This window comes from Rothia sp. HMSC065D02, assembly GCF_001815285.1.
In the GTDB taxonomy this organism is placed as follows: Bacteria; Actinomycetota; Actinomycetes; order Actinomycetales; family Micrococcaceae; genus Rothia; species Rothia dentocariosa.
In genome coordinates this window covers 294,413-352,083 of sequence record NZ_KV820092.1, presented here as the reverse complement: position 1 = coordinate 352,083, position 57,671 = coordinate 294,413, and the positions used below count along the sequence as shown (strand labels likewise).

General features: G+C 52.0%; 44 protein-coding genes and 2 tRNA genes (2 of these 46 running past the window's edge). 13 read left to right on the top strand and 33 right to left on the bottom strand.

Annotated features, from left to right (window positions below):
- The 3 genes from HMPREF3016_RS09015 to HMPREF3016_RS09005 all read right to left on the bottom strand — a co-directional run.
- Window positions 1-1,298: the 5' portion of an LPXTG cell wall anchor domain-containing protein gene (locus tag HMPREF3016_RS09015; protein WP_070741744.1), read on the bottom strand. The gene continues 484 nt to the left of window position 1, outside the view; the window shows 1,298 of its 1,782 coding nt (coding positions 1-1,298); its start codon is at window positions 1,296-1,298; its stop codon lies off the left edge, out of view.
- Between the two features lie 340 nt (window positions 1,299-1,638).
- Window positions 1,639-2,436 (bottom strand): SDR family oxidoreductase, encoded by a 798-nt coding sequence (locus HMPREF3016_RS09010; RefSeq protein WP_048751523.1) that lies wholly within the window; start codon window positions 2,434-2,436, stop codon window positions 1,639-1,641.
- Between the two features lie 199 nt (window positions 2,437-2,635).
- Window positions 2,636-2,932, bottom strand: a complete 297-nt coding sequence (locus HMPREF3016_RS09005; protein WP_037230985.1) for a hypothetical protein — start codon at window positions 2,930-2,932, stop codon at window positions 2,636-2,638.
- Window positions 2,933-3,070: 138 nt separating this feature from the next.
- Between HMPREF3016_RS09005 and HMPREF3016_RS11165 the strand changes: the two genes are divergently transcribed.
- The 3 genes from HMPREF3016_RS11165 to HMPREF3016_RS08990 all read left to right on the top strand — a co-directional run bounded on the left by HMPREF3016_RS11165 (window position 3,071) and on the right by HMPREF3016_RS08990 (window position 7,939).
- Complete coding sequence (locus HMPREF3016_RS11165; protein WP_048751455.1) at window positions 3,071-3,358, top strand: hypothetical protein; 288 nt, start codon at window positions 3,071-3,073, stop codon at window positions 3,356-3,358.
- 112 nt (window positions 3,359-3,470) lie between these two features.
- The gene (gene valS, locus HMPREF3016_RS08995) at window positions 3,471-6,203 is read left to right on the top strand and encodes a valine--tRNA ligase (protein ID WP_070741741.1); all 2,733 of its coding nucleotides are present in this window, start codon (window positions 3,471-3,473) and stop codon (window positions 6,201-6,203) included.
- A 152-nt stretch (window positions 6,204-6,355) separates the two neighbouring features.
- Window positions 6,356-7,939: an LssY C-terminal domain-containing protein gene (locus HMPREF3016_RS08990; protein ID WP_246828529.1), complete on the top strand. Its 1,584-nt coding sequence runs from the start codon at window positions 6,356-6,358 to the stop codon at window positions 7,937-7,939.
- Between the two features lie 77 nt (window positions 7,940-8,016).
- Here HMPREF3016_RS08990 and HMPREF3016_RS08985 read toward each other — a convergent pair whose 3' ends face one another.
- The 9 genes from HMPREF3016_RS08985 to HMPREF3016_RS08945 all read right to left on the bottom strand — a co-directional run bounded on the left by HMPREF3016_RS08985 (window position 8,017) and on the right by HMPREF3016_RS08945 (window position 15,680).
- Window positions 8,017-8,664, bottom strand: a complete 648-nt coding sequence (locus HMPREF3016_RS08985; RefSeq protein ID WP_048755274.1) for a mycothiol-dependent nitroreductase Rv2466c family protein — start codon at window positions 8,662-8,664, stop codon at window positions 8,017-8,019.
- Window positions 8,665-8,728: 64 nt separating this feature from the next.
- Window positions 8,729-10,024, bottom strand: coding sequence for an ATP-dependent Clp protease ATP-binding subunit ClpX (gene clpX, locus HMPREF3016_RS08980; RefSeq protein ID WP_048751527.1), 1,296 nt, complete (start codon window positions 10,022-10,024; stop codon window positions 8,729-8,731).
- Between the two features lie 333 nt (window positions 10,025-10,357).
- The gene (locus HMPREF3016_RS08975) at window positions 10,358-11,032 is read right to left on the bottom strand and encodes an ATP-dependent Clp protease proteolytic subunit (protein WP_048751458.1); all 675 of its coding nucleotides are present in this window, start codon (window positions 11,030-11,032) and stop codon (window positions 10,358-10,360) included.
- 17 nt (window positions 11,033-11,049) lie between these two features.
- A complete protein-coding gene (locus tag HMPREF3016_RS08970) occupies window positions 11,050-11,688 on the bottom strand; it encodes an ATP-dependent Clp protease proteolytic subunit (protein WP_048751459.1) in 639 nt (212 codons plus the stop codon).
- A gap of 276 nt (window positions 11,689-11,964) precedes the next feature.
- Window positions 11,965-13,266 carry a trigger factor gene (gene tig / locus HMPREF3016_RS08965; protein WP_048751461.1) on the bottom strand — a complete coding sequence of 434 codons (1,302 nt, stop codon included), beginning with the start codon at window positions 13,264-13,266 and terminating at the stop codon, window positions 11,965-11,967.
- 96 nt (window positions 13,267-13,362) lie between these two features.
- Window positions 13,363-13,437: transfer RNA gene (locus HMPREF3016_RS08960), tRNA-Pro, on the bottom strand.
- 471 nt (window positions 13,438-13,908) lie between these two features.
- A tRNA-Gly gene (locus HMPREF3016_RS08955) sits at window positions 13,909-13,979 on the bottom strand.
- Between the two features lie 81 nt (window positions 13,980-14,060).
- Window positions 14,061-14,945: an Fpg/Nei family DNA glycosylase gene (locus tag HMPREF3016_RS08950; protein WP_070741738.1), complete on the bottom strand. Its 885-nt coding sequence runs from the start codon at window positions 14,943-14,945 to the stop codon at window positions 14,061-14,063.
- A gap of 246 nt (window positions 14,946-15,191) precedes the next feature.
- Entirely contained in the window at window positions 15,192-15,680 is a 489-nt protein-coding gene (locus tag HMPREF3016_RS08945; RefSeq protein WP_070741735.1) for a ribose-5-phosphate isomerase, read from the bottom strand.
- 448 nt (window positions 15,681-16,128) lie between these two features.
- Between HMPREF3016_RS08945 and pepN the strand changes: the two genes are divergently transcribed.
- The gene (gene pepN / locus HMPREF3016_RS08935; RefSeq protein ID WP_070741732.1) at window positions 16,129-18,678 is read left to right on the top strand and encodes an aminopeptidase N; all 2,550 of its coding nucleotides are present in this window, start codon (window positions 16,129-16,131) and stop codon (window positions 18,676-18,678) included.
- A gap of 163 nt (window positions 18,679-18,841) precedes the next feature.
- Here the strand turns inward: pepN and HMPREF3016_RS08930 are convergent, their stop codons facing one another.
- From HMPREF3016_RS08930 to HMPREF3016_RS08920, 3 genes are all read right to left on the bottom strand, one after another.
- Window positions 18,842-19,243 carry a GNAT family N-acetyltransferase gene (locus HMPREF3016_RS08930; protein WP_070741729.1) on the bottom strand — a complete coding sequence of 134 codons (402 nt, stop codon included), beginning with the start codon at window positions 19,241-19,243 and terminating at the stop codon, window positions 18,842-18,844.
- 131 nt (window positions 19,244-19,374) lie between these two features.
- Window positions 19,375-19,842, bottom strand: coding sequence for a globin domain-containing protein (locus HMPREF3016_RS08925; RefSeq protein ID WP_070627866.1), 468 nt, complete (start codon window positions 19,840-19,842; stop codon window positions 19,375-19,377).
- On the bottom strand, window positions 19,839-20,714 hold the full coding sequence (locus HMPREF3016_RS08920; protein ID WP_048755268.1) for a DUF8185 domain-containing protein: 876 nt from the start codon (window positions 20,712-20,714) through the stop codon (window positions 19,839-19,841). The genes HMPREF3016_RS08925 and HMPREF3016_RS08920 overlap by 4 nt, the downstream gene beginning before the upstream one ends.
- A 34-nt stretch (window positions 20,715-20,748) precedes the next feature.
- On the opposite strand from HMPREF3016_RS08920, the gene HMPREF3016_RS08915 reads away from it, so the two are divergent.
- Window positions 20,749-21,645 carry an acyl-CoA thioesterase gene (locus HMPREF3016_RS08915; RefSeq protein WP_070741726.1) on the top strand — a complete coding sequence of 299 codons (897 nt, stop codon included), beginning with the start codon at window positions 20,749-20,751 and terminating at the stop codon, window positions 21,643-21,645.
- A gap of 116 nt (window positions 21,646-21,761) precedes the next feature.
- Here the strand turns inward: HMPREF3016_RS08915 and HMPREF3016_RS08910 are convergent, their stop codons facing one another.
- Window positions 21,762-22,337, bottom strand: coding sequence for an HdeD family acid-resistance protein (locus tag HMPREF3016_RS08910; protein WP_006887992.1), 576 nt, complete (start codon window positions 22,335-22,337; stop codon window positions 21,762-21,764).
- 253 nt (window positions 22,338-22,590) lie between these two features.
- Window positions 22,591-24,270: an energy-dependent translational throttle protein EttA gene (gene ettA, locus HMPREF3016_RS08905; RefSeq protein ID WP_070448490.1), complete on the bottom strand. Its 1,680-nt coding sequence runs from the start codon at window positions 24,268-24,270 to the stop codon at window positions 22,591-22,593.
- Window positions 24,271-24,364: 94 nt separating this feature from the next.
- Between ettA and HMPREF3016_RS08900 the strand changes: the two genes are divergently transcribed.
- Window positions 24,365-24,865 carry an MmcQ/YjbR family DNA-binding protein gene (locus HMPREF3016_RS08900; protein ID WP_246828528.1) on the top strand — a complete coding sequence of 167 codons (501 nt, stop codon included), beginning with the start codon at window positions 24,365-24,367 and terminating at the stop codon, window positions 24,863-24,865.
- Window positions 24,866-24,880: 15 nt separating this feature from the next.
- On the top strand, window positions 24,881-25,519 hold the full coding sequence (locus HMPREF3016_RS08895) for a hypothetical protein (protein WP_070620674.1): 639 nt from the start codon (window positions 24,881-24,883) through the stop codon (window positions 25,517-25,519).
- A 62-nt stretch (window positions 25,520-25,581) separates the two neighbouring features.
- On the opposite strand, the gene trmD is transcribed toward HMPREF3016_RS08895, so the two are convergent.
- The 7 genes from trmD to ffh form a co-directional block, all read right to left on the bottom strand.
- Complete coding sequence (gene trmD / locus HMPREF3016_RS08890) at window positions 25,582-26,454, bottom strand: tRNA (guanosine(37)-N1)-methyltransferase TrmD (RefSeq protein ID WP_070741723.1); 873 nt, start codon at window positions 26,452-26,454, stop codon at window positions 25,582-25,584.
- Window positions 26,455-26,457: 3 nt separating this feature from the next.
- Window positions 26,458-27,096: a ribosome maturation factor RimM gene (gene rimM, locus HMPREF3016_RS08885; protein ID WP_070741720.1), complete on the bottom strand. Its 639-nt coding sequence runs from the start codon at window positions 27,094-27,096 to the stop codon at window positions 26,458-26,460.
- Between the two features lie 190 nt (window positions 27,097-27,286).
- A complete protein-coding gene (locus HMPREF3016_RS08880; RefSeq protein WP_004004867.1) occupies window positions 27,287-27,529 on the bottom strand; it encodes an RNA-binding protein in 243 nt (80 codons plus the stop codon).
- A gap of 2 nt (window positions 27,530-27,531) precedes the next feature.
- Window positions 27,532-27,963: a 30S ribosomal protein S16 gene (rpsP, locus tag HMPREF3016_RS08875; RefSeq protein WP_013399230.1), complete on the bottom strand. Its 432-nt coding sequence runs from the start codon at window positions 27,961-27,963 to the stop codon at window positions 27,532-27,534.
- A gap of 203 nt (window positions 27,964-28,166) precedes the next feature.
- Window positions 28,167-28,652 (bottom strand): NUDIX domain-containing protein, encoded by a 486-nt coding sequence (locus tag HMPREF3016_RS08870; RefSeq protein WP_048751484.1) that lies wholly within the window; start codon window positions 28,650-28,652, stop codon window positions 28,167-28,169.
- A gap of 52 nt (window positions 28,653-28,704) precedes the next feature.
- Window positions 28,705-31,116 carry a hypothetical protein gene (locus HMPREF3016_RS08865; RefSeq protein WP_070741717.1) on the bottom strand — a complete coding sequence of 804 codons (2,412 nt, stop codon included), beginning with the start codon at window positions 31,114-31,116 and terminating at the stop codon, window positions 28,705-28,707.
- 406 nt (window positions 31,117-31,522) lie between these two features.
- Window positions 31,523-33,109: a signal recognition particle protein gene (gene ffh / locus HMPREF3016_RS08860; protein ID WP_013399233.1), complete on the bottom strand. Its 1,587-nt coding sequence runs from the start codon at window positions 33,107-33,109 to the stop codon at window positions 31,523-31,525.
- Between the two features lie 188 nt (window positions 33,110-33,297).
- On the opposite strand from ffh, the gene HMPREF3016_RS08855 reads away from it, so the two are divergent.
- A complete protein-coding gene (locus tag HMPREF3016_RS08855) occupies window positions 33,298-33,747 on the top strand; it encodes an NUDIX hydrolase (protein ID WP_070697120.1) in 450 nt (149 codons plus the stop codon).
- A 117-nt stretch (window positions 33,748-33,864) separates the two neighbouring features.
- On the opposite strand, the gene HMPREF3016_RS08850 is transcribed toward HMPREF3016_RS08855, so the two are convergent.
- Together HMPREF3016_RS08850 and HMPREF3016_RS08845 are read right to left on the bottom strand one after the other, a co-directional pair.
- A complete protein-coding gene (locus tag HMPREF3016_RS08850) occupies window positions 33,865-37,152 on the bottom strand; it encodes a type I restriction endonuclease subunit R (RefSeq protein WP_070627884.1) in 3,288 nt (1,095 codons plus the stop codon).
- A gap of 175 nt (window positions 37,153-37,327) precedes the next feature.
- Window positions 37,328-39,967, bottom strand: a complete 2,640-nt coding sequence (locus HMPREF3016_RS08845; RefSeq protein WP_070741714.1) for a hypothetical protein — start codon at window positions 39,965-39,967, stop codon at window positions 37,328-37,330.
- A 225-nt stretch (window positions 39,968-40,192) separates the two neighbouring features.
- On the opposite strand from HMPREF3016_RS08845, the gene HMPREF3016_RS08840 reads away from it, so the two are divergent.
- Window positions 40,193-40,819: a hypothetical protein gene (locus tag HMPREF3016_RS08840; protein WP_070741711.1), complete on the top strand. Its 627-nt coding sequence runs from the start codon at window positions 40,193-40,195 to the stop codon at window positions 40,817-40,819.
- A gap of 54 nt (window positions 40,820-40,873) precedes the next feature.
- Here the strand turns inward: HMPREF3016_RS08840 and HMPREF3016_RS08835 are convergent, their stop codons facing one another.
- The 5 genes from HMPREF3016_RS08835 to HMPREF3016_RS08815 form a co-directional block, all read right to left on the bottom strand.
- Entirely contained in the window at window positions 40,874-41,368 is a 495-nt protein-coding gene (locus HMPREF3016_RS08835; protein ID WP_070741709.1) for a DUF4411 family protein, read from the bottom strand.
- Between the two features lie 2 nt (window positions 41,369-41,370).
- Window positions 41,371-42,555: an ImmA/IrrE family metallo-endopeptidase gene (locus HMPREF3016_RS08830; protein ID WP_070741706.1), complete on the bottom strand. Its 1,185-nt coding sequence runs from the start codon at window positions 42,553-42,555 to the stop codon at window positions 41,371-41,373.
- Between the two features lie 129 nt (window positions 42,556-42,684).
- Window positions 42,685-43,536, bottom strand: coding sequence for a DUF6414 family protein (locus HMPREF3016_RS08825; RefSeq protein ID WP_070741702.1), 852 nt, complete (start codon window positions 43,534-43,536; stop codon window positions 42,685-42,687).
- A gap of 17 nt (window positions 43,537-43,553) precedes the next feature.
- Window positions 43,554-44,693: a restriction endonuclease subunit S gene (locus tag HMPREF3016_RS08820; RefSeq protein WP_070741699.1), complete on the bottom strand. Its 1,140-nt coding sequence runs from the start codon at window positions 44,691-44,693 to the stop codon at window positions 43,554-43,556.
- Window positions 44,693-46,471, bottom strand: a complete 1,779-nt coding sequence (locus HMPREF3016_RS08815; protein WP_083315910.1) for a type I restriction-modification system subunit M — start codon at window positions 46,469-46,471, stop codon at window positions 44,693-44,695. The genes HMPREF3016_RS08820 and HMPREF3016_RS08815 overlap by 1 nt, the downstream gene beginning before the upstream one ends.
- 877 nt (window positions 46,472-47,348) lie before the next feature.
- Between HMPREF3016_RS08815 and HMPREF3016_RS08810 the strand changes: the two genes are divergently transcribed.
- Window positions 47,349-48,287, top strand: coding sequence for a hypothetical protein (locus tag HMPREF3016_RS08810; protein WP_070741697.1), 939 nt, complete (start codon window positions 47,349-47,351; stop codon window positions 48,285-48,287).
- Window positions 48,288-48,474: 187 nt separating this feature from the next.
- Here the strand turns inward: HMPREF3016_RS08810 and ftsY are convergent, their stop codons facing one another.
- Window positions 48,475-49,590, bottom strand: a complete 1,116-nt coding sequence (ftsY, locus tag HMPREF3016_RS08805) for a signal recognition particle-docking protein FtsY (protein ID WP_080974371.1) — start codon at window positions 49,588-49,590, stop codon at window positions 48,475-48,477.
- Window positions 49,591-49,861: 271 nt separating this feature from the next.
- Between ftsY and HMPREF3016_RS08800 the strand changes: the two genes are divergently transcribed.
- Complete coding sequence (locus tag HMPREF3016_RS08800; RefSeq protein WP_246828527.1) at window positions 49,862-51,466, top strand: MFS transporter; 1,605 nt, start codon at window positions 49,862-49,864, stop codon at window positions 51,464-51,466.
- Between the two features lie 83 nt (window positions 51,467-51,549).
- Here the strand turns inward: HMPREF3016_RS08800 and smc are convergent, their stop codons facing one another.
- Window positions 51,550-55,167, bottom strand: a complete 3,618-nt coding sequence (smc, locus tag HMPREF3016_RS08795; RefSeq protein ID WP_070741694.1) for a chromosome segregation protein SMC — start codon at window positions 55,165-55,167, stop codon at window positions 51,550-51,552.
- 444 nt (window positions 55,168-55,611) lie between these two features.
- Between smc and HMPREF3016_RS08790 the strand changes: the two genes are divergently transcribed.
- Together HMPREF3016_RS08790 and HMPREF3016_RS08785 are read left to right on the top strand one after the other, a co-directional pair.
- Entirely contained in the window at window positions 55,612-56,685 is a 1,074-nt protein-coding gene (locus HMPREF3016_RS08790; protein ID WP_070627903.1) for a 3-oxoacyl-ACP synthase III, read from the top strand.
- 140 nt (window positions 56,686-56,825) lie between these two features.
- On the top strand, window positions 56,826-57,671 hold the 5' end (the start) of the coding sequence (locus HMPREF3016_RS08785) for an alpha/beta fold hydrolase (protein ID WP_070741691.1). 2,085 nt of this gene lie beyond the right edge of the window; 846 of the gene's 2,931 nt are visible here — the first part of the coding sequence; the start codon lies at window positions 56,826-56,828; the stop codon falls past the right edge of the window.

The following is a 57,671-nucleotide window of genomic DNA, read 5'->3' as shown; positions in this document are numbered from 1 at the left end:
GGTTTCACAAAGACGCTCTTGATGGCTTCGCCTTGTGCTTTACCTTCGCTATCCAATTCGAAGATAGTAACTTCAACGCCTTCTGAGACGTGTTCGCCGGTAAAACCAGTACCCCGGACTACAACGACGTTAGTTGCTGCATCTCCAGAGAAGTGTGCGCTATCGACACGCAGCGAAGCCTTATTCGCTACATCCATTGTGGTTTCTTCTGCAGGCGATGCAGGGGCAGGAGCTGAAGGAGTTGCGGAGGGGTTAGCAGATGCGGTCTCTGAAGCTTCAGCAGATGCACTGGAGGGGGCTGCACTAGCTGATTCAGACGCGCTGGAAGCCTCGCTCTTCGCTATATCAGTGGATGCGCTCGGTGTGGGAGCCGCGGACTCTTGAGGTTTGGGAGTTACTGTCTCTATAGGCTTAGGCGCCTGGGTATTCTCGGTTTGCGCCGGTGCGGCAGTCGAGGCGTCCTTCTTACTAGAATCCTGAGGAGCCGGGACCTCACTCGTTACAGTATGAGCAACGCGGCGCTGCTTGAGCTCAACGATGGTACCTGCTACAAGGTGATCTTTACCGCCGGGGTTACTGACAGCAACAATTGCATAGCTCTTATTGCCTTTCAGTCTGCTTGAGCTGACGTTCACAGTGGCGGTAGCAGTACCATCAATGAGTTCTTGGGCAGAGACACGACCGGTTGCAAGAGGGGCGCCTACAGGGCGGCCTTGAGCATTTACTTCCTGAATGCGAACCTCTATAGAGCTACCAACGCGCGGACCGTAGAAACCACTGACACGCACGGTGAAAGGGCTAAATTCGTTATCGGTGTAGATAGTGGCAGAATCAACAGAAACCTTAGGAGCGTTCTGGCGCCCCTCTGAGGTTTCATCACCCTCATTCTCAACCCCGATAACCTTTGTGCCGGGAGTAGCCTTTGAGGTTTTCTCGGTCTGTTCTGGAACGGCAGAGGTTTCAGATGGTTTAGCTTCAGGGGTTGAGGCTGAATCAGTCTCAGAGGCGGTCGGAGATTCGGATTTTACCGGTTTTTCCTGTTCAGGCACCTGTGTAGAGGCCGCAGAAGCGGTTTCCTGAGCACCTGCCGGTTGAGCAGATGCGCTGGATTTTGCCCAAGGGATAGTCTGAAGCGGCAATGAGGAATTCTCATGCGTCGATTCAGTAGCGGAGGTATCTGAACCGGTCGAACTACCTGCTTCAGATGCAAAAGTAGCAGGAACATAGCTTAACGTTCCTGCTGTAATAACGGTCGCGGCGGCGAGTGCGTAGACACGGGTTGACTTCTTTGGAGCCATGTTTCCCTCTTTGAAGTTATGTGAGTTGAGCTACTGCATATTTCTGTGATGTGAGTGCCAGATTCAGTTACTCATTGACCCATCTCAATTTATCGGTGACGCCCTAACACTAGCATTCGTGAGGGGCTTGCAATGAGAAACTGTACCACCACCCCAAAAGTGTTACCAAATATTTATTTTTACCATTACTTAATCCACGTTAAAATCAGACCAATAGCGCATATATTACGAATATTGGGGGTAAACCTCAGGTTCCCCTTGAAGGAATACCAGACACTGCGCGCGAAACCTTAGTTTTGCACGCCGTGTCTATACTTGTCCTAAATACCTCTTTAAATATCTACGAGGACCGGATGACTTTGAACTGGCTTGCCTGAGCAAGCGGACGCAAAGTCACGTGGTCAAGATTAATGTGGTGAGGGATGTTCAATGCAAAAACTACTGTCTGAGCAACGTCTTCTGCCACCAGAGGGTTCTGTACCCCGGCATATACCTTTTCTGCAGCTTCCACAGAACCCAAGCGGTTCAATGAAAATTCTTCTGTATGCACCATACCCGGGCGAATCTCAATGACGCGCACATTGTGATCAGCTTCCTCAAGGCGCAGAGCCTCGGTAAGTCCCCGAGCACCGAATTTCGCGGCGTTATACCCTGCACCTCCTTCATAACCGTTTTCGGCAGCTGTGGATGTCAGGTTCAGAATACTCCCCTGACCGTGAGCCCTCAGTGCGGGAGCAAAGGCACGCACCGTATGTAGAATTCCGAGCACGTTCAGGCGGTACATCGCAAGGTAGTCATCCGGGTCTCCATCAGCAACACGATCAAGACCGATCGCTCCCCCAGCGATATTAACCAGCGCATCAAGCTGTAAGTGCTCCGTTATGATCTGCTTTGCAGCTGCGTTTACTGCCGATTCATCAGTAACGTCACAGGTTATAGGATGCGCTCCGGTCTCTGCTTCAAGCGTGCGAAGACGTTCGGTACGGCGAGCAAGCGCATAAACCGTCCATCCAGTAGCCGTTAGCTGTTCAACGGTTGCGCGACCGATGCCACTGGAGGCTCCTGTTACGACGGCAACTTTACCCTCACAAGCGTTGGGGGCAAATGGATTGGCAGGAATACGAGTATTGTCTAGCATCATGAACTTACCTTTCCACGTCGGTGGTGAAAGTCTTATTCATCTATGATGCCATACACAAAATTATCGTATAGGAAGATAGGCAATACGCGCTGACAGAGTCACACGCACATCGTACATCTGCGGGATAGCAGACAGCATTATCGATTCTTCCCACTCTCATGAACGCTCACCTTTAAAGGTGCATAACGCAGTACTCTTAGCGTTTCCGCTGGGGAAAACCCCATTTAGAACGTTTACCGTCACGGAAACCCAGACGATGCTCAAAATGGCGAGAGCTGCTGCCCGTCTTCGTAGTATCGGGAGGAACGGTTCCTGCTTTTGCTGACATGAGGTATAAAATCCCCGCTCCCGGCAAGAAAAGCACAAGCGGAAGTATCATGTGCAGACGCTCTTCGTTGTATCCGGTTCGCGTTGTTAAATGCCAAACGCAAACCGCAACGATCGCGAGATGAAGAGCAAGTACCGTCATAACAGGAGCTGATATCTCAAACATGGAAGTCCCTTGAAAAGTTTTCCTGTGTGATACTCACCAGTCTACTCTTATGCGGTATCTTGTGATAGGGAATCGAGAGATAACACACGGTGAATAGATAAATACATCACATAAGGCACGGAAACTACAGATATACCTATGGATCTTTTAGCATTTCGCTCTCGCAGCGCACAATGCGATGCTCTCTATACCCGCCGCGAGCAGCTTCGTACTCGGGCCGAGCAAATCCGTGCAAGAACGCGTCGCCCCTGGAGCTCCGCCCTGCATTTCCTCTTCGGGCAAACCTACCGGGACCCAAAGTTCTATCATCATTTTTCGCATCTTCCACGCCGGGAACAGCGCCGTTTTCTCTCCTCGCAACGCGAGCTTATCGTACGAATTGAGCGCGCGTTGGCAGAGTATGAAGTACGGGCATATGCTGCGTGATGATACGTTTCTGCGCTATATAGGACATCTAGAAACGCACTTAGCGTAAAGGCGCTAACCTACGCTATGCGATACACCGCCACAGCCCATAAAGTATGAGAAAATAGCCCCTATGGCTGAAAATACTCAGGGCTCAGACTCGCCCGCACAGATTAACGTTCCTGATCGTCCCGCGCTCGAAGGCCTCGAAGAGAAACTCTCCGAACGCTGGGCACAGCAGAAAACCTATGCCTTCGACGAGAACACGACGCGCGAAAAGGTTTATTCGATTGATACCCCACCGCCGACCGCATCCGGCTCGCTCCATGTGGGGCATATGTTCTCCTATACTCAAACCGACGTTATTGCCCGCTACCAGCGTATGAGCGGTAAGAATGTCTTCTATCCTTTGGGCTGGGATGATAACGGTCTACCCACCGAACGTCGCGTACAAAACTACTACGGTGTACTGTGCGACCCTTCCGTTCCCGATAGCCCAGATTTTCGCCAGCTGATTCCGCTCAAGGCCGATGGCTCACCCAAGCCCGACCGCAGCCAAGCAAAGTGGCCACGTATTTCACGCAATAACTTCATTGAGCTATGTGAAGAACTCGCTGTTGAAGACGAGAAAGTTTTCGAGCATCTTTTCACAACCCTGGGGCTTTCCGTCGACTGGTCCCATACCTACCGCACCATAGATGCGCATTCACGCAAAGTCTCACAGCTTGCATTCCTCAAAGACCTTGAGGCGGGTAATGCTTATATGGCGGAGGCACCGACTATGTGGGACGTTACCTTCCGAACCGCCGTAGCGCAGGCCGAGCTTGAAGATAAGGAACGCGACGGAGCATACCACCGTATCAGCTTCCACCGCGAAGATGGCGAAAAAGTCTGGATTGAGACTACCCGCCCCGAGCTGTTGCCGTCCTGTGTAGCGTTGGTGGCGCATCCCGATGATGAACGGTATCAGCCGCTCTTCGGAACGAAAGTGACTTCTCCTCTATTCGGCGTTGAGGTCGAGGTGATGGCGCATCCGCTGGCTCAGCCCGATAAAGGGGCTGGCATCGCCATGATCTGTACCTTCGGTGATACCACCGACGTTACCTGGTGGCGTGAATTGCAGCTTCCAACCCGAGCCCTCATCGGGCGTGACGGCCGTTTCTCCCGCGAGACTCCCGAATGGATTACCTCTGCCGAAGGCCGCGAACGCTACGAGCGCATGGCGGGCACCACCGTCTTTACCGGTCAGAAGACCGTAGTCGAAATGCTTGTTGAAACTGGCGAGATGGAGGGTGAGCCGAAAAAGATTAAACACCCCGTCAAGTTCTATGAGAAGGGCGATAAGCCTCTTGAGATCGTGGCTTCACGCCAGTGGTATATTCGCAACGGTGGTCGCGACGCCGAGCGCCGCGAAAAGCTTATTGAGCGCGGACGCGAAATCAACTGGGTTCCCGCCTTTATGCGCAGCCGCTACGAAAACTGGGTGGAAGGTCTTAACGGCGACTGGCTGATCTCCCGTCAGCGTTTCTTCGGCGTTCCGTTCCCGCTCTGGTACCCGCTTGATGCCGAGGGTGAGCCGGATTGTGAGAACCCGATTCTGCCGGCTGAGGATATGCTTCCGGTGGATCCGGCCTCGCAAGCTGCCCCCGGATATTCGGAAGACCAGCGTGGTGTACCTGGCGGATTTATTGCCGATCCAGATGTTCTCGATACCTGGGCTACTTCTTCACTCACCCCGCAAATTGCAACCGGCTGGGCTACAGATCCTGAACTGCACGCGAAGACCTTCCCGATGGACCTTCGCCCGCAGGGACACGATATTATTCGTACCTGGCTCTTCTCCACCGCTGTGCGCGCCGAGACCCTTGCATCCTCTGTACCTTGGTATAACACCGCACTGTCGGGATGGATTCTTGACCCCGACCGCAAGAAAATGTCGAAGTCTAAGGGCAATGTTGTTGTCCCGCACGATGTACTCGATAAATACGGTTCGGATGCGGTACGCTACTGGGCAGCCTCGGCCCGCTTGGGCGCTGATACCGCTTATGACGAAGGTCAGATGAAGATCGGCCGCCGCCTGGCGATTAAACTTCTCAACGCCTCAAAGTTCGTGCTGAATTTGGGTGCTACTGAGAAATCGGTGATTACCTCGCAGTCTCAGGGGCAGGTGCTTACCAACGCGCTGGATCGCTCCTTGCTTGTGCGTTTGGCGTACCTCATTGAGGAAGCAACTGCTGCTTTCGAGAAATACGAATACGCTCGTGCCCTCCAGATTGCGGAGAGTTTCTTCTGGTCATTTACCGACGATTTCGTGGAACTCATTAAAGACCGCGCCTACGGCGCTCGCGGCGAGACCGAGCAGGCTTCTGTGCTGGCGGCTCTCGCCACCACTCTGGATGCGCTTCTGCGGCTCTTCGCGCCTTTCCTGCCGTTTGTGACCGAAGAGATTTGGTCGTGGTGGCGTGCGGGCAGCGTGCACCGCGCATCCTGGCCACAGGCTCTGCCGGTTCTTGAAGGTGCATTATTAGCGGAGTATGCAGCAAACAACCCAACAGCCGGTATTTCGGCACAGTGGGTACTTGCTGATGTGAATCCCGCCCAGATTGAGAACCTCAAGCAGGTTCTTCCCGATGTCGCAGAAGCACTCGGCGGTCTGCGTAAGGCGAAGAGCGATGCAAAGGTTAAGCAGCGTACCGAGGTCGAGTCTGCTACGATTGCCGCCTCTCAGGAGCAGCTGGAGCGTATCCAGTCTGGTCTTGAGGATTTGCGGGCGGCAGGCAACGCTCGCGAGGTTTCTCTGGTACCTTCGGAAGGCGAACTTGAAGTTCGTGACGTAGTGCTTGTTGTGGAAGAAGCTGCCGAGTAGTCTCTCTAGAACAGCCACGTTCTCACGTTGTTTCTGGATATGCCGCATGGCATAGACTCCGTGCTGGAGCGAAGAATTAGGTTCTTCGCTCCAGCATTTTTTATATGGTGGGGAACGGTTCAGCGAAACGACGCCCTATTGCGCACCGCCCTATGGTAGCCTGTAGAATTCACATAAGCGCCGAACGCGCAAACGCACAGATTATGCAGGCAGAAGGAATCCCCATGTCACATAAACCTTCTGACATTATTCATGAGGGTGTAGCAGAAGAACATGTTAAGGCAAGCAAACCTGTGACGGTCGCGCCTCCAACATCTCCTCCAGTGTATCGGGGCGACTTTGAGTCGCGCGGCGAGCATAAGGATATTATTCCGAGGACCTTCTGGGTTGGTATTTGGGATACGGCTTTTTTCACACTGGCAGGTATAGCCTCTGTGGTGCTTACCGTTCTGATCCTGCTTAATACCGTGGGACATTCTTGGTGGGGCATTCCGATTGCACTTTCGTTCTGGGCAGTCACCGCTTATTTGACGCTCCCCCGATTTCACGCGATCATGACGCGCATCTATGTTCCCGACTATTTTATTGGGCGCACCCGCACCCCGGATGGATTATTAGGCGACCCCGTCAATATCGGTATTATCGGCTCAGAAGAGCAAATTCACCAGGTGATGCAGGATGCTGGCTGGACTCGCGCGGATGAAGTCACCTTGGTTTCCAGCTGGAAGATTATTGTTTCGACAATTACCCGAAAATCCTATAGTGAAGCACCGGTATCTCCTCTCAAGATTTTTGGGCGAGTACAGTCTTTTGCGTATCAGCAGGAGGTTGACGGGAACCCGAAGAAACGCCACCATGTGCGGTTTTGGCGAACTCCGGATGGCTGGCTGCTTCCCGGTGGTCACCGCGTCGATTGGCTGGCAGCAGGAACCTATGATTCAGGGGTCGGCTTTAGCTTTTTCACCCTACAGGTGACGCATCGGATTGATGCCGATACGGATTTTGAGCGTGATTATATTGTCGAGTCTATTCAGTATGCGCATCCGAGCACACGGGTAGATATTATCGAAGATTTTTCGACCGGCTACCACTCTCGAAACGGTGGTGGAGATACAATTCGTACGGACGGCGCGCTGCCTATTATCACGCTGAGCAATGAGGGCGTGAAAGACCCGCGCCAGGTTAAAGACCTAAACTTGGCGAGCGCTCATGACCTAGCTTATGAGATGCCTGCGGGTCTGCTGATAGCCTCTGTGATGATGATTATTTCAACTCTCTTAGAGCTTGCTAACGCTGTTTTAACTGTAGTTAATCATCAGGAATTACGCAGCACGGTACTCAGAAGCGATGCGAGTGAAGAAATTACGGCCTTGCTTGCCGGGGAACAGGGGCAAACATTTTTGACGGTGCTGAGCGGTGTGCTTCTTGCGGTAACTCTTGTCTTCTCTCTCGTACACCTATTTCTGCTCTGGAGTACGCTCCGGGGCTCGTCGAAGGCTCGTCGTCTGGTTCTCTTGCTCCTTGCGGTGAGTTTTACAGTAACCGCTGGCGGTGTTATCTGGGGGCACCAGCATATGCCATTGAGCGCGCTTTTCTTCCAGCTTGGAGTCAGTGTTTTTGCCATGCTGGGTTTCACCTCGGATGCGGCGGTCAGCTATACGGCTGCACGCACATTCCATATGCGCGATATTCGTTTGCGTCATCGGGGTTCTCGGCGAAAGCAAACGAGTAGCTAATTCAAATACGCATAGCTGAGCCGTTACGCTCCTCCAGAGAAAGCGTAACGGCTCAGCTATAGTACATAGTAAATCTACTACCCATCTTCACCGTGGAAGATAGGTCCCACGGTACGACTGCGCTTGAGTTCAAAGAACCCAGGATACGATGCCATTGCTACGGCGCCGTCAAAGACCTTACCGGCTTCTTCACCATGCGGTGAGGGCGAGAGCACGGGACCGAAGAAAGCTACATCGTTAATCGCAAGAAGGGGCACGCCAACATCATCGCCGACCTTATCAAGCGCCTCTGCTGTCGAGGCGCGTAACTGCATATCGTATTCGTCGGTGGTAGCGTACTGAATCAGGTCCGCAGGCAAATTCGCTTCTTTGAGAGCTTCCTCAATAGCAGGCAAAAATTTGTCTCCTTCAGAGATATTCTTCTGATGGTGGATCTGCTCGCCCAGAGCATCGTAGAGAGCCTTCAAAACGTCGTCACCGTGGAGTTCGCGGGCGGCAGCCACTACACGGGCGGGGCCCCAGGTGTTGTCGATCATAGCGCGGTATCCAGGATCAAGCTCGCGTCCTTCATTCAGAACAGCGAGTGAGAATGGGCGCCAATGCACCTGAATATCACGCACCTTCTGCACCTCGCCAATCCAGCGCGAGGTAATCCAACACCACGGGCAGGTAGGGTCGAACCAAAAATCAACGGTTGTTGTCACGAGGGTATTTCCTTTCATCATTGTATAAGTTCAAACCTCATCGAGACCTCCAATATTCCACCAGGTTCTCACCTGCACGAATAACCTACGCAGCCTTCTTCTTGGCGCGAGTACGAGCACTCTTAGAGGACTTTTCATCAGCCTCAAGAACGTATACGGGCTCAGCACCGGTGCGCACGGTATCTTCTGTGATTACCACGGAGGTAACGTCCTGACGGTCAGGAACCTCAAACATAATTGGCTGCAGAATACCCTCCATCATGGAGCGTAGCCCGCGTGCCCCGGTCTTACGGGTTTCTGCAAGCTCGGCGACCGCGTGCAAAGCATCATCTTCAAAGATAAGCTCAACGCCATCAAGCGCAAAGAGATGCTTATACTGCTTCAGCAAAGCATTTTTAGGCTTCGTAAGAATCTGTTCAAGCTCTTCGGTGGTGAGCTCTTTCAACGTAGAGATCACAGGCAAACGACCGATTAGCTCAGGGATGATACCGTAATGGGTCAGATCTTCGGGCATGATCTGCGAAAGCGTCTGATCAGTATCCGGTGCGGCGGTCAGCTCGGCCCCAAAGCCTATACTGGTTCGATCGGTGCGGGCTAAGATCCTGTCTTCCAGCCCATCGAAAGCACCAGCGACAATAAAGAGAATATTTGAGGTTTCAATCTCAAGATTGGTATGTGCCGGATGTTTACGCCCGCCCTCTGGAGGAACCGTTGCCAGAGTACCTTCAATAATCTTCAAAAGCGCTTGCTGCACGCCTTCCCCCGAGACATCGCGGGTAATAGATAGGTTTTCTCCGCCTTTGCGGGCAATCTTATCGATTTCGTCAATATAGATAATGCCGTTCTGCGCCTTTTCGACATCACCGTCGGCGGCGTTAATAAGCCGAAGCAGAATATTCTCGACATCGTCGCCAACGTACCCAGCTTCGGTGAGCGTAGTAGCATCGACAATGGCGAAAGGAACATCAAGCTTCTTTGCAAGAGACTGCGCAAGATAAGTTTTTCCGCTGCCGGTGGGACCAATCATCAGAATATTAGATTTTCCCAGGTCTACGGATTCACCCGCAGTTGCCGAAAGGGTTCGGGAGTGAAGTACCGGATTGTTTAAGTCATGGATGCGCTTGTAGTGGTTATAGACCGCCACCGCCAAGGTGCGTTTTGCAGAATCTTGACCGATCACATAATCATGCAGATAGCTGTAAATCTCACGAGGAGTAGCGAGTTTCTTGATCTTTTTGGTCTGCGGCTTCTTTGTTTTTTGCCGTTCCTCATGCAAAATCTCGTTGCATAGTGCAATACATTCATCGCAAATGGAGACATGCGGACCGATCACAATCTTGAAAACCTGGGTACGCGTCTTAGAACAGAATGAGCAACGCATACCCGGAGCAACAGTTTTCTTGTTTTCTTCCGTACCACCGGTGTTGTCGGTGTTAGCCACGCGCCCTCTCCTTTCTACGAGTGTTTGCAAGCTATCACAAGGTGCTTGTTACCAGGCTACCCTAGTTTTTCGCTGAGGTGTGAAGACAGGCTGTCACTGTGATGCGGCGTGTCGTATTCGATGTAATTTGACAATTATGACGCTGTGTAACTTGAGGTTTTATGTACTTTTTGGGGTATAACGTATAGGTGCCGCATCCTCAATTTTGAGGATGCGGCACCTAATAGTAATCGTATATACGTTTAGACAACAGAAAGGACTACACTCATATTTCTAATCGTGCGACGTAGCAGTATTGGTAGCAGGCTTGTTAAGTTTACGCGAATCCAGTACCTTATCCACTAAACCGTATTCTTGAGCGGCAGCAGCAGTTAGAATATTATCGCGCTCGATCGAACGGTCAACTTCCTCATAGGTCTTGCCGGAGTGCAGGGCCAGGGTTTGTGCAGTCCACTCACGCATACGCATAACTTCGTTCGCGTGAATCTCAAGGTCAGATGCCTGTCCGCCTTGCTGTCCGCTTAGGGCGGGCTGGTGAATAAGCACGCGAGCATTCGGAAGAGCCAAACGCTTACCCGGGGTTCCAGCAGCCAAAAGCACTGCCGCAGCCGATGCAGCCTGACCCAAGCATACGGTCTGAATCTCGGGGCGAATAAACTGCATGGTGTCATAGATGGCGGTCATTGCTGTAAAAGAACCACCGGGAGAGTTGATGTACAGGGTAATATCGCGATCGGGATCTTGAGCCTCAAGCACGAGAAGCTGAGCCATAATATCATCTGCCGAAGCGTCATCAACCTGGGTACCCAAGAAAATAATGCGATCCTCAAATAGCTTGGCGTACGGATCTTGACGCTTATAACCGTAGGGGGTACGTTCCTCAAAGCTGGGGAGCACGTAACGGCTCGAGGGCATCTGCGGTGCAGAATCTTGAGGTAGGTAGTTCATATGTGTATTTCCCCTCTTTACTTACCCTCGGCGGTCAGATTACCGCCAGTGGATAGTGCGATGTGATCGAAGAAGCCGTATTCCAAGCCCTCTTCAGCGGTAAACCAGTTATCACGGTCATTGTCTTTCAGAATGGTCTCAAGGCTTTTACCGGTACGTTCAGCCGTGATCTCTGCCAGACGTTTTTTCATATCTAAGATGAGTTCTGCTTGAGTACGGATGTCGGATGCGGTACCACCAATACCACCAAGCGGCTGGTGCATCAGGATTCGGGCGTTGGGGGTCGCATAACGTTTGCCCATGGCACCTGCTGTCAGAAGGAACTGTCCCATAGATGCAGCCATACCGGTTACTACAGTCACCACGTCATTCGGAATGAGCTGCATTGTGTCGTAAATAGCCATGCCAGCGGTCACCGAGCCACCGGGAGAGTTAATGTACAGGTAAATATCTGCCTCGGGATCTTCAGCCGATAGCAACAACATCTGTGAACAAATTAAGTTTGCGTTTGAGTCCCTTACTTCAGACCCCAGCCAAATAATACGCTCCTTGAGCAGACGATTATAGACGTAATCTTCCTGCCCTGTGACGGGGTTCGTAGCCATAGTCGGGGTGTTATTCCCAGACCCAATAGGCAGAGGCATGTAGCTAGACATCTTCCCTCTTCTTCTCGATGGGTTTCACGCGCTCCCTACCATGCGGGCCCGTGAAAATATTCATTGCTACTACAATACCGGGTCACGGCTGTATTCGGGCGGAGTTTCGCCGTAGTTCGCCAAAGGGCGAACGTCACTCAACCCTCAGCGCATTATATCTATTTCCTCTGTTGGGGCATGTACCAAAACTTAACACAACAATGCGGGCGTGCACCGCAGGATTCTTTCCTGCACATGCACGCCCGCATCCGTTATAGGTATCTGCGGAGAGAAGGACTACTTCTCGTCTTCTTCACCTTCAGAGAGGAACTTGGAAAGGTCTACAGCCTTACCCTTAGTGTCTTTGACGACAGCCTTCTTAAGAACTTCGCCTAGAGCCTTGGAGCGGCGTACCTCGCCCACAAGCATTCCAGCCTGGCCGGAACCGTCAAGCATCTGTGCGAACTGGTTCGGATCCATGCCGTACTGCGAGCTCATGGTGATGATGTAGTTGATCATCTCATTCTGGTTTACTTCAACTTCTTCAGCATCAGCAATAGCATCAAGCACCATCTCATTCTTAAAGGCGGTCTCGGTGTTCTCACGAACTTCCTGACGGTGCTCTTCGGTATCGTGGTCTTCACCGGCTTCGGGGTTGTTGAAGTGCTGCTCCAGCTGTTCTTCAATGACCTTTTCAGGTACGGGAACCTCAATCATCTCAATGAGCTTAGCCAGCACCTTATCGCGTGCCTGTGCGCCCTGCTCAGAGACCTTGGCCTCGGCAACCTGGTTCTTCATGTCTGCTTTAAGCTCATCAACAGTATCGAACTCAGAAGCAAGCTGCGCGAACTCATCGTCAACCTCAGGAAGCTCACGCTCCTTAACAGCGGAGAGCTTCACCTTAATGGTTGCGTCCTCCCCCGCGTGATCGCCGCCGGAAAGCGTGGTCTCGAAAGTTGCATCTTCGCCCGCAGACAGACCGATCAGGGCCTCATCAATACCGTCCACCATGGTGCCGGAACCGATCTGGTAAGACAGGTCGTTTGCTGCGTCAATTTCCTGACCATTGATTTCAGCGGTGATGTCAATGGTGACAAAATCATTCTTAGCTGCGGGACGCTCAACGTTCTTCAAGGTACCAAAACGCTCACGCAGAGCTTCAAGAGCCTGCTCTTCGTCTTCTGCAGTAACCTTGATTTCGTCAACCTCAACCTCGATACCCTCATAGTTGGGAAGCTCGATTTCAGGACGAACGGTCACGGTGATGTTCAGCTTCACGTCTGCTTCACGATCGTTCACCGTGGGCTGGCTCTGCACATCAAGTTCGGGCTGTGCCAGCGGGGAGAGCTCATTCTCGCCCAATGCCTGTGAGTAGAAGTCGTTCAAGGCGTCGTTCAGAGATGCTTCGACAATGTAGTCGTAACCTGTGCGCTGCTCAATGAGCTGCTTAGGCAGCTTGCCCTTACGGAACCCAGGAACGTTAATCTGCTGAGCCAGGTTCTTATAGGTGCGGTCCAGGTAGGACTTGAACTCTGCGAAGGGAACCTCGACCTCGATCTTCGCGAGGGTCGGATTGAGCTTCTCGACGGCGGTCTTCACGTCTGTGTTCTCCTCATATAGTCGGATGCGGCACAAGCCTGTGAACCGCAGTTAGTTACTGGAAAAGGGCGCCGCATACGCGACGCCCGCCTCACGTCGGGGCGACAGGATTCGAACCTGCGATCTCCTGCTCCCAAAGCAGGCGCGTTAGCCAAGCTACGCCACGCCCCGTGAAACGCGAATGCTTTTAGGCATTCGGTTTTTAAGTTTACCGTGTACAAGGATAAATGCCTAACATTCGAATGTCTAATTTAGAACACGAAAACCTTAAGTCTTTCTGAGGAATTATCTGAGTATAGTCATCTATTCAAGCGTATCGACTTATTCGGGCGCTTCTGCACGTCCCAGCCCTGCCAGGTTGACGCATAGATATAGACTTCTTACATTCAGGATTTGTCTCATTTTGCCGTACCAGGCATATATACAACCAGCTCTTTAAACGGTTCCCGTTTCAAACCCGAGACAACAAAAGCCCCCAATACGAAGCATCAAGGCTTTGTTATCGAAGGGATGACGAGCTGAAGGGTACGGATTCCGAGCAAACGAGGCACGAAATCCGTGTCCGTAAACGATTCCCACTTCAGACCCTCGGCATAAGGAAAACGCCCCAGTGCAAAGCACCAAGGCGTTTTATATATACCGAGGGGATGACGGGAATCGAACCCGCGTCATCAGTTTGGAAGACTGAGGCTTTACCATTAAGCTACATCCCCGCAAGAACTAGATAAGATTACCTGCCTGTACTGGAGACTGTCAAGTTCGGCGCGCATCGTTTGCGGGGACCGTAGCTAACGCTATTTCTGGCATCCAGGGCACCAATAGAGTTTGCGGCCCGCGATTTCCTCCATACGAATGGTGGTGCCACATCGGGGGCAGGGTTCTCCGTGGTGCTGGTAAACGTAGTTAGCATGCTCAGGCCAGGCTTCGGTTTCATGGATTCCCGGGCGGTCCTTTTGTTCGGTGGTAATGATGCGGCCGACACGCACTCCGATGGTGAGCAGATGTTTGTTATCTTCCCAGAGTCTACTCAGCTCATCATCGGTGAGAGTTTTACCGGGACGAAGAGGATCTATTTCTTGGCGGTAAAGCGATTCGGCACGAAAAATATTGCCTACGCCTGAGATAGCGGCCTGATCCATGAGGATCACACCGATAGGCCTTGAGCTTTTGCGGGCTGCGGCATAAAAACGTTCGGGATCTGCATCGGTGTTGAGCGGATCCGGTCCAAGTTTGGCGCGTACCTGGGCAACTTCGTCTGGGTTTAAGGTTCGGCAGATAGTGGGACCAACGAGGTCAGCCCAACCGTGTTCTGAAACGATGCGGCACCGGGTAGTGCCTTTCGGCGCGGGCGGTCCGGTATATTCTTCGGCCTCCCCCGCCGTATATTCTTTTTCGCCGATCTTACGGGGTGCGCCTATGCTGGATGCACCCGTAAAGGTTTCGTCCCCTCCAAAGCTCCAGTTGCCATAAATGCCAAGGTGCACGTTGAGTGTCAGCTCATTGTTGAAGGGCACGAAGAGATGCTTACCGTGCGCATATGCGTTGAGAATGCTGGCTCCGTCAAGAAGGGCTGCGCCATCCGTATAACGCCCCTGTGGACTTGAGACTCGCACGCTCTCCCCCATGAAAACATCGTTGAATTGGCGGGCGATACGATGTATTGAGTGTCCTTCGGGCATGGGATTCTCCTGCGAACGCGTGTCTGTGGTTGTATTTTGGTGCATGCGTCTGGGGTCTAATCTTTAGAAGATGCACCTTTAATACGGTACACCGCATATCATTCAGATGGCGCGTTGGGGGTGTTTCATACACCTATAAACTAAACGGCGAATGCAGCGACATTTATTATTCCCCGATGTTTCGGGGTACGCTGCCGCCGCATCCGTATAAAAAATAAAAAATCTGTGGCTTACTGATCTACGGTGCTATGAGTCGATATGCTTACCTTCAATATGACCGGTTCGCTCGTATTCGGCAACCTGACCGATGCGGCGGGCGTGGGGCTCTTCATTCGTCCACGGGGTGGAAAGGAAAACCTTAATAATCTCTAGTGCTTCTTCATTGCTGTGCTGACGACCACCAACCGCAATGACCTGGGCATTATTATGTTGGCGGGCAAGAGCGGCGGTATCGTGATTCCAGGCCAGTGCGGCGCGAATTCCTTCTACTTTATTAGCGGCAATCTGCTCGCCATTACCAGAACCGCCTAGGACGATGCCCAGCGAGTCAAACCCCTGCTCACGGTCTCGTTTAACGGCAAGAGCAGCGTTAATGCAGAAACTTGGGTAGTCGTCCAGCGGGTCGTACTCTTGGGGCCCGTGATCAATCATGTCGTATCCTGCGGCGGTGAGCTGTTCAATCAGGTATTGACTCGTCTCAAGACCTGCATGGTCGGTGGCGATATGTACGCGCAAGGGGTTCTCCTGATGGTGTTCCGTGGCGCTCACAGCGTGGATATTTATATCTTTGCAGTGAGTGGTGGACTGGCCCCCCGAAATGTGCACGGCGATAGTCGTCTCTATTCTGGGTGCCCTCAGCTGTTGTGTCTCTATAACTGTAGCGAATTTAAACTTATTCCTGTAACCGGTATCGGGGCAATGGCAGGTACTATTTCGGCACATATTTTCTGCCCACACCTGCCCTTACCATCGGCACGTATTTTGCGCATGTGATGAGTAATAATGTGCTCTCTGACGGGATGCGTTAGACTGTGGTACTAGGCACTTTTTGTCGGGGCACATACACATATCTGAGTTTGTTTGATGCCCATATTCTTGAACTTAGTTTTGCGCTGTTTCTCCTGGTAGGTCCGCTGCAAAACACTACAGGAAGATTTATAAACACATATCGAGAAAGGGAATCATGCCCGGTCTAAATTTAACCCGCGATGAGGCGATTGAGCGTGCGGGAATTATTAAGCGGGTTCACACCTACCGTGTTGATCTCGACCTTCGCACAGACAAAGATGTTTTCTCGTCGATTGTTGAGATTCGGTTCGATGCTGAGCCTGGCGCATCCACGTTTATTGACGCTATTACCTCTCAGGTAAATTCGATTGAGCTAAACGGCGAGCGGCTTGATCCTGCTCTTGCCGATGGGGAGCGCATTGCTCTGCCGAATCTTGCAGCGCAGAATGTTCTGAAGATCGATGCAGAGATGTTCTATACAAATACCGGTGAAGGTTTGCACCGTTTTGTGGACCCGGCGGACGGTGAAATTTATCTGTACTCACAGTTCGAGGTTCCGGATTCTCGCCGTGTTTTCCCTGTATTTGAGCAGCCAGATTTGAAGGCCGAGTTTGAGTTCACCGTGCGTGTTCCTTCGCACTGGGTTGTGGTTTCTAACCAGCCCGAGGTGAAGATTGAGCCCAAGGACTGCGGTTGCGGTCGGGCACAAACATGGTATTTCAAGCCTACTCCGCGCATGTCTTCGTACATTACAGCCATCGTGGCGGGCCCGTATGAGAAGGTTACGAGCGAACTGACGAACTCTGAGGGGCGTGTTATTCCGCTGGGTGTTTACGCGCGTAAGTCGCTGATGCCCTATGTGGATGCGGACGATATTTTTGAGCTGACTCGCCAGGGCTTCGAGTTTTATGAGGAGCAGTTCAAGACGCCGTATCCTTTCGAGAAGTACGATCAGCTCTTCGTCCCCGAGTTCAATGCGGGTGCTATGGAAAACGCAGGGTGCGTAACCTATCTCGAAACCTATGTGTTCCGTTCCAAGGTTGCAGAGGCGCTGCGTGAACGCCGCGCCATTACGATACTTCACGAGCTTGCGCATATGTGGTTTGGTGATTTAGTCACCATGAAGTGGTGGAATGACCTGTGGCTGAACGAGTCATTTGCCGAGTTTATGTCTACACTGGCTGCGGCTGAGAATACCCGCTACGCACAGGAAGCATGGGCTACATTCTCTGCTTCGGAGAAAACCTGGGCGTATAGGCAAGATCAGCTCTCCTCAACCCACCCAATTGTGGCTGAGATTCGTGACCTTCATGATGTTCAGGTGAACTTTGACGGCATTACCTACGCGAAGGGCGCATCGGTGCTGCGGCAGATGGTTGCGTGGGTTGGTCAGGAAAACTTCATGGCGGCCTTGAAGAAGTATTTTGACAAGCACGCTTGGGGTAACACGGTTCTTGACGACCTGCTGGTCGAGCTGGAAGAGACTTCCGGCCGTGATGTACGCGCATGGAGCGCCAAGTGGCTTGAAACCGCAGGGGTAAACACGCTTACGGTCGAGGTCGCCGATGATGCCGAGGGCACTATTACTTCTCTTGGTATCCGCCAATCCTATGCTGCCGGTTATGAAACGTTGCGCCCGCATCGTGCAGTTATCGGTTTCTACGATCTGACAGACGGAAAGCTGACTCGCACCGACCGCATTGAGCTGGATATTGACGGCGAACTGACCGAGGTTGCCGAGGCTGTAGGCAAGAAACGCCCCGACCTGATTCTGCTCAATGATGAAGATTTGGCGTTTGCCAAAGTTCGCCTGGATGAGCGTTCTATTGATACTGCGGTGAAGTATCTGGGCGACATCGACTCGTCGGTAGCTCGCGGCGTGGTCTGGGGTTCCCTCTGGGATACCGTGCGTGACGCCCAGATGCCAGCGCGGCAGTATGTGGAATTTGTGCTCAATAATATTGGCAAAGAGACTAATTCGACTGCACTGCGAACCCAGCTGGGTAACCTCTCCATCGCTCTGCGTTCCTTTGTTAATCCTGAGTTTAGGGATGAAACTCGTGAACGTGCCGCCGATCGCCTGTGGTCGTTGGCTTGCGCCGCTCAGCCGGATTCAGACTCGCAGCTGCAGCTGGTTCAGGCATTTGTGAATCAGACCCGAACCGAGGCGCAGTATGAGATTGTGCAGCGGCTTTTTGAAGGCGATATTGTGCTGGACGGTTTGGAGATTGACACCGATTTGCGATGGACCCTAATCTGCCGCCTGGCGACGGGTGGTCGTGTGAACGCCGCACAGATCGATGCTGAGGCGGCAAACGATAACACGGCAACCGGTCAACAGTATGCGGCTCAGGCATATGCGTCTCAGCCAAGTGAACAGGTGAAAGCCGAATACTGGAACAAGATTATGGTGACCGGTGAACTGTCTAATATGATTCAGCGCTACGCCATTTTCGGTTTCAAATCGGGCGAACCCGAGCTCATTGCACCGTATATTGAACCGTATTTTGAGCTGATTGAAGGTATTTGGCGTTCGCGGTCACACGAGATTTCGATGCAGATTATTGGCGGCATGTACCCTTCGGAACCGACCGCCGAACTACTGGAACGCACCGAAACCTATTTAGCGTCTTTGCCTGAGGATGCGGCGGCGCTGCGACGACAGATTGCGGAGGCGCGCGACGGCGTGGCTCGTGCCTTAAAGGTTCAGGCGGCTGACGTTTAGGGTAATAATCCCCTAGCCTGCCCCCCCAACCTATATAAAAAGGTTCTTGATGTGAAACAAACCGCGAAAATTACGCTTATTTCACATCAAGAACCTTTTTTAGCGCCCATGGGTTACATTGAGCCAGGTGGGTCTTGAGAATTATTGTTTTTGAGCAATAGTTCTATTCGCTAAGATCCTTGAAGTACCGAGCAACGGGCCAGCGAACGAACCCTTCAGACTCGTAGAGTCCCCGGGCCGGTGCGTGCCCCGAATCGCCGCCGGTTTCGACCATCACCATGCGCATCCCGGCGTCTTTAATCTGCGCAAAGGCATGCTCCATGAGCTGCTGCCCCACGCCACACCGCTGATACTCGGGATCGACCGCAATCACATAAATCTCGCCCATCTGGTCCTCAGGGTGAATACGTGTGCAGACCCAGCCGACCGGCCGCTCATTATTAAGGGCAACAGACACATTTTCAGGCTCCTGATCGAGCACTTCCTCTAAATCGCTGAGCTGCCGCTGCTGCCACCCTTGAGGGTAGAACGCATCATAAACGAACTTGGGGACGTCGTTGTGCATCCGCGGAAAAACAGGTCCCCAGGCGCGAAGTGAAATATCCAGAAGAGCTTACCGATATTCAGGGTTATAAGAAACAATACGCGTTGTTACAACCTACAAAAGCAACGTCTGAAATGCAATGCTGTCTTGAACTATGCCCGGTTCTGCATGGCGCGTGCCGCACGCTCGAAATAGTCCCACATGGTCGCATCAATCATCATCGGAAGATCAAGAGTATCCATTGCCTGGCGCATATACTTCAGCCAAGTATCGCGTTCTTTCGCACCGATCGGGTACGGGTTATGGCGGATGCGCAAACGCGGGTGGCCGCGCTGTTCCTGGTAGGTGCTGGGCCCGCCAAAGTACTGAATCAGGAACATTTTCAGCCGCCGCGCCGCCGCATCGAAATGGTCAGTATCGTTTGCTTCGATCTCGGCGGTCTGTTCCTCTGTGAGGTGCTCAGGCGGAAACGGGTCAAAATCCGGGTACATGGCGGAAAACTCGGGGTCGGCCTTCACGAGGGCATAGAACCTGCGGGTGAGCTTATCGAAGGTTTCCTCGCCACCCACCTGGTCGTAAATGCTGACCTGCTCACCCGGCTGATTCGCAGAATAACTCATGCGAGCGCTCCCGAGCCCGAACGCACCAGCACATGCCCGCCGGGGGCAGCGATGCGCACCCAGCCGTCGGAACCAGTAGGGGCGGCATATATAGCGAGCTCACCGGTGAAGGTTTCGGGAAGGAATCCGAAGACTTGCAGGGCGAAAGCTGCGCCTGTAGGTATAGGGGTTCGGTCAAACTCCGGTAGGTGCTTAAGCACCATGGGAGATGACCAGATGCGGGTTCGCACGGTGGTGAGCACTGCGGCACCGGGGTTTTCGGGGAGTGCTTTTTCGACGGCGGCAAGTCCTTCACGGCTGGCGCGGCGGAACTCGTCGGCGTCAATAGTTCCTAGTTTTTCCCATCCTTGCAGGGGTGCGGCTTTCCCAGCCCATTCAGTGTGTACGGTGACGGGCGGCAGATACAGCACCATCTCGGATTCTTCAATGCGCGCCAGGCGTTCGAGCAGGGCGGCTGAATCTACCACAATATCAAGGGTTGATGGCTTTGCGAGGTTGAGGGCTCGCATCCCCAGAATGGTGGGGGTGTTATCCAGCATGGTTTCGGGGGCGAGAGAGCATGCGAAAACGGCGAGCACGCTCCCGCGGGCGGTAAGTCGTATTGCCGCTTGGGTATCGAGGGAACGTGCGCGTGAAATATAGGTGCTGAGGTCGGCAGCGGCGGCTATACCTTGCTGGTTGTTGGGGAAGATAAGATAGGGTTCGTCGATGCCTTCGTGCGGATTGTATTTGAGGTCTATACGCCGGGTGTTGGTTGTGGCTGAGCGTGGAGGTTCTTGCGGTTCCGGTTCTGGCAGAGATGCCGCGTCGGGTGTGTGCAGGTCATCGGTCATGTTTTGCCTCTCGCTCGCATATTTTCTTCGATAAATCATCCTCAACTTTACCCCTTCGTGTCAGAATTAAAGAATGACGAAGCCCACCCCCACCCAGAACTTGATGACCATGCTGAACCTGACCCCCGCTGAGTCGGTGGGCGGTGACGACGCTTTTACCGCTGTGACGCTAACACGCGAGACCCCGCGCACTTATGGCGGGCAGGTGCTCGCTCAGGCCATTATGGCGGCTGATAATACTGTTAGCGATAAGGTGCTGCATTCGATTCATGCATATTTTTTGCATCCCGGTGACATTACGAAAGAGCTTATTTTTACCTCACAACGGCTCAATAATGGGCGTTCTTTTGCGACTCGCCGGGTTCAGGCGCTTCAGGACGATATTCCCATTTTCTCTGCGATTGCATCATTCCAGAAGCCCGGTCGCGGCCCCGAGCATACGGCTGTTGAGATGCCGCAGGTTCCCGATCCTGATGGACTGCCGAGCGTGAGTGACTACATTGGCGAGGTGGCGCATCCGGTAGCGCAGGCTGTTGCATGGGAACGCCCAATTGATATTCGGTATGTGAGCCCGCACCTGTATACGGCCCCGGATTCAAGCTCGCAGAAACCGGTTGCCACGGTGTGGTTTAAGACTTTCGATCCGCTGATTGATGCTTCCGGCGCCCCGGTTTCGGATGCGATGCATCGGGCGGCAATCGCGTATGCTTCGGATTACCTGCCGCTGGAGCCGGCCCTGCGCCGTCACGGCAAGTTCTGGCTGGAGCCGGGGCTGAAGAGCGCTTCGCTGGATCACGCGATGTGGTTCCACCGTTCGGCACGCGCCGACGAGTGGCTGCTGTACGTGCTGGATTCTCCGAGCGCGCAGGGTGGCAGGATGCTCGCGCAGGGTTCGATTTTCAATCGTTCCGGTGAGCTGGTGGCGACCGTGGCGCAGGAAATGATGTTCCGCCTGCCCGAATACCGCTAGAGTTTCGGTGCTGCGACAGCGTAAAACGTCAGAGCATACAGAAAGACCGTGTGAGGTGGTTGTCTCACACGGTCTTTCCGTATCTAGTTTATGCGCTCAACGCCGCTAACGGGTGTTTATCGGGCTTCGACGTCAACCACACCGTCCGGGGAAATGTGCACGGTGCGCTTGGTGTGGCGGGAAACGAAGAAGTCACCCATGAATACAAGTCCCGCTACCAACAGCGCTAGAGCGATCAGCCACACTGCCACCGTACCGAAGAACATCGGGAACAGCAGCACGAGCAAGCCCAGGATCAGGGAACCAATAGCAGAGAACTGCAGTTGGCGTCCGGCGGCGTAGTCTAGGTATTTCATGCTCTGGGCAGTCATCATACGAATCAGCGCCCACGTAATCAGCCACACACCCACAATGGTTGGGATGTAGGTCGCCTGTGCGCCCGCCGAGGCTGACAGCAGAATCAGGCCAGCCACCACGGTCAGGATGCCGTTGATCAGGTCCCAACCGGTACGTGCCGGCTTCGGGGCACCGAAGTAACGCACCAGCTCAAACACACCACCGAGCAACACCGAAATGGAGAATACAAAACCCAGAACTACCAGCGGAGTAGCGGGGTTGGCGAACATGTAGATCGCCGTTGCAACCAGTAGCAGACCGGTGACCAAGGACATCCAGTTATATTTTGAAAGCATGATACTCTACCCTTCGTATCAAATACGTCAGTTGTACTTATGCACATACCCATTATAAACCACGAATGTGAAATCCGCCATAACATATTGGTCACCACTGGGCGAACTATTTCTACCGGCAAACAGCCAACACGTAGCGGAGCAACACGTGAGATAGCGGAACCATATCCCCCTCCCCCAGCAGGCACAGCAAAGCCCCGCCTCCGCACGCTTCAACAGCGTTAGGAGGCGGGGCTTATTACCGTGCAAAACCCTACCGGGTCAGCTTGCGGTGCACCACGCGGTGCGGTTTCGCAGCTTCCGGTCCCAGGCGTTCTATCTTGTTCTTCTCGTAGGACTCGAAGTTACCCTCGAACCAGTACCATTGATCCGGATTCTCTTCAGTGCCTTCCCATGCGAGGATGTGGGTTGCCACACGATCGAGGAACCAACGGTCGTGAGAGACGACGACGGCGCAGCCGGGGAATTCCAGCAGAGCGTTCTCAAGCGACGCCAGGGTTTCCACATCAAGGTCGTTGGTAGGCTCGTCCAACAGCAGCAGGTTTCCGCCTTGTTTGAGGGTCAGCGCCAAATTCAGGCGGTTACGCTCACCGCCGGAGAGCACACCCGCTTTCTTCTGCTGATCCGGTCCCTTGAACCCGAACGCCGAAACATAGGCGCGCGAAGGCATCTCAACATTGCCAACCTGAATATAGTCCAGACCGTCCGAGACAACCTCCCACAGGCTCTTTTCGGGGTCAATATTGGCGCGGTTCTGATCGACATAGGAAATCTTCACGGTTTCGCCGACCTTGAGCGAGCCGCCGTCGAGTTCTTCCAAACCGACGATGGTCTTGAACAGGGTCGATTTACCCACACCGTTCGGACCAATCACACCCACAATGCCGTTCCGCGGCAGCGAGAACGACAGACCGTTAATGAGCGAGCGCCCGTCAAAACCCTTCTGCAGGTTCTCGGCCTCAATCACCAGGTTGCCCAGGCGCGGTCCCGGCGGAATTTGAATCTCTTCAAAATCGAGTTTGCGGGTCTTTTCAGCTTCGGCCGCCATCTCTTCGTAACGTGCCAAACGTGCTTTCGACTTCGCCTGACGGCCCTTCGAGTTTGAGCGCACCCACTCTAGTTCTTCGTTCAGGCGTTTGGCGAGTTTCGCATCCTTCTTGCCCTGAACTTCAAGGCGGGCACGCTTCTTCTCAAGGTATGTGGAGTAGTTGCCTTCGTAAGGGTAGAGGTTGCCGCGGTCAACCTCGGCGATCCATTCGGCAACGTGGTCTAGGAAGTAGCGGTCGTGAGTAATCGCAATGACCGCACCTTCGTAGGACTGCAGATGCTGCTCAAGCCACAGCACCGACTCAGCATCTAGGTGGTTGGTGGGCTCGTCGAGTAGAAGCAGGTCTGGTTTCTGCAGCAGGAGCTTGCACAGTGCCACGCGGCGGCGCTCACCGCCGGAGAGGTGGGTGACGGGGGCGTCGGCGGGTGGGCAGCGCAGCGCCTCCATAGCTTGTTCCAGCTGAGAGTCTAGATCCCAGGCGTTTGCGGCATCGATAGCTTCCTGCAGCTTACCCATTTCTTCCATGAGGGCATCAAAATCGGCGTCAGGTTCAGCCATAAGCGCGGAAATTTCGTTGAAACGGTCCAGCTTCGTCTTGATCTCGCCCACGCCTTCTTCGACGTTGCCGAGCACGGTTTTCTCTTCGTTCAGCGGCGGTTCCTGAAGCAGAATACCTACGCTGTATTCGGGTGAGAGGCGTGCCTCGCCGTTTGAGGGCTGATCCAAGCCAGCCATGATTTTCAGGATGGTCGACTTACCGGCGCCGTTGGGACCAACCATACCAATCTTGGCGCCCGGGAAGAACGACATGGAAACGTCGTTAAGAATGACCTTATCGCCCACAGTTTTGCGGGCTTTGGTCATCGTGTAAATAAATTCAGCCATAGTGTTCTATTCTACCGTGATTCTTTGGATGCGCACGCGGTTTTCGCCGCAGATTTTACGGGTGTACTCCTTACGGATTCCAAAGGTTCTATAGATGTTGGCCGTTCCCGAAGGCTTGGTTTTGGTTTTCTCAAACTTTGAATCCTTTCACTACGGTGTAACAGCCGTTAGACTCGAAGGTATGGGTACACCGAATTCTCACGAAATAACCGCCGAAGACCTCCATAAGGTTGTTGATCAGATTGCGCTTACTATGCCGTTGGCGACCTCCGATCAGCCTTTCGGACCACGTAATACGGTGTACCGCATTAGCGGCAAAATTTTTGCTATGTACACAGACGGTATCGGCTACCCGATCGTGAATCTGAAGACCGACCCCGAAGAATCCGAGGTTCTGCAGCGCATGTACCCAAGCATTATTCCAGGGTGGCATATGAATAAACGGCATTGGATTTCGGTCGGCGCAGGCAAGGGTGTTACACGCCAGCTTCTTGAAGAGCTCATCGAAGATGCCTACCTGCGTATTATGTACGCCCTGCCCAAGGCAAAACGCCCTATCGAATTCCGCGAGCGCCCGGTTCCCGAAAAACATTAGATACTGCAGGCTCACATGTATATTCCTGCCAGCGATCCCGTTCTCTTTCTGAAGCTTTCTGCTGATTACAACTATGCATACATGGCGCATGGACGTACCGGCGGGGTGGTCTTGCGCGCCTATGATAGGTTTCAGAAGGCGCATGCTCTCGGTATTCCTGCGGTTCCGTGGGGCTTTTCATGCCCTGAGAAAACGGTTCGGCACATTCGCCAGGAAATTCTGCGTGCCCGTAAGCTAGGCGGTGAGCTGGAAATTTTGATGATCTATCGTGAGCCTGATCTGCCGGTTATTCCGGCGCCCGAATCGCACGGTTTTGAGAGGCGTGATGATGTTCCTCAGCTGATGCCTTCCAAGTTGCGTGATAGTTGGCTGGATGCCGGTTTTTCGGCGGAACGTCACGGTAGTTTAGAAGATCGGATGCTTGCTCTCGCTCAGGTAGAGGAATTTACTGACCCTGAACCTCTAGATCTTGCCCGCTACGAGCATACGAGTACTCACCGCCCGTTATCATTGTCGATGCGCGGCTCGCTGTCCCGTGCCCTGGGCAGTAAGTATAAGCCTGCGGAAGATCCGGGTGCTCCGAGTAAGATTTATTGGATCCAGGGGCACGCCGTTGTTTACGATATTCTCGACTTTGAACGTTTTAACCCCTAACTGTAAGGGGTTTCAACGAATGCAACGGTGCTGCGTGTTAGAGCTCTTCCGGTCTAGCTTGCTTAACGAGATTTAGGGAAATGCACACCGCGCTCGGCAAGAAAATGTCGGTCTTTCTTATCCCAATTTTCTTCAGGATACGCCTCAAAAAGATCGGGGCGGCGGCTCATGGTACGTTCAATCTGCTGCTCGCGCCGCCACCTGGCAATAGCACCGTGATTGCCCGAAAGCAGGATAGGCGGAACCTTGTAGTCGCGCCACTGCGCCGGTTTTGTATACACCGGGTACTCCAAAAGCCCGCCGGTGTGCGACTCTTCTGCAAGAGATTCTGGGTTTCCCAATGCCCCAGGAATTAGTCGAGTAATAGCCTCGATCATCGCCATCACCGCAACTTCTCCGCCGTAGAGCACATAGTCCCCCATCGAGACGGGAAACACGCGGAAGCGGGTTTGTGCCCAGTCGAGCACACGCTCGTCAATACCTTCATAGCGCGCGGGAGCAAACGCAATATGCTGTTCCTCAGCGAGTTCATAAGCCATTTGCTGGTTAAAAACCGCGCCCGCCGGGGAAGGAACAATCAGGAGAGGACGATTATCCTGCGCAAGCACGAGTTTCTGAGGACTCGAATTTTCCTCTACTCTTTCTCGCTGTTCTTCCGGCTCATCGCGATTATTTTCGTGGTGCTCCTCCTCCGCCCGCTGCGGTGAATTCGCAAGCACTTCATCAAGCGCAAGCCCCCAAGGTTCCGGTTTCATGACCATCCCGGCACCACCGCCGTAGGGAGTATCATCAACCGTGTGGTGACGGTCGAAGGTATAGTCACGCAGATTATGCACGCGCAGATCGACCAAACCGTTTTCGCGGGCTTTCCCTACCAGCGAGAGGTCTAACGGTGTCAAGTACTCGGGAAAAATAGTGATAACGTCGTAGCGCACGGGCTACTCCCCCGTATTTTCTGGGTTCGATGCGGCAGATTCTGCTTCAGCCACGTTGATAAGACCGGGTGGCGGGGTCAGAAGCACGAAACCGGGTTCGTCCTCAGCGGTGGTCACAACTTCAGGAACGATCTCTTCGACGAAGGGAATCATAATCTCGTCGCCGCCGTGTTCGGCAGCAAGTTTAACGAGCAGTATATCCTGCGCGGGCATGGTCTGCAGACCGGTAACCTTTCCCAGAGGCTTCCCCGCTTTAGGATTATTGACGGGGTTCTCCCCCTCAGGAACCTTCACCAGAAGATATACGGGCAGGTTCACGAGTTCCTGTTCGTAGAAGCCTTCATCATCTTCGTCCTCGGGAACCTCAAACATCAGGCGGCTGCCCCGCAGCTCTTCCGCTTGGTTGCGGGTAGTGACTTCCTCAAAACGCACCACCAGAATCTTCTTATTCCAACGATGCCCCGCTACTTTAAGCCTGCCCGTTGGTGCAACAGTGGCCACAGGGCTCTTCGGGGTGAAGTTTTCCAAGTCGAGAACTTCTCCGGGGGCAAAGCGTTCCTCGGGGATATCTGTGAAGAGTTGAACCGTAACTTCACCACGAATACCGTGCGGTTTGCCGATGCGCGCAACCAAAACCTGCATGTTGTAAACCTCTAGAAAAACTGGGGCTTGTAGACACCTAATATTCTACCGGCAGGTCCGAAAAAGCGCAGACTCTCATAAGCTTTGGAGGCACCCGCCTGCCGTGCGATTACCTGATGAAAATTCTCATGGTTAAAGCAGAACGTTCCAACACCTTGTCGGTGGTGGAACGCTCTTGATGCTATATCAGCTAACGTTTTCTGTCGGTGTCGATAATATCGATCCGAACCTGATCGCCCTCAGAAATCGCATCCATTACGGTGCGAATGCTCTTAGCGGTTCGGCCCGAACGACCAATCACTCGACCCAAATCATCGGGATGTACCCGAACCTCCAGCGTCTCGCGATGGCGCTGCTGGCGCAAACGCACTTTCACATCGTCCGGATGCTCGACAATCCCTCGAACCAAGTGTTCGAGTGCATCAGCCAACATAATTACTCAGCTGCTTCCTCGGCAGCCTCTGCTTCAGCTTCAGCAGGAGCTTCCTCGGTTGCTTCCTCAGCCTTATCGGCCTTGGGGGTGATAGCCTCAGGAAGAATAACGGAACCCTTCTGAGGAACAACGAATTCAGCCTTAGGCTCAACGGGCTTGATGCTGTTCTCAGCCTTCTCGCCCTTGAAAGTTGCCCAGTCACCTGAGAGCTTCAGCAGAGCCAAGACCTGTTCGGTCGGCTGTGCGCCAACAGACAGCCAGTACTGAGCACGCTCAGAGTTAATCTCGATACGCGAGGGCTGCTCGGTCGGGTGGTAGATACCGATCTCTTCGATAGTCTTACCATCACGCTTCACGCGAGAATCCGCAATCACAATACGGTAGCGAGGATCGCGGATCTTACCCATACGCTTGAGACGAATTTTAACAGCCACTGTAGTGGTTACTCCTGTTTCAATACTTGGTGCGAAACCGCGCTTCAGCGCCCGTGGGGCGGGCCGTTCACGAAGTCTCTATGGACACAACAAAGCGCGAAGAGAGGGGTCACGCAATGTCGGGTACTCAGATAGGGTAACAAATAGGGCGATTTAAATCTAGCGGATCCCCGCGTTTTCGGGCATATGTCGCTGTTATAGCGTTAATCGTCGGAGCTTATCTCAAGAACTTCGCCGGTTTCTAGGGCTTTCAAGGCTTCTTGCAGCCGCCTCACCATCGCCGGGCGCACGTAATCGCCCAAGTTTTCACCGGCCACCCACTCATAGGTCACCAGTTCATCATTCTGCAAAGTAATGGGGGTGTCGCGCGGAATAACGCCCGCATCGTACATGTAATATGTGGAATCGCCCCAGACACCTAATGCGAGCCCATGGAAAATAGCCACCAAACGACCCGGAGTTAGGGTAAGCCCTAGCTCTTCCTGAACCTCACGGAAGCATCCTGTTTTCGGTGCCTCGCCCGCCTCTACGGTTCCGCCCGGAAGAATCCAGCCGTCCTTGTAGTTCGGCTTCACCACAAGTAGTTCGCCTTCTTCATTGCGAATAAGCGCTCCGGCGGCAAGTCGACGTGTTGGAAGTGTTGCAATAAAAGCTACCAGTTCCTCATGGCTTAAATATGTATCTTTCATAGATTCCGCTTTCGTCTGTACTTAAGCATGGTTCTTGCAAGCGTTGAAGGTTTTAAGAGAAGAACTTACGGACGGTACGACGTACCCTCTCCCCCAGCTCTGCGGCGGACGAAGCATCTGACGTGGAACTCGCGGCCTGTGAGCAGGCTTTGCGGGACTTACGCGGAGCTTCCACGTAGATGCCGTCACGCAGGTCATCAACTAAGGTTCGCCGGTGCAGCCCCTCCGACGATGCGCCCTGCGGGTTATCGCCCCGGCGCACGAGCTCCGCGCTTACGGGAGCGTCTGAAGCTTCTTTACTGCGATGCTCATCAAGTTTCTCGCCAGCAAGCCGAGCGAGACGAGGCGCTAAGAGAATCTCACTCGTGCCGCCAGCTGCGAGAACAGTACTCAGAGCTGTCAAAATTGGGGCGCTCTTACCCTGCGCTTTTTTGCGGCGCGCAACAGTCCAAAACACGGTTGCCAGCCCCAACTGCGCGGTACCGTCCACCCGAAAAACACGGGTAAGCAAACGATTTTTGGGATCTTTTCCAGCAGAAGTCTCACCAGGCGATTCCGAGTGTGCGGGCTGAACTGTATGCGTTGAAGAGTTCGTCTCAACGACCGCTTTGTTTGATGCACCGCTAGGGCTAGACGCATCCACACGCGGACTTGAGGAAGGCTTCTTCACCAAAGACTCGTTCTGCTGATTATCCCGTTGTTTGGTGGTACCCACATGAGTATATTCGTAAGGAATCTCGCCACTTTGAGACGCAGCAAGCCACTCCGCAAGAGTCACACGGCGGTTTGTAGCTACCAGACGATAGCTGCGTTTTAAAGCCTCTATATCGGGAAGTTTATCGGACTGGTAATGTGCAGACAGTGAGTTATCGTCACTCTGCGCAGGATCCATGTCTACTTGAGACGAACTTTCGTCATGAGGTGCCGCCAGCAATTCAGCAGGGTCTTCGCCAAATACACGAGCGGTTCCAATAGCACCGATCTCAAGCCCTTCCGTCGGTACCGCTGCCAGCTCAACGGGAACGTGCAATAGCTGAAGCACCGATTCGAGAGCAAGAGTGTTCTTCGTATCTCGCAGATAGCTTTCAAGGCGCCTTCCCGCAGAAGTTCCAGAAGGAACGCCAAAAAGCAGGGAAAGCTCAACAATAGAGCGAGTAAGCTCGTCTTGGTCCAGACCAAAAGGCTCGGGCGGCAAACCTGGCAGACTCGTCAGAATATCTTCTAAAGAGCCCTCATAAGAATCGCAATGTTCACGAGTCATAGTTCGTGTGAGGGTCTTCGGAACAGACTGCCAGAAGAACTCCAGAATGGTCGAGTCCTTCTCTTCCGGCTCGCCCAACATCCAGGCAGGTGCGTTCTCGTTCTGCTCTAGCTCTTGAGGGGCCTCCATAAAGATGAGATGCTGTTGATGCGCATTCCCCTCCGCAATCAAGGCATGACACTTTGCTTCGGCGATAACAGCCAAAATGTCATGCGGATCGCCGCTAATAATCGTCCATGTTCCTGCCGGGGCTGCGACAATCTGGCGTTCCGGCTGGGTGAGGAGCATGCTGGTGAGTGCATCCAGGTTAATATCTAGAAGCGCCGCGGCATCGCCATCAACTAAAAATTCGATCTGGTAAACATCATGCGGTACCGGTACCCACATCCCGGGTTCTTCTTCAAGAGCAATACCGGTTACTGGCATGCGTTCAAGAAGCCACTCAACGTATTCTTCCAAGGGCTCACCCTTGCGAATCTGTCCGTGTGCCACATGCAAAACGTTCAGATAACCTGCGGGATTAAGCGAACACAAAACATATATCTGAACCTCACGCTCACCCATCTCATAGGCAATAAGTTCGGGCCGTTCCCGAGTCAGCTCTATAAGAGCCTGAATTACATCATGATCGCTGGCGGCGCGCGCCAACATGCGGCGACGGTGCAGGTTCTCATCCTCAACATCAGAAAAAGTCACATCAAAGATCTCTTCGGGAGAACCCGCATGGTCATGCCGAGGAGCCGAATAATGTTCTCCGTCTTCCTCGGAGCTATCCGGGTCTTGGGGAGCCGGAGTATCCTGCCACATCTGGTTAAGTTCTTCGACCGTCAGATCATCATGGGCTAGTGAGGCAGCAACATCATCTACTTCACGCGGATCAATGCGGTGTTCTTTCTCCTCATGAAGTTGTTTCGCCCGCCGGATCAGGTCAATAATAGCGCTCGCAACATCCGCAGTTTCAGGATCAGCATCATCACTAGAGTCACTAGAATAGACCACTTTAGAACCGGCGATGTCGGGGGTGTTTTCACCATACTCTAAAGACAGGCGAACCCATAAATAATCCGGGACAGTGCCATTTTGACTGGCAGATGCCTCCGGCTTGGTGTAAGTCCAAGGGTTGGCAGTTTCATGGCGCTCACGACCGTTCTGTTCAGCGCCGCCCTGCGCCGAGTCTCGGTGATGTTGCTCGTTGTTCTGCATTCTTCCCCTTAATAGCGTTCTGCCGTTTGCCTCATCTGCCCCGCTACTAACACCGTAAAGCCTTCTGCTAATTAGTAGGCGCAGTTCACATTTAGGGCATCGCCGGTGAGAAACGGCGTTACGAATCATCGGATGCACACTGTAGAGATCTGCATTCCACGCCTATCAATCGGATCCGTTTTCTCATGCAGGTTTTCAGCCTGCAGCACGTGACCTGATGGTGTGTGTCATAGGCGCGGTATTATCGAATCCTCTATACCAGAGTAACGCGTATGTCTTCATGATGTGTGAATACGGAGTGAGTCGTCTTCATACACCGGTAAATTCTTGTCAAACAACGTTCACGATGTTTGACGACTCCTTCATAAAGCCGCCAGAACACCGCGAACACCATTTCACAGTCCCTCTACTGTAGGAACTTCTCAAAGCCCTTCGGCAGATTCATCTTCGAAAGATCAAGATCTTCTTGCTGCTGCGCCTGCTGCCCGAAAGCCGCACCCTGGCGTGCCTTCTGAGCGGCAAGTGCCTCTGCCTCTTGCTGCTTACGCTTCATGGGGTTGCCTGAGCGACCCGCCTTCTTCTTGTTATTATTTTTCTTATTCTTTTTACGGTTACTTCCGCCAGCCGCGGCCATACCGGGCATCTGCATGCCGCCGGGCATACCAGACATCTTGCCGGTGGCAAGCTTCTTCATCATCTTCTGCGCCTGAGCAAAACGCTCCATGAGCTGATTCACCTCAGAAACAGTCACGCCCGAACCTTTCGCGATACGCGCACGGCGTGAACCGTTAATGATCTTCGGTGCCACACGTTCATGCGGGGTCATCGAACGTACAATAGCTTCAACGCGGTCAATTTCGCGTTCATCAAAAGACTCTAGCTGCTGACGCATCTGGGCGGCACCGGGCATCATCATGAGAAGTTTCTTCATGGAACCCAGCTTGCGAATCTGCTGCATCTGCGCCAAGAAATCATCAAAGGTGAAATCTTCCTGATCGATGAATTTCTTGGCCATGCGGTCGGCTTCTGCCTTATCCCACGTGGCCTCTGCCTGCTCGATCAGAGTGAGCACATCGCCCATATCCAGAATGCGGCTGGCCATACGGTCGGGGTGGAACTGCTCGAAATCATCCACGTTCTCACCCGTGGATGCGAACATAATCGGTTTGCCGGTAACCGAAGCAACGGAAAGGGCCGCACCACCGCGGGCGTCACCATCAAGTTTAGAGAGCACTACGCCGGTAAAGTCCACGCCCTCATTGAAGGCGTTTGCGGTGTTCACGGCGTCCTGACCGATCATCGCATCGATTACGAAGAGGACTTCTTGAGGCTCAATAGCATCGCGGATATTACGCGCCTGCTGCATGAGTTCAGCATCCACACCCAAACGGCCTGCAGTATCAACGATCACCACGTCATGGAGCTTCGCACGCGCTTCAGCAACGCCATCTCGTGCAACCTGCACAGGATCGCCAGTAGGGGTATCAAATTCACTGGTCACACCCGGGTGAGGCGCGAAAACGGGTACGCCCGCACGCTCACCCACAACCTTCAGCTGGGTTACCGCGTTTGGGCGCTGCAAATCAGATGCCACCAGGATGGGGGTATGCCCCTGCCCCTTGAGCCACTTCGCGAGTTTACCCGCCAGCGTGGTTTTACCGGCACCCTGCAGACCAGCCAGCATAATAATGGTAGGACCGGTCTTCGCCATATTAATACGGCGAGTCTGCCCGCCCAGAATAGTAATAAGCTCTTCGTTAACAATCTTGACGATCTGTTGTGAAGGGTTGAGTGCCTCTGAGACCTCAGCGCCGAGGGCACGCTCTTTAATATGTGCAGCGAATTCACGGACAACAGGCACGGCGACGTCCGCATCCAGCAGGGCGCGGCGAATTTCGCGGACGGTTGCGTCAATGTCTGCCTCAGAGAGGCGGCCCTTGCCACGCAGGTTTTTAAAGGTTGCCGTCAAACGGTCAGAGAGAGAATTGAACACGAGCCGTGATCACTTTCTTATCGTCGAGGAAACGGACTGCACCCAGCTTGAAACCAAGATGGTCGCCCATTTTTAAGATGCTTACTCAATCTCCAAGGATACAGGATGTGCCAAGATCTGCTGTCGATGACACCCTCCGATGAGCGTTTGGCGAAACTGTATACAATACGCAGTTAGATAATAAAGGTATGGATTTTCGAACGGCAACTGCAAGATATCAGTACGGTGTGCGAGCTTCGGCACTAATCGTACACGCCGGTAAGCTCTTGGCCTACAGTCACGACGGCAAATATTTTGTGCCCGGCGGCGCTGTGCAGGTTGGTGAGCACAGCGCGGATGCGGTGCGTCGCGAAGTACGCGAAGAACTAGGCATCGACTGCACGGTTCGGCAGCTTGCGTTCGTAGGAGAGCACCTTTTCACAGTGCACGGTTTACCGAATCACCGCATTGAATTTCACTACCTCGTGGAGGTTGATTCTGAAGCGGTTCCGATAACCACCTGTGAAGAGGAGCATCGCTACCCCTGTGTCTGGCTGCCGCTCGATTCCCTGGCGGATTATCCGCTCAAACCAGAGTTTCTCGTGCACGAACTGCCGCAGTGGAACGGAAAACTCAAGCACCTGGCAACCTACGAATAGAGTGTTCTGGCGAGTGAATGCACAAACCGGGAGTGTTTTCTTCATCTGGTAACAATTTAAGATGAAGAAAACACTCCCGCTTCTTAAGACTCGAAGGATACTGTGTACTTGAAATACTCAGCCACCAAGCAACGCATCCTGCGCTAAGTCTTCAGCCTCACGCATAATGCGTATACGGGCTTTTTCCTGTGCTTTTGGCGGATACTTATATTTATTGAAGATACGCTTGAGTTTAACCCGGAATGCTGCACGCTCCTGTCCGCTCTCCAGCCAACGCTTGGGTAGCTTCTGAATCACAGCAGAAATATCCCTAGTGATTTTCCCCAGGACATCATCATCTAAGATTTCCTCAGGAGATGCACTTGCCTTGAGCGCGTCAAAGAGAGCCGTTTCTGCTTCAGTGAAACCGAGCGCTTCTCCACGAGCTATATCGGCCCGAAGCTCCTTTTCAAAATGAGCCAAAGCGGTCATAGTTTCCGCCAGAGTTGTGACTCCGCGGTTATAGCGTTCAACTACTTGTTTGAGCTTGTCACCGAAGTATTCCTGCCGAGTACGGTTTTTCCCGGCAACGTCCTGAATACGCTGCATCATAGCCCGCTCGGCGGTTTCTACTGCGAGAGTTGGTGTAGAAGTTTTGGCGATCCTTTTCAAGTTTTCTTCGTTGAGCTCTCGAATATTGATGTGTTCGTTGCCATCTGCCAACGTCACCAAAATAGTGTCTCGGCTTTCGAGCATGCTCTCTGCCAGTAAGCGCAGCTCATGCATAGCATTTTCAGGAGTTTGAGTACGCCCTTTAATACGTTCTTCGCCCAGGACTGCTTTAATGCTGTTCAAGACTGCTCGTAAAAATTCAATTTCGTCAGTTCGCTCAAGCACACGCTTAACATACTCGTTTTCAGTAGCTTGCTTGATATGCCGGTAGGTACGCTCCATGGTGATCAGTCGCGCCATAATTCGAGCATAACGGCGCTGGTCATCCGGCATATCGGGGTTGCTCTGTTCGTTCCTACGAAACTCTAAAATACTGTTACATACGCCCAACACCACGTTTAAACGTCGTGCCCCGTTGACATTCTGGTGCACTTGCTCTATCCAGTTTCGCTGTCCTAATAGGTTCCGCAGCTGGTCGAGAATATCAAGCAACTGGAAAGATTTAATACGCAAGCTTTCGTCGGCAGCGTTTTCAACCGGATTACGTTCATCGTCAGCATACCGTTCCAATGCTTCAGAGAGATTCTTTTGAAGCGGTAAGTAGCTCACGATGAGGCCTGCGCTTTTCCCTTGAAAACGTCGGTTAATACGGGCTATGGTCTGCATCAGGTTATGTCCGCTCTGGGATTTATCCATATAGAGCGTATGCATAACTGGAGCATCAAAACCGGTGAGAAGCATATCGCTTACTATGACCAGTTCAAGGGGGTCCTTGGGGTCCCTAATACGTGCTTGCAATTCTCGTGACTGTTTTTTGATACGTGCGAACCGAGCCATTTCAGGTCCTTCAGAAGCAGGACCACGAGAATACATAACCTGAATTTTACCGGTATGTACATCCTCACCGTTACGCTCCGGCGCCCAATCAGGGCGTATCTCTACGATAGCATCGTACAGTTTTGAGGCGTGCTCACGGCATGACGTGACTATCATACCTTTTCCATACACCCCTAACTCTTCCTCCATGTTTTCACGTCGCGTTTCCCAATGAGACACGATGTCTTGAGCAACTTGTTTAAGGCGATCTTTTGAAATCAGAAGCTCTTTTAAGCGAGCGACATTTTTAGCTATGTCTAGGCGTTGCTCTTCATCAAGGTCTTCAGTGATCTGCTCGGCGAGCGCAGTGATAGTCTCTTCGCTCTCGCCATCACGTAAGGCTAGAGGAATATAGCGAGAATCGTAGTAAAGCGGTACTGTAGCTCCTTCCGCTACGGCGCGGTCGATGCTATACACATGAATATAATCACCAAATACATGAACAGTTGAGCCGGTAGTATTGTCGATAGGAGTACCGGTGAAGGCAATATATTTAGCGTGTGGCAGGGCACGATTAATGTTATTAGCATAACCGTCATCTAAGCTGCCGTAGTGGGAGCGGTGCGCCTCATCGACAATGAGCACGATGTTCTCACGGTCTGAAAGCAACGGAAACTCTTGGTGTTTCTGCTTGTCGCTTTCCGTTAGACCAAATTTTTGTAACGTGGTGAAGTAGATCCCTCCTGCTTGGCGACCTTTAAGTTCTAGGCGCAGTTCATCCCGGCTTTGAATGCGTTGAGGCTGGTCAGTGAGAAGCTGGTCTTTGCGGAAGGTGGAATAAAGCTGATCGTCAAGGTCAGTCCGGTCAGTAACCACCACAATGGTGGGGTTGTGCATGCGTTTATGAGCCATGATGGCACGGGCATAAAACAGCATGGTATATGACTTACCGGAACCTTGAGTGTGCCATACAACGCCCACACGTCCTTTTTCTCCCCGTCCCGTGGGCACGTTGATGGTGTTTGTGAGTGCTTTCTCAACCGCGAAGTATTGGTGAGACATAGCAATAATCTTCGTGAGGTGGCTCTGCCCAGCCTTGCCTTCGTTCTGCACAAAAAGAGTGTATTTGAAGAGCATATCAAGCAGAATATCTGGGTTTCCAAGCGAGTCGAGCATACGATCCAATGTCGTGTATGTCTGCCCATCAACTTCTTCGAGAACAGGGGTTTCAGTACCACTAGGTGTATAGTTCCAGGGCGCTAAGTACTGATACGGTGTGAAAGGAGTTCCATACATGGAGGTAATCCCATCACTCATAATGTTCAGAATATTGAAGGTAAATGCTTGAGGGAAGTAGGTGCTATAGGTATTAAGTTGCTGGTAGGCATCTTCAATAGTTGAGTTACTTGCTCCGGGATTTTTAAGTTCGATAATCCCAACGGGTAATCCGTTGCAGTAAAGCACTACGTCAAATCGGTATTCTCGCTCACGTTCTTTGATAATCACCTGCTGTACCGCCAACCATTCATTATCGTCCGCATCGCGGCTGACGATACGGGCTGTATGGGTCTGTTGCGATCCATCAGCTGCAGTCATCTCAATCTTCACCCCTTCGGTCATGTACCGGTAGGCTCGCATATTTTCTGAGATGAGGTCATTACTTTGGACAGTGGTTACTTTGGTGAATACCTCCTGTAATTTTTCAGGGGGTAGCCACGGGTTGAGAACGCTAATCGCCTCTTTGAGAGCGCCAGGAATCAGGATGGAGTGGTAACTTTCACGAGCATGCTCAGGCATGGTGAAGGGCAGGATAGACTCTTGAGCAGACCGACGCTCTGACGGATCAGTGAAGGGTGCTATAGCTGTACCGTCGGTAATTTTCCAGCCCAGATCATGGAGATCTGAAAGAACGCGTATTTCCCAATCTTTTTCAAGCATATTACTAATGGTTCCCTTCGTTTTGAGTTTATTGCTTGTATCTGAAGCGGTGTTTGAGCCTATATTCTCAGTGTGGCAGGTTGTACCTTGGTACCCAAGTAGCGTCTGAGTTACCCGGGGGTAACACTAGAAGAGACCGACCTCTTGTGGTGGAACGACATCTGTAGCTTGGACTCTAAACATCAGACCTCTTCCGAAGGTTTTGATGATGCGCAAATCCTCTGATGCTGAGGTTGCCTGAGGTGATACCATGAACACTAATGTTTTGCATGGTTCGTACTTTTTCGAGGGCACGCTGTAGCTTATCTTCCAGGTTCTTCAGATCTGTGAATGATTGAGCGTAAGCGCTGATATCAGCTTCTTCTTCCGGGGTTGGTGCAGCTTCGCCAAGCAACCACAGCATCTGATTTTCAGCGGAAGTGTATCCTTGCCGTTCTTTCGCTGGCAAGGTTCGTGGATCCTTCGCGTTTCGGAGCTTCACGCTAGGTAGATATGCCGTGTAAGGTAGACGGAGCTGCCTCCAGTTAAAAACCTTTGACTTTATGCGCTTTTCTGGAGATAGGTAACTTCCTACTCCGCTTCCTTCGCTCTCCTTCTGGCTGTTGAGGGAACTCAGCAGAAGCGCAGCTAATGTTGTAGAACGTTCGTACCGGTGAGCGTTTCCGTCTTCAGACGGAGAAAGCCGAAGGACAAACGCTGGTGAAGACACCAGGTTATTGCCCTCTTGGTCGACGTAGACAGCAGGACCTGGCGCGTCGGTTGTATGCGCGGGGTACACTACAATATCGTACTCTTCGGTCAAGGTAGCTTCATCAGGTAAATTCTGCGAAGTCAAAAAGTGAACCTGCTGAGGCAATTGTCCCATCATGTTGTATCTGCTCAAGGCATACGGATCAAACACGGTGTGCTCACTGTAATTGGGTTCACCAAATCGTAGACAGCCAGTTTCCAGTTTATTGCCGGGAACATACAGGATCCTGCGCTCTTCAATAAGATGTTCTAGAGGAACCTCGTAACTATCACTGCCACGGTAACGTATATTTTCTTCGGGAGCCCGAGGAATAACTGGCCAAGGCTCTAAAGTTGTATCCGCAATATCGTCTAGCATCTCTTGAAGCTGCTGGGGAATACGCAGCATCATCTCATAATCACTGAGCAGGCTACCGCCAGGTGCTTCACGGTACACTTCATGGAATGAAGCATGCTCAAGCTTGTCTGAGCGGACGATGCACCCAATAGTTAGATCTTCTGGATGAATTTCTCCCGTATTCAGGTATGAGAGCACGGTCTGGGCTACTGTATGGGCACGCTGGGTGTTTTTATCCGAGTCAGGTTTATCCTCTGCCAAGGCAGCGTAGGAAAGATCAGCAAGATATACGGAGTTTTGTAGCTGTTCTCCAAGAGTGGGAACGCGGAATACGGCTAGCCCCATTTTAGCTTTGGTGTTGCGTTTAAGCCTGTTATCGCCAAGGTTGATCAAGGCACGTAACCGCATCTTGTGATACGGGTTTTCATGCTCTGTGCTGAGCATTCCGGTGCGTTCATAGGGCACATACCAGGGCTTTGTTTCTTGGGGCAGGCGACGTGAACCTCCAAATTTACTGAGGATATCGTGTAGTCCAAGCACGACCAGGTTTTCTCCAGGTTGGAGAGTACTTACTTGCTTATCCTCACTGTAGGCATATGCGAAGATTGTTTCCCATTGTTTGTCTTGCGCTTCATAAAGGTGTCGCAGGCCTGTTAAATCTGTATCTAAGGGAAGAAACAGTAGGTGATCAGAGGGCAGCTTCCCGTTGTAGGGATCTGGCGTTTCTGATCCATGTATTTCGAGAGCGCGCTGCAGTCCTTCGTCGCTCAGCGCAGCAAGCATCAGCTTATAGACGTTAAGTTGCCGCTGCTCGGTATTTTCTGAGGAAGCGCTCGATTCTACACTGAAGGATACATTTTCAGCACGCTCAAAATTGTGGGCAAGAGCTACAGAGGCAAATTCGTATGTACTGTTCGCGCCATGGACCAGAAGTTCTCGGCGGTTACCAAGTATTTCTTCCAGATAAAGCAGAACCTCGTGGTTGGGGACGGTGTGGTGCTGATCGCGGTGAGAGATTTTCTCTCGAACAGCCTGTATTTCTGCAAATTTATGGTTCTGCTCCATATACTCTTCGGCTACAGCGAAGGCGTAAGCACAGGTAAGACGCATGCAATCTTGAGACGTCAGCAGAGTATTGCGCGGTTGTGCATGGATGAGGGTTTCGCACCCCTGTTCTAAAACAGGAACCACAATATCCATAATCAGCGGGCGTTGCTCTTCAGGAAAAGCCTCAATAATAAGCCAAGTGGGTGGTTCTCGATGTACACGAATAGAGTTCTGGGAATAAGGTTCTGTTTCTGATGCTTTGAGCTCAAAGCTAGTTTGTGGACGCTGAACGTAAGCGGTTTCAAGGATATGAAGTGGGTTTTCGACCGTCTGGTCGAGTGGGGTGTAGAGCATCACGAGTGCGCTCAAAAGCTCGGTAACTCCTACCGGATCGGCGGTGTTGGTAAACTCGGCGAGAAACCGTTCACGAAGCAAATTGCAGGTGAATTCTTCGGGACTTGATGTTTTAGTGCGGTTCTTACCTGTGGCGTTTCCATGATCGTCAAGACCAAGCATAATACCGAAGGCAAGACCTAAGTCGATCTCGTTCTCGGCGGTAAGTGCAGGGGCAAGTTCTTTCTTGGTGAGCTTTTTAATGGCTGCTTCGCTCACTCCCGCTGCGGCAGCCAGTCGGGCACGGCTTAGGGAGAAGCCCGATACAAGAGCACGAAGGTCCTCCATATATCTCCTGCAAAATTTTACATTTCAACAAAATATGTTGTGGTAATGAGGTTTTCTCTGTCTTTGATTATCGCAAAATTCTGGAAGAAATGTGCATAAACCGTGCAGTGCCCGGCAACAACGCTGGCGGATGACGAATTTGGTGGCAAGGCTATTAAAACATGTATACGGTGAGAACACGCTCATTTTTGAGCAAATACAGAAAAGCTCAAGAAAGGAAAAATAATGTCTACTGGAGCATTCGTCGTCGCAGCCGCTTCAGACCGGGTCAAGAAGGTAATTCCTAGTGTAGGCACGTTGTTTACTCTCGTCACAGCGTTGCTCGCCTGGTGTGTGACTCTTGAAGGTTCGGACTATTCTTTCCTACCAGTAATTGATGGAATTCTCCGCTATCTACACGTTAATGTCGACTGGTACAGTGCAGTTAAGGGGCTTGTGCAGTTACAAGGAGTAGCAGTCTTCGCATCTATTACGCTTCTTATTGGGACCATTAATCTAGCTAAAGTTGATGTCTGGGAGAAACAAGCCTCTTATTCTTCAACCTGGATTGTCCTAAGTATCACGCTGCTAGCCTTACGAGGAACTTCATGGGTTGAGTGGCTTGGAATCTTGATTGTTCCAGCAGCATTATTAGTAGGTTTTCTAGTTCGAGACATGGTACGCCATCGTCAGTATCTACTTGAACCCACCGTCGGAGTAAGTTTCAGTGTCTTTGCGCTTTGTCTTATAGTACTTGTCCTGGGTTTCCCACTAATTTTCTTGTGGAATGTGGTATCTGCGTCTGTTGTACGACACGTACCCCAAGATTTAGATCAGGATAGTACCCCTCAACCTTCGGGAGCGATCTACTAACGAGCATGGAATCTTATCTGGTGGGTTTTCACCGTATACCGGACTGGAAACCCATCAGATTGATCCGCCAAGGGCCCTCATCATCTCGAAGGGGTCGCAGTACTTTACTCCATGTGCGTGGCAGGCGTCTGGTATCAGAATTCTGTTCTTCGACTCAGGTGCAGGCTGCTCAAGAGTCACAACCGTGTAGTCATGCGCTTTAGCGAAAGCGACAAGCGAGCTATCAGCAACACTCAGAAATTCATTTTTAGCTGTTTGCTTGTATTGGTCTTTGTTCTGCGCCCAGTTAGCGACTTCTCTGAAAGCTCCTATGCTTTCTGCTGTCAAAGATTTAAAATACTCTTTTCTTTCTGCAACCCATTGCGCGAGTTCATCCTTGCCAGCAATGAGTTCTTGATACACCGGAATAATGCTCATAATTCGTCCCTGTTGAGCGATCTCATTGTGGAGCCATCTCCAATAGCTAGGGACTATATCGTGTGCATAATATCTGCGGTGAGCCTCTACTAGGACGCTGGTATCAACAAGAAAAACGTCTAAAAGGGACACTCCTACATTCCCCCTATCTTTTGTGCAAGATTTTTGTAGGTTTCTGTTTTAGGTATGCCAAGCAAACGCTGAGCTTCCGTATAAGTGGTACGCCCGCTGGCTGCGTCAGCGAAAACTGCACTTGCGAACCGCTTACCAAGAGCATAGAGCCTTGTTGTATGATAGTTACCGCCTTTGGTTTTTTGCCTATTGCTTCGTGCACCCATGATAGCTTGTTCACGCATTGGTCCATATAGCTCGGTGTACTTATTCCACGTTATAAGCTTTTCATTTAACAAACTATTGAGGATCGTCAAGGTACTGACACAGAAATGATGTGCCAGCTTCTTAACGAATTCTTCTGCTACCTCGTCCTCATCACCGTGTAACGCTTGCACTTTTTTATGCAGTTCTGCAGGAGGAACTAAGAAGTGCGCGGCAAAGGAGTCGCACCAGCGCTCGTTTTGAGCCTGTTGTGTGACACGCTGCTGATGTAGTTCCTCGCAACCGTCAGAGGCAGATACTCCACTCTCCCCTAGCAGAAGATGCCCCAGCTCATGTAGTAATGTAAAGATTTGAGCGTTTTTAGTGTCTCGACCGTTAACGAAGATAGTGGGAGCATAGTCATCGGAGAGAGAAAATCCACTAAACTCATTTGGATCGTAGGGGCGGCGAGTATTGGAACCCACAACTCCGGCAACGCTGACAAGAAAACCGTTCTCTTCCAATAGTTCTATAATCTCTTTGCGTGCCTCTGCCCCGGAACGGGCCATTCCAGGCGTATACCCGAATTCATGGCGGATACGGTCGGCTACCTGTTCGGGTTTGCTCACTAAAGTTTCAGATCCCACATATTCATTTGCTGTCAGACCACGCGCAATAGCATAGTCACGGTACCAGCTCTGCCGCCGTTGCTGTTTCATAATGGTCTCGGTTAGCTCAGCAGAATACTTCTCTGGTGCGAAACCGCGGAACCGAAAATCGGCGATGGGCTTCTCATCAGCAGGAGGCTCAGAGAGGAAGAGCATGCCAAAGGGAACATGTGTCTTCTGGGCAAACTGCGTAAGCTGACTAATAGTTGGCTGGCTATCTTGGCTCAGCCATTCAGAAACATGTAGCTGGTCAAAAGCCTTTTCAGCTTCGGACATGTCAGCACGGTCAAGCGCCCAGCGAAGTACACTTGGCTCTACAGGAACTTTGACACTCATCGCTACCCTCCTCTCCCCTATAGTCTACCTGGCTATGCACCCTAACTAGGCAACTGTAACAACAAGTCACCTAGAATATTTTTTAATAAGTAGATTCAGAAATTTAATACATTGCGATAACATCTACTATCATGGCAGGCCCTTTAATATATTCAGGATGCTCATTATCTGAAGTTTTTCAAGAATAAGAGGATTTTTAACCAAATCATCCGGAATACCACCAGATAATACAGTTTTTCGGATAATATCGTTAAACCCTGGCATAATCCATGTATCAGTCCCCTTGCCATTACCATTCCCAGGAACCAACATTTTAACCACGCCAAATACAGTAAACTGATCCTCCATGTTAATCGATTCTTGACTATCAAGAAAATTTCCAGGCTTAAAGTTTAAGTATACATTTTGAATGTTTTTGGGCGGCATATCAGATACAAACATTTTGTAAAGCAAGTTAATATTTGGAAGATCATCCGCTACCAAATATTCACTAACTGCTTTGACGATATCCTCGGAGTCCATACCCAAATCTTGCAGAGCCATCAAATTTTTAGGTTCCTTAATGATCGGGCGGAATGCATACATTAGGCGCCCAATAGAGCTTGCAGCAGTTATCAAAGCACTACCCTCTAGCTCCACAAGGGAACCTTTCTCGATAGGCTGTTCTCCATTTTGAAACATGTCATGAGTGAAAACTATACCTTCACTAACTAAGTGCTTGATAAGCTTAGTAGAGGTAGATTTTCCATCTTTGCTTAGCGAATACGTTTCCTGACGTTCGGACTTACTCGAAAGTCCACCACCAGCAGACAGCCCATGAAATCCAATACCCGCTTTTCCTTCCTTATCCTTTACAGTACGTTCAACGACTTCATAGCTAAACCTGATATCCATATCAAAATCTTCAGCAATAATATTGAGGGTACTACTATCAAGATAAGTGTAGTTGCGATACACATAAGGGGTTTTCAATTTTTGCATCTCCTTATCACTTAGAGTTATCCAATAAGTTTTTTGATTAGTAGATTACGAATATTTACTAAGTATACATTCTCTGAAGATAAAGAATCTATCTGAGATATATAGCTAGTGTAAATATTAGTGTTTTTTGAAACATCTATATCCTGCGCGAGAATATCTATTGGTTTTACTCGCTGATGGCTGGCAGATGTTCCTCCCGCCATTCCTTGAAGGTTCTTGTATAAACTTCCTTCAGAACATGATGCCCACAATGCAGCTAGTTCCTCATGTTTTTTTGGGACGAGTACTACAAATTCAGTTGATGCATAGTTCCTATATCCTTTTTTAGGATATGCACACCAAATTCGAGGAGTTTTAGGATTTAATTTTGATAGCAATAGGCAAGGTTCAGTAATAAGAAATTTATTACTTTTTATTGATCTCGGATCTTCCAATTTAGGATTTTGTCCACTGTCGTAAGCTGGTAAACTATAATGGTAAATCATTTCTGAGGTGACAGCGCTCGGCAATTCTTGCTTGGTTGAATGAATTAATTTATCAGATATTTTATACGTAACTATAGATTTATCTTTCTTCACAAATACTTTTACCGTCTCATCTAATAATCCAATAAGACGAATATTTGCTTCTATCTTGTCGTCAAGAGATCCCAAAATACCAGCAATATTTTCTTGCTCTTCATGTGGAGGAATAATAACTTCAACAGTATCAAAGGTTTTTCGAGTGATAGTAGAAAATATTGAACCATGCGAGTTTTGACGAAGTTCTTCAATAACAGTCCGAAGTAAATAATATAAATATGACTGATTCAACTTATCTGGAATTGCCCGGATTCCAAAACAAGACTGATTAAATGCCATGGGACTAGATAACTGAGCTAGTTCACCAACTGTACCACGTGCCGATATTATAATATCGTCCTTTAAAAGAAGTTTAGTAGAACTATTCTCTAAACCATCCTGAGTAATTTTTTTCTCTGTATCATAAACATACCGAGAGTCACCCGAAAAGTCAGTCACAGATAACCAGGGAATATCTCCATTCCAATACTCAGGAATAGACGTCTTAGGCGTGCCACCACCTATAATCTCTACAATGTCTGACAATACGTACTTTTTCCACCCAGCTGCACGCTGGGTATCCGTTAATGTCGCCATTACTCATCCACTCCTTCGGGCTCTAAACCACCAAGGTCTAACGATGCCAGCTGCTCTCGAACTACCTGTGCAAGACGTTCAGACTCCGCGAACTGTTCCAATAGCTGTACCTGCAGATCGACTATCTGAGCGTTCAATGCCTGAACATCTTCTGCTTCAGCCTCGGGGCTTCCCACGTAGCGTCCAGGAGTTAGCACATAATCCTGTTCCGCCACCTGCTCACGTGACGCGCTGAAGCTAAAACCTGGCTCATCGTCATAAGGCTGAATTGCTACGGATTCTCCCTCTCCTATAAGGGTGCCGTCATCGTGATACATCGACTTCACTCCGCGCCACGCACACCAGGTATTCGCAATCTTCGCGATCTCGGCCTCAGAGAACACGCGCTCCGTGCGGCTCACCATATGACCCATCTTCCGGGCATCCATGAATAGAATCTCGCCCGAGCGATCCTTTGAACCGTTCCGTCCTGCTTTCTTGTCCTTTGACAAAATCCATACACATGCCGGAGAGCTCGTGGTCGTAAACATATTTGAGGGCAGCACCAATACAGCTGCGACCGCATCATTTTCAATCATGGCGCGGCGAATCTCGCCCTGCCCACTGGTCTCAACAGTTAACGTACCATTTGCCATCACCACGGCTGCGGTACCGTTTGGATTCAGCTTCGACCATACATGCTGCAGCCAGCCATAGTTAGCGTTCCCAGCGGGAGGAATACCAAAACGCCAGCGAGGATCATCCGTGTTAAGAGCCCAATCCTTAATATTGAACGGAGGATTCGTCATCACAAAATCAAAAGTTTCATCCGGGTGACGGTCCTCAAAAAATGTGTCACCCCAGCGAGTTCCGACATTCCCATCAATACCATGAATCGCAAGGTTAAGACGTGCCAGCTGCCAGGTTGTCTGGTTCAGTTCCTGACCATACACATGTAGCTTTGTACGACGACCTTGGTCATCAACCTTAAAGTTGCCGCCCGCATGCTCCACAAAAACATTAGACTGCACAAACATACCGCCCGAACCACAGCACGGATCATATAGGGTGCCGTCCAGCGGCTGAAGAATACCCACCAAAGTATTCACCACCGTGGTTGGGGTATAAAATTCGCCACCTTTGTGACCCTCTTTACGAGCGAACTTTCCCAAAAAATATTCGTACACGAATCCTAGAACGTCCTTCGTTGAGGAGTGCTCAGAATCGCGTACTGCAGAGAAGTTCGTGTTTGAGATCAGGTCAATCACGCTCGCCAGACGGCGCTGATCTACACCCTCACTGTTATAGATCACGGGAAGTGCACCTCGCAGGTTCTCATTATGATCCATGACCGCGATCATCGCCCGATCTAGGAGCTCCCCAACCGCCCCACTCTTCACTTGCTGAGAAATCGCTGACCAGCGAGCCTCACGCGGCACGTAGAACGCTGCCTTCGCATAGTATTCATCCGGGTCTTCTAGAGATTCCAGAAGGTCATCTCCGTCATACATGTCGCTCAGTTCTTCCTTCAGCTGGGCGCGAGTAGCCTCAAACGTATCGCCCACATACTTCAAGAAAATCAGGCCCAGAATAAAATCTCGGTAGTTTGAAGCTGACATAGATCCACGTAGCTTATCCGCTGCCTTCCACAGGTGACCGGCGAGCTCTTTCGACGTGGTTGGCGTAGAGACACCTGGTTTTTTCTTTGACGAAGAGTTTTTTGGGCGCCTCTTACTGGCAGAGGTCTTATCTGTGCTAATGCTCTCTAAGTTAAGAGCCTGCTGTTCGGCGTGAGCCATGAGCAATTAATCCTAACTCTCAAAAATTCTTGCAACACCTAGTACGTTGCATTGAGATCGCTACCCATGAGGGTAATATTCATGTGTTTGAGGCAGAGGCGGAAGTCACGCCACCACTTCACTATTCTACAAACAGTGCACCGAGTGCACCTTACGATTTGTCAATCCTGACAGCCCGCAGAAACTACAGGTATAGATTTACATGCGGCTGCCATAAAACTAGTTCTTGACCAATATCTGGTTTTATCTCTGTATTCACTGATAACCGAGGATTCGAACCAGAACTAGATAACTTTATAGGCTGTGGCCGCACCTTCTGTCTTACTCCCGGTTTCTTAGATTTCTTGCCGCTCTGGTTTTTAGGCGGGAACAGATCTCTTGAGGTCAAATGCCACATTGAACAAAAGGGACATCGATAGACTCGTTTTTCTTCACGTTTACTCTTGCGGTTCATAGGACTAGCACATCTACTGAGCGCTATCATTGCTGCGAGCCTGTCTGCGTATCCCATCTTGCCAGTTCTACCGCAACGCCCTGTGGGCTTTGCACGGTATGACTTACCAGCTTTCATGCAAAGTTCCCGGCGGATTTTTCCGTTATGGCGACTTTTCCGGCTGTATCTTGCCATCTTTACATCCCCTCTACTTGGATACTTTCGCTTTTGGTGGGGTTAGTTCTTTCGCCGCCCCTTCAAGAAACACATTAGACCTAGCAGGGTTTTCAGGAAACCGCAGAAAAAGTTACCCGGGGGTAACTTTATTTCCCCTAGAAACACGAGTTTTACACGACGTACGGTAAAGACACCGAGCGGATACTATCGTCTAAATCTTCAAGGCTCTGACCGCTCCAGAGTCTTGAATACAGAGGAATGAAAGATATGAACTGGATGAATATTGCAGAGAGCACGACCGCAACGCTGATTGCCGGTGGGGTTACCGCCCTTGCAGGCGGTATTTACGCAGCAGTCAAATTTAAACCGACTCGACGTAAAAACGGATACTCTAAGGACGGAACAAGCAACGTGAATCAAAGCATTGGCAATGTTTCCGGAAATAACAATCAAATACTGAATCACCACAGAGATGGACCCGTTGCGCAGGTTTCAGGCGACAATAATCATGTTGACCAGAGTACTAACGTGACTCATCACAACCATAATTCTCCGCAGAAAACCCCCGATGACGACGCAGAAAACATTCTCATGATGGTCGTGATACCTATTCTAGTCGCTGCCCTTTTTCTGGTCTCATGGCCAGTAGTGAATGCTATTTTGGTGGTTGCCTTAGCTATCGTAGCTATTTTGAGTATTACCGTTATTATCGCGGGGAAAAAATCTAAAAAGCTAAAGGATACTGCAACGTCCCGGTTCTTCTGGTTCCCCTTAGAAGTAACTGCACTTTCAGCACCATTAGCCCTATCACTAGTACGCATGAATACTCCGGGAAACCAGTGGAGCTTTGCTAGCATGAGGCAACGCATCTGGGAGAATATTAACGTTGCACAGGGGCAGCATGTTTCAGTAGTAGATATTGTGACATCTATCGGGAAACTCTATGGACCTCAAGGATACTTCGTCGTAATGCTCTACCTGCTGGCAGTCGTGATGATGTCTCTGGCGCTCCTGAAAGCTTTTTTGCCCTTAGTGGATTCATATGCGGTGCTTTACCATCACAAACCTCGCACGATGAATCATCGCGAGTATCGTATCAACGCTCTGGTTGTTCTTGTACCGAGTCTAGTTGCTATTTGGCTCACTCATGATTGGGCGATTACCTGGATTGTTGAATCCTACGCTCGTCTGGCAGGGCACGGTTAGGTCGTCGCTAGATACGTCGGTCAGTAGCTTCGTAGGAAGAACTTGCGGGGTTGAGATAAAAATCGGGAGTGTTTTCTTCATCTGGGAGCAATTTAATTGCTCCCAGATGAAGAAAACACTCCCGGAAATATCGCCTCATTGATATGCTCCGCTAAAATGCACGACGCACAAGAGCAGGGTTCAGCCGCTAATCGAGAAGCGCATCCACGAAGCCTTCGGGGTCGAAGGGGGCCAGATCGTCCGGGCCTTCGCCGAGTCCCACGAGCTTGACGGGAACACCCAATTCTTCCTGAATCGCCACCACGATGCCGCCCTTCGCGGTACCGTCGAGCTTGGTGAGCACAATACCGGTCACATCCACGATTTCGCCGAAGACCTTCGCCTGCACCATACCGTTCTGCCCGGTTGTCGCGTCAATCACCAAAAGCACCTCGGTCACGGGGGCTTCCTTTTCGATCACGCGTTTGATCTTGCCGAGCTGATCCATCAAACCGGCCTTATTCTGCAGGCGACCCGCGGTATCAACCAGCACCGTGCCGATACCCTCAGCTTTAGCGGTCTTCACCGCGTCGAAAGCAACAGAGGCAGGATCAGCACCTTCCTTCTCGCTGCGCACGGTCTTCACGCCCACGCGGTCGCCCCAGGTCGTCAGCTGTTCGGAAGCCGCCGCACGGAAGGTATCAGCCGCGCCCAGCAGAAGCGAATTTCCGTCCGCAACCATCACACGGGCGATCTTACCGACCGTCGTGGTCTTCCCTACGCCGTTCACGCCGACCACAAGCACCACGCCGGGATTACCGTCGGTGCCCTCGGTCTTTAGCTCACGATCCATTGTGGGACCAATAATCTCAAGAAGCTCTTCATGAAGCATCTTCTTCACGGCGGCGGGGTTATCGGTTCCCTCCACACGCACCCGTTTCTGAAGCGCCTCCACTAGGCGAGTGGTCGGCTCAGCCCCCAAATCAGCCATGAGTAGAGTCTCTTCGACCTCATCCCAGACATCCTGATCGATGCGATCTCGTGAGAGCAGAGCCAAAAGCCCCTTACCCAGCATGTTGTTCGACCGCGCCAAACGGGCACGCAGCCGCACCAGACGCCCCGCCGAAGGATCAGGAATATCGTAACGGGAGGCTGGTTGCTCGGTCTCTTCCGATGTGTCTTCCGTCTGCGTATCATCAGCATCACGTGTGCTCGGATACCCGCCACGCGGCGCTTTAGCACCGCGTGTAAAGGCGAAAATGACGCCAGCAATCACTAATACACCCAGCACAACTGCCAGGATTATCCACATTGATTCATTCACACTACTAGCTTACCGGCTGGTATGAAGATGAAAAGGGGGCTTATGAAGGAAAATCCGTTCTGCAGCGCACTTCCGCATAAAATAGCTCTTCGCTCAGGCGTTTCACGGCAGGCAAGGAATATCCTCAATGCTCCCGACCCACAATTCTTAAGAAGAGTAGACTAGTGAGAGCGAGCGGTATCAGGCAAGATTCTGATGCGCTCCCCCTAACCAACACGCACGGCAGCTTCGCTGCCAGGGTGGTTCTACCGCCAAATACTCAGAAAGAGTTATGACCCCGCACGAACACAACGCACAGTCCCGAGGCTCCTCCCCCGCAGAAACTCAGCAGGATACCGGGAAGAAAGAACCTTCCAATACCGGCAGCATGCAGCAATGCACACCGGACTACATGAGTGCAGCAACCGGTGCGATCCCTATTGTCAGCCCCGGAGCGGATGCCATCGCATCCGCAACTATTGAGGATGAGAGCGGCAGGCGCATCCAGCTCACGAAGGCTGACGAAACTGAAGGTACACCGCCTGAAACACCTGCAAAAACTCGTATTCCTACCGGGTTGAAGGTACTCATTGCCGCATCTTTTATGATCGCGCTCGGGTACGGACTCGTAGCACCTGTACTCCCCAGTTTTGCGCGTAGCTTTAACGTGGGAGTAGCGGCAACAACGATTGTGGTCTCGGCATTGGCAGCCATGCGGTTAGTCTTCGCACCGGGGGCGGGCAAGCTCATCTCACGGTTTGGTGAGCGCCCTATCTACACCTGCGGCATGGTTATTGTGGCGGTTTCGTCCTTCGTAAATGCCGCTGCCTGGGATTACTGGGTGCTGCTCGCTTCGCGCGCATTCGCAGGTATTGGTTCGGTCATGTTCACGGTTTCTGCGATGGGTCTTCTGGTGCGTCTAGCACCTTCGCATATGCGCGGGCGGGTTTCGGGATACTACGCTACCGCATTCCTGCTCGGGAACATTATGGGGCCGGTCGTCGGCGGTGCACTCAGCGGCTTGGGGATGCGCCTGCCATTTGCCCTCTACGGCTGCTCTCTGCTAATAGCTGGGGCTATCGTCTGGTTCATGATGCCTCCTGCCGATCAGATTGATGCCGAACGTGAGGCATATAGCCTTCCCACCCAGCATGATACTGGCTCCAAAGCTTCCCCCGATACTAACGATGCTTCTGCAACCGATGTACCGGCTTCGGGCGAGGAATCACCCCGGCAGAAACCCCCTATGCCAGCCACGATGACCGTTCGGCAAGCGCTCAAATTTACGAACTACCGATCGGCGCTTTTCACGAACTTTACGATCGGCTGGGCTGTTTTAGGCATACAGTCTTCTCTGATTCCTCTGCTCGCGGCGTATTTGGCGACGGGCGGCGATGCGTCTAGGGCACCGGAGGGAACCGTCCTTGCCTCTACGGTGATGGCGGTCGGTTCGTTAGCAAATGCTCTTACCCAAACCGTTTCAGGGCGTCTATCAGACAACTTGGGGCGGCGCATCATGATTTTTATCGGTTTGCTTATCGCCGGAACCGCCATTTCGACTATTGGTATTTCTTCGGCGCCTTGGATGCTTGTGGCTCTCATCGTGGGTATGGGTGCTGGTGCCGCACTGATCACGCCCTCGCTGCAAGCCTCTGTTGCCGATGTGATCGGTAGCAAACGCGATGGTGCACCCGTACTTGCAACCTTCCAAATGCATAGTGATTTCGGCATGATTCTGGGTCCGCTTCTCGCCGGTGCTGTTGCCGATACGTGGGGGTTCACACCTGCATTCATGCTCTGCGGAGGTTTGCTCCTGGCAGCTTCACTCACCTGGCTACCGTTCCGTACTCCACACTGGCCCCGCGAACTGGCGGATGAGAACTATACCGGAAGGTAGGGGAACATTCACAAAATACTGTGGGCTAAGAACATCTTCGAGCATTCTTAGCCCACAGTATTTTATTTTGCGCTTAGAAAACGTTAGAGCAGCTCGCGCAGCTCATCCATATTTTGTGAGATTACAGTCGAAACACCGTTGCGCATCGAAACGCCGTAAAGGGTTTGTGCAATCTGCATCGTACGTTTTTGATGGGTGACCACGATGAGCTGCGAGCGCTCCCCCAGTTCTTGCAGTACTGTGAGGACTCGCCCTAGGTTGCGGTCGTCAAGGGCTGCTTCTACCTCATCAAGGGCATAAAACGGTGAGGGGCTTACCATAAAGATGGCGATTAACAACGCCAGGGATGCGAGCGATCGTTCTCCACCGGAAAGAAGCGAGAGACGTTTGACTTTTTTGCCAGCCGGACGGGCATAAATATCTACGCCTGAGTTAAGAATATCGTCAGGGTCGGAGAGCTCTAGGCGACCTTCACCTCCGGGGAAAAGTATGCCAAAGATACGTTCATAGTGCTCGTTTACGGTGTTGAATGCCTGCGTGAAAACTTCAGTAATGTGGGTGGTGACTTCGTCCATGACGGTCATGACATCGCCGCGAGATTTTTTGAGGTCAGCGATTTGTTCTCGCAGGTAGGTGTGTCGTTCGGTGAGTGCTTCGTATTCTTCGAGGGCGAGGGGGTTGATTTTGCCGAGCTTTTCGAGTTCGCGTTCGGTGGCGGCAAGCCGTGTTTGAATGGTCTCGGTGGGTACGTAATCTTCGGCGTTTTCGTCTGGGTTGGGGTGTGTCTGCAGAATTTCGTCGAGAGGCAGCTGGGTCAGAAGCCGTGAGCGTTCTGCCAGAGTTTCACGACGGGTTTCGAGGCGTGCGAGTTCGGTTTCGGCGCGCGAGATGAGGGCGAGGGCTGCTTGATGGGCCGTCGCAAGGTCTTGTTCTTCGGTATAAGTTTCGGCGCGTTGCTCTGCGGTTTCACCCATGCTGCGCGCGATTTCGTCAAGACGATTTTTCCAGGTTTCTGTTTCAGTGGCTAGAGCATCAGCTAGCGCGTGAGCTTGGCGCTGTTGTGAACGTGCTGCGGTAGCTAGGCGATGCGCTTGCTCGCGCGCTGCCTGCGCTGCGGTGAGAGCACGTTCTGCACGGCTATAAACCTCCCGGGTGCGTTCCATTGAGGCTTCTGCAGCATGCATTTCGGCGACTCGTTGTGCAGCTTCGGTCTGGATGCGGGCATGGTGCTGTTCTGCCTCATGCAGTGTTTTGCGTGCCTGCGCGAGAGAGCCTTCGAGATCGGCGGGGTTATCCGGGGTGCCGCCAGATTCAGCCTCTTTACTCCCTATGATGCTATGCGTCATACGAGCTTCTTCATGGGCGGTCAGCTCGTCGCGTGTCTGTTGGTATGCGCTCTGAAGTTCCTGTGCTTCATCTGCGGCATGGTGCAGTTTTTCGGCAGCGCGCGCGATCTCGGCATGCAGACTTTCGGATCGGCTTAGGATGCGCGCATGCTCCGCCTCGGCACGGGCGTGGGCGGCACGGGATTCGCCTAGAAGTTTGGCGATTCCGCGTTCTGTCTCGATTGCAGCGGTGAGAGCGCGTTCGGCAGTCGTAAGCTTTTTCTTGGCACGGTTGAGTTTTTCTAGAGCTTTTTCGGCGTCGTCACGGGAGGCCTGCGCGGCGGCGGCAAGTTCGAGGGCACTCTGTTCGTGTGCCGGGTGCAGAATACTGTAGGCGGTGTATTCGATTCCCTGCCTGTCGTAAACACGGTGAGCGCCGGCGGTAAGTGCTAAGGCAGCTGCGGGCGCATCCTGCACAAAGTAAACTCCGTGCAGGCGTGCGTAGAGTGCCGCGTTAAGAGCTGTGCGGGCAGATTTATCGAGTAAATTCTCTGCCGAGTCTGTGACAGGAGTAATGACCGTAAGCGCCGCTACGGCATCTGGCACATCTGAAAGATCCAGAGTTTTTTCCGCTAATTCTTCTGTCTTTCGAGATGGCTTCTTAGTCTTCGCTGTCTTCTTCCCAGCATCAGAGATAAGACGAGAAATATGGGTGTCTTGCGGGGCGTTAATTGCCGCCGATGCAAAGGCAGCCAGTGCGGCAGAGGCGGCGCGCTCCCAGCCTTTCTCGATGGTAAGAACCTCAAAAACACGCACGAGCTGATCGAGATGTACTTCCGAGAGATTGTCGGCTATCTCTAGGCTTTGCCCAAGGGCTTCTCGCAGAGTTGCGGCACGTTCATGGGCACCAGCATATGTTTGGGAGGCCTCTAATACCTGGGCACGAACCTTCTCACGGGTTTCTTCGGCTTTAGTTCGTACGCTAGCGGCGGCGGTGAGATCCCGCTGGTGAGTTTCTTCTTCTGCTGCCGCCGTCTGCAGGACAGCCTCTGAGTGCGCTACGGTCTTAGCCATACGCGCAGATTCGGCGGTCAAGTCTTCGTGTTCAGCACGGCGGGTCTCTTCCATGGCACAAGCGCGTTCATAGGTGGCGCGTGCCACGGCGGTAGCTTCAGCAAGTTCGGCACGGCGTTTTCTAGCGCGGTCACGCTCAGCCTCGTGTTGAGCACGGGTGTTTTCCAATGTGGCGAGAGCACTTGTAAGTTCCTGTACTCGACGTTCAGATTCCTGAGCCTCCGTCTGCGCTTTTTCGTACTCAACAGCCGCGCTGTCACGATTTTTTTCATCCTCTGCAAGACGTTGTGCACAGCGCTCAACTTCCTGCCGATAGTCTTCAAGAGCAGGAGCGTTTTCTTCCGCTTGGGCACGCTCAGCCGCTACCGCAATTACCGCGTTAACCCGTGCCACAAGCTCGCGGATGCGCGCAAGGTGAGCGTTCGCCTCCGTTTGCTCGCGGCGTGCTGCCTCAAGGTTCTCGTCGAGGGTTTTTCGCCGCGTCCGTATTTTTTCGCGGCTTTCATCGAGTTCATGCGCCTGCTCACTCGTATCGCTAAGTCGCCGGGTCTGTTCCTGTACTTGGGCGTTGAGCGCATGGGTTTCTCGGGCGATTAGTATGCCATGCAGCTCGCGGATGCGCGCTTGCAGTTCACGCGCGGTTGCCGCAGACTCTGCTTGATCCCCAAGCGGTTCCAACTGGTTGCTGAGCTCGGCAGCCAAGTCATTCAGGCGGGTCAGATTAGCACTCATGGCCTCAAGTTTGCGGGCGGTTTTATCCTGGCGGCGGCGGTATTTTAGGATTCCGGCGGCCTCTTCCATAATTTCGCGGCGTTCGGCGGCAGAGGCGTGCAAAATTTTATCGAGCTGACCCTGCCCGATAAGCACGTGCATCTCACGCCCCATTCCAGCTTCCGCGAGAATATCATGCACATCGGACAGACGAGCAGGCGACCCATTAATCTCATATTCGCTGCCACCGGCACGGAACATAGTACGTGAGATTTCGACAGTGTCGGCGGGTATCGACAGCGCACCATCCGTATTATCTAGGCGCAAAACAACTTGGGCACGCCCTAATTGGGATTTTCCGCTGTTTTCGGCTCCACTCGTACCAGAACCCGCAAAAATAACATCCTGCATGGAACCACCGCGCAGAGTTTTTGCCCCCTGCTCCCCCATAACCCAGGCGAGCGCATCCATAATATTTGATTTTCCCGAGCCGTTAGGTCCTACCACAGCGTTAATGCCGGGTGCGAATTCAAATGTGGTGGACGATGCGAAAGACTTGAAGCCGCGTAGGGTGAGCGAAGTCAGGTGCACGGATTGCCTTTCATCGGGTGGAAACCGCGCCGGGGTTTTAGCAGGCGCAGAGTAGTTCTATTGTACTCAGATGCATCATCAGCGTTCCGGGCGTGAAACGAGCTCATCCAGATTTTAAGGATGCACAACGGACGTTGCCCGGCTTTAGAAAAGTTTGCATCCTGAACTGCCGGGAAGCGTCGGCTTCCAGTTGAAGGTCTTAAGCGATAGGTGAACGAATATTCCGTATCTCGAAGCCGCCAAGGGCTGCACAATAACTTTACGCCTTGATATTCTAGGGATGTCTGCCATGCGGCGCACGGAGTCATGAATGCGGAATTTCGGACTTTAGGGCGCGGGTACGGTAGATTTAACTAAGTCGACGATGCGGGGAGCGTACCAGCGCCTCCGCTATTTCTTCGTTGTACCCATCATAGACGTACCTCCCTGTAAAGGTCATACAGATTGTCCAAACACACTGCAGCCGCGACTTCTGACGCAGATAAGCCCGGCGTAAATTCTGATATCCGGCATCGTAACGCTGCTTTACTTTCTATCGCGCATGAACTTCCTCCCCGTGTAGTTACAAGCTCATATTTTGACGAACAATTGTCCAACACCTATAAGCGTCTGAAGATGCCTAAGGGGTTACTGGAGCGTCTGGCGGGTATTAGCGAACGTCGTGGCTGGGCTGAGGGTCAAACTTTTGAAGATGGTGCCGTTGCTGCAGCAGAGAAAGCGCTTCAAGCTGCGAAGGTTGACCGGGACCAAGTGGGGCTGCTCATTAATGCTTCTGTAACCCGCGACAATTTTGAACCCGCAGTATCTGTGGGTATTCATGACCGCCTTAATCTGCCTCGTCACGCCCTAAACTTCGATATTACGAACGCCTGCCTAGGGTTTGTAAACGCTATGACTGTGGCGTCTACGATGATCGATTCCGGTGCTGTTGACTACGCTCTCGTTGTTGCCGGTGAAGATCCTTCCCCGTGGCATCGTACCGCCCTGCGGATTTTGAGCCAGCCTCATACATCTCGTGAGGATGTGCTCGCCCAGTTTGCTACCCTCACCCTCGGCTCGGGTGCGGCGGCGGCGGTACTCGGTAAGGCAGATGCGCATCCCGAAGGGCACCGCATCATCGGTTCGGTATCGCGTGCGGGAACTGAGCATCGTAATCTGTGCATTGGCGGTGAAGCTGATCAGGGCATGAATACCGATGCCGCTGGTCTTCTTGAGCATGGTCTGCAGCTGGTAGCTCAGGCTTGGGAACAAGCTCATGAGGACGGTTGGGAGTGGAGCAATATGGATTCCTATGTGACTCACCAGATTTCTAATGCTCACACCAACGCTATTATCGAAGCCGTAGGAATTAAACGTGACCGTATTCCGCTGACTTTCCCCGTTTGGGGTAACGTAGCGGCAGCGGCACTGCCTATGACTCTTGCGGAATGCGCCCCCACCTATAAAAAAGGTGACCGTATTCTATGCATGGGTGTGGGTTCCGGTTTGAATACTGCGCTCATGGAAATCAACTGGTAATGTGAATTAGTATCGTCTCATCGCGTGGGAGCCTCGGCAGGTGCGGGGCTCCTCACTGTATCGGTACATACCCCCCCCCCCCACGCCAAGGTACTCTGAATATCACCAGCGACGAGCCGTCGCAACAGCAAGGACAGTATATGCGCCACCTTAACTTCCCGAAGACCCAACCACCATATAACCCACACGAGTGGACGGGCGTTGATCCTCGCTACTCGCACATGCTTGAGGTACCTACCACCGCCCCGATTGAGGCGCGGGCCGCCCAGGCGCAGGCACGACGGTGGCATTACCTCGACAATACTCCAGCGCTTCAGGAACATGGGCTTGACCCTATCGGCACGATCCTGTGCGTACACGGCAACCCCACCTGGTCGTATCTGTGGCGTACCGTACTCGATGCCGGTGTGAACAGTACAGCACCGTGGCGTGTTATCGCTGTCGACCAGCTCGATATGGGGTACTCCGAACGCACTCACCTCGACCTGGAGGACGAACGGCGCTCGCTTGAAGACCGCATAGCAGACTTGAGCGATTTTACCCGCGAACTCGGGCTGGATACAACCGATAAACCGGTGGTGACCCTCGCCCATGACTGGGGCGGTTTAATCTCGCTGGGCTGGGCGCTCGAACATCAAAATATTCTTTCGGGCGTCATGCTCACGAACACGGCTATATATCACGATGGTGTTGAGCGCATCCCGGCGGCGCTGCGCCTAGCCTTGGGAGTTCACGAGCTGGGTACACGAGACTCTACAGCTTTTCTAGACGTTACTCTGGGGCTGGCACAAAACCAGGGTCGGGTACCCTCCGAAGGTGGGCCAGGCTCTTCGGAACGGGCTCTAGCCGGGCCACAGGAATCCCAACCGCGTGCGCTTTACCCCAGCAAACTTCACGAGGGAATTCGCCGCACCTACCGGGCGCCTTATGCGCATCCGGCGTGGCGCGAAGGTATCCGCAATTTTGTGGGCGATATTCCCACGGGA

Bases quoted from the DNA above. Each gene is read 5' to 3' on its own strand.
- HMPREF3016_RS08920 (WP_048755268.1), bottom strand. From the start codon at position 20,714: ATGATTTATCGAAGAAAATATGCGAGCGAGAGGCAAAACATGACCGAT.
- HMPREF3016_RS08975 (WP_048751458.1), bottom strand. From the start codon at position 11,032: ATGAACTACCTACCTCAAGATTCTGCACCGCAGATGCCCTCGAGCCGT.
- HMPREF3016_RS09005 (WP_037230985.1), bottom strand. From the start codon at position 2,932: ATGTTTGAGATATCAGCTCCTGTTATGACGGTACTTGCTCTTCATCTC.
- HMPREF3016_RS08925 (WP_070627866.1), bottom strand. From the start codon at position 19,842: ATGAGTTATTCTGCGAATCAGCCGGGTGAGCAGGTCAGCATTTACGAC.
- clpX (WP_048751527.1), bottom strand. From the start codon at position 10,024: ATGCGTTGCTCATTCTGTTCTAAGACGCGTACCCAGGTTTTCAAGATT.
- HMPREF3016_RS11165 (WP_048751455.1), top strand. From the start codon at position 3,071: ATGGATCTTTTAGCATTTCGCTCTCGCAGCGCACAATGCGATGCTCTC.
- HMPREF3016_RS08900 (WP_246828528.1), top strand. From the start codon at position 24,365: ATGTTGGCCGTTCCCGAAGGCTTGGTTTTGGTTTTCTCAAACTTTGAA.
- HMPREF3016_RS08830 (WP_070741706.1), bottom strand. From the start codon at position 42,555: ATGAGTGTCAAAGTTCCTGTAGAGCCAAGTGTACTTCGCTGGGCGCTT.
- HMPREF3016_RS08855 (WP_070697120.1), top strand. From the start codon at position 33,298: ATGGATTTTCGAACGGCAACTGCAAGATATCAGTACGGTGTGCGAGCT.
- HMPREF3016_RS09010 (WP_048751523.1), bottom strand. From the start codon at position 2,436: ATGCTAGACAATACTCGTATTCCTGCCAATCCATTTGCCCCCAACGCT.
- HMPREF3016_RS08880 (WP_004004867.1), bottom strand. From the start codon at position 27,529: ATGTTGGCTGATGCACTCGAACACTTGGTTCGAGGGATTGTCGAGCAT.
- HMPREF3016_RS08970 (WP_048751459.1), bottom strand. From the start codon at position 11,688: ATGTCTAGCTACATGCCTCTGCCTATTGGGTCTGGGAATAACACCCCG.
- HMPREF3016_RS08840 (WP_070741711.1), top strand. From the start codon at position 40,193: ATGTCTACTGGAGCATTCGTCGTCGCAGCCGCTTCAGACCGGGTCAAG.
- HMPREF3016_RS08865 (WP_070741717.1), bottom strand. From the start codon at position 31,116: ATGCAGAACAACGAGCAACATCACCGAGACTCGGCGCAGGGCGGCGCT.
- HMPREF3016_RS08850 (WP_070627884.1), bottom strand. From the start codon at position 37,152: ATGCTTGAAAAAGATTGGGAAATACGCGTTCTTTCAGATCTCCATGAT.
- HMPREF3016_RS08825 (WP_070741702.1), bottom strand. From the start codon at position 43,536: ATGCAAAAATTGAAAACCCCTTATGTGTATCGCAACTACACTTATCTT.
- HMPREF3016_RS08845 (WP_070741714.1), bottom strand. From the start codon at position 39,967: ATGGAGGACCTTCGTGCTCTTGTATCGGGCTTCTCCCTAAGCCGTGCC.
- HMPREF3016_RS08930 (WP_070741729.1), bottom strand. From the start codon at position 19,243: ATGCACAACGACGTCCCCAAGTTCGTTTATGATGCGTTCTACCCTCAA.
- rimM (WP_070741720.1), bottom strand. From the start codon at position 27,096: ATGCAGGTTTTGGTTGCGCGCATCGGCAAACCGCACGGTATTCGTGGT.
- HMPREF3016_RS08985 (WP_048755274.1), bottom strand. From the start codon at position 8,664: ATGATGAAAGGAAATACCCTCGTGACAACAACCGTTGATTTTTGGTTC.
- HMPREF3016_RS08910 (WP_006887992.1), bottom strand. From the start codon at position 22,337: ATGCTTTCAAAATATAACTGGATGTCCTTGGTCACCGGTCTGCTACTG.
- HMPREF3016_RS08895 (WP_070620674.1), top strand. From the start codon at position 24,881: ATGTATATTCCTGCCAGCGATCCCGTTCTCTTTCTGAAGCTTTCTGCT.
- HMPREF3016_RS08870 (WP_048751484.1), bottom strand. From the start codon at position 28,652: ATGAAAGATACATATTTAAGCCATGAGGAACTGGTAGCTTTTATTGCA.
- HMPREF3016_RS08990 (WP_246828529.1), top strand. From the start codon at position 6,356: ATGGTAGCCTGTAGAATTCACATAAGCGCCGAACGCGCAAACGCACAG.
- ettA (WP_070448490.1), bottom strand. From the start codon at position 24,270: ATGGCTGAATTTATTTACACGATGACCAAAGCCCGCAAAACTGTGGGC.
- valS (WP_070741741.1), top strand. From the start codon at position 3,471: ATGGCTGAAAATACTCAGGGCTCAGACTCGCCCGCACAGATTAACGTT.
- HMPREF3016_RS08915 (WP_070741726.1), top strand. From the start codon at position 20,749: ATGACGAAGCCCACCCCCACCCAGAACTTGATGACCATGCTGAACCTG.
- HMPREF3016_RS08820 (WP_070741699.1), bottom strand. From the start codon at position 44,693: ATGGCGACATTAACGGATACCCAGCGTGCAGCTGGGTGGAAAAAGTAC.
- pepN (WP_070741732.1), top strand. From the start codon at position 16,129: ATGCCCGGTCTAAATTTAACCCGCGATGAGGCGATTGAGCGTGCGGGA.
- HMPREF3016_RS08950 (WP_070741738.1), bottom strand. From the start codon at position 14,945: ATGCCCGAAGGACACTCAATACATCGTATCGCCCGCCAATTCAACGAT.
- HMPREF3016_RS08810 (WP_070741697.1), top strand. From the start codon at position 47,349: ATGAACTGGATGAATATTGCAGAGAGCACGACCGCAACGCTGATTGCC.
- HMPREF3016_RS08800 (WP_246828527.1), top strand. From the start codon at position 49,862: ATGACCCCGCACGAACACAACGCACAGTCCCGAGGCTCCTCCCCCGCA.
- HMPREF3016_RS08815 (WP_083315910.1), bottom strand. From the start codon at position 46,471: ATGGCTCACGCCGAACAGCAGGCTCTTAACTTAGAGAGCATTAGCACA.